The sequence below is a fragment of the Streptomyces sp. NPDC051211 genome, from assembly GCF_040689505.1.
Classification (GTDB): Bacteria; Actinomycetota; Actinomycetes; order Streptomycetales; family Streptomycetaceae; genus Streptomyces.
In genome coordinates this window covers 56,248-113,455 of the sequence record NZ_JBFBAV010000009.1, presented here as the reverse complement: position 1 = coordinate 113,455, position 57,208 = coordinate 56,248, and the positions used below count along the sequence as shown (strand labels likewise).

The window sequence follows — 57,208 nt, the reverse complement described above, 5'->3', positions numbered from 1 at the left end:
CTGTGCCACCACGCGGCAGGGGGTGGTGACCGGGGAGAGTGTCACCAGGCCGGCGACGGGGATGCCCGCTTCGTCGGAGACGGCGGCCTCTCCGACAGCGGCGCGGTCGGCCAGCAGCTCGGCGGTGGTGACGGCTTTGGTCGCGATACGGACGGCGCGCGCGCCGCGCACCACCCACCAGCCGTCGGCGGTACGCAGGACGTTGGTGCTCATGTCATTGCCTTCATCGGGGTTTTGGGGGCGGAGGGCGGGGGGCGTCAGGAGTTCGCGGCCTTGAGCAGGCCCAGCAGGCGGGCCTGGTCCATCTCGTTGTCGCCGCGCAGGGCCTGGATGACGTCGCGGACCCTTTGCGGGGAGGGGCCGGTGCCGAGGAAGTCGCGGGTGGCCGGCGGCCCCCACTGGGCGAGGCCGCTCGTGGACATGGGCGCCCAGCCGGGTCGGAGGTCGCAGGAGAAGAGATCGCCGTCGGCGAAGTGCTCCAGCATGAAGTGGTCGGGGTCGCGCCAGTAGTCGAAGAGCTGGCTGCCCTGGACATGCCGTCCGATGCCCCAACTGCGCTTGTAGCCGCGCTCCGCCAGGTACTCGCCGCCGGCGGCGATCGAGTCCAGGTCGGCGACCTGGTAGGCGGAGTGGACGTAACCGTTGCCCGGCCCCAGGTGCATGGCCAGCGTGTGATGGTCGACCGCCACACTGCCCTGGTCGCAGCGGATGAACGCCATCGTCGGACCGCGGTCGCGCTGCCCGTCCAGGAACAGGAAGTCGGACACGATCATTCCGAGCGTGTCGAGGTACCAGTCCAGGGCGCGGGCGAACACCCTCGTCTCCAGCACCACGTGCCCCAGGCGCTGGATCCTCGACGGTTCGCGCGGCGGGCGCTGGGTGGCATTCGTACGACGGTGATCGGTACCGAAGTTGAGGAGCAGCGGCTGCTGCTCGGGCAGTGCCGGCAGCTCCTCACCGCAGTGCACCACGCGCACGGGCAAGCCGGACGGGTCCAGCAGGGTCACGACCTCGCCGCCGCCCGGGACGTCCGCGTCCCGCATGTCCGTCCCCGTCACCCGCGCGAGCCGGTCCAGGTCGGACCGCTCGGCGGCACGGAACGCCGGACCGATGAAGCGGGAGCTGTGACCACGCCGGATCACCACGCAGGGCGAGCCCGCGAAGGTACCGCGCAGCCACAGCTCCCGCTCGGTACGGGCGGCGATCCCGAACCCGAAGTCACGGGCGAAGACCTCCGCCCGGTCCAAGTCCGGCTTCTCGAACTCCAGCCAGGCCAGGTCGGCCGCCTTGATCACCGGATTGCGGGACCGCCCGGCATGCTCACCCCGCAGAGGGCCCCGTTCGCTGTGGAGGTCCTGGTGGGCCGTCCTGGCGTCCGTGACGCCGACTGCGTTGACGCGAGTTCCGGACATGGTGTCCTCCCAGCAGCAGTGCTCATTGAGGAAATCATCAACTCTGAGGAATCGCTCGTCAAGCCTCCGCGTGGAGGCAAGTGATGGATTCATCAAAACTGTGGTGTTGAGCACCTCATTGCTAGACTCCCCGTATGCCGACGTCAGCCCCGCCCCACAACCGCTTCGAACGGCGCCGCGCCGAGACCCGCCAGGCCCTCGTCCGTGCCGCCCGGCAGATTCTGGCCGAGACCGGGGACACCAGCGCGAGCATCCAGACGATCGCGGAGCGCGCGGACGTGGGCTTCGGCTCCTTCTACAACCACTTCGAGTCGAAGACGGAGCTGTTCGACGCCGCGGTGCGGGACGCCCTCGAAGAATTCGGCCGGACCTTCGACGAGCACCTGGGGGGCATCGAGGACCCGGCTGAACTCGTCGCGGCGGGCTTCCGCCTCAGTGCGCGCCTGGCTGACTCCCGACCCGAACTGATGAAGGTCCTGCGCCACCGAGGACTCGGCCACGTCCACTCCGACTCGGGTCTTGCCCCGCGCGCCCGGCGTGACATCGAGGTCGGCGTCGCCTCCGGTCGCTTCACCGTCACCGACCCGACCGTGGCGCTGACCGCCCTGGGCGGCTCCTTGCTGGCGCTGGTGGAGCTGCGGTTCGCCCGCCCGGAACTCGACGGCGACGAGGCGGCGTCGAACCTGGCCGAGATGCTGCTGCGCATGCTGGGCATCCCCCCGGCGGACGCGCGCGAAGTCGCCCGGCGCCCCCTGCCCGCCCTCGGCTGAGGCACCCGATCCGTCAACGGGCGGCACGGCAGCACCCCGTGCGCCCGCTTCGAGAGCTGCTGGCTCCAGCCAGTCGCGCTTCTTGAAGGGTCGCAGTCGAGTTCCCGGCAGTAGGCGAGCATCTGGGCGGCGAAGGGTTCGTTGCCGACGCGGACGTCGTGCCCGATGACGACGGACTTGGCGAAGGCGCGGGAGTGGCTGAAGTCCTGGACCGACGTGTCCGGGGTCCGTGACCGCGGTGCTGGTCCGCCCCCGCCCGGATGTGGTGGCGGAGGTCAGTGCTGACCGGGAAGTGGACCGGGGCGGGGTTTGTTCAAGAGAACGGGCCCGCCGGAGTGCTGTGTCTCAGCTTCCGTTGGGCCGCAGTCGGCCGTGTCTGACCAGGTCCACGGCCTCTTCGACGTCGGGGGTCATCCAACGGTCCTGGCCCAGGGCCGGGATGTGGTCTCGGAACCGCTGGTGGAGTTCGGCGGTCCGCTTCGCCGGCGTCAACTCGCCCATTTTGGGCTTGGCCAGGTCGACGCCCTGGGCTGCCAGCAGGAATTGGACGGCCAGGACGGTCTCGGCCCGGTCGAGATTGTCGTCCAGGTTGCGGACCGAGGCCATGGCCATGGTGTTGTGGTCCTCCTGGCCGAGCTTCTCCGGCCGCGACAGCACCCCGGCCGGCATCGCCCGCGCCTGCATCTCCGGGATCAAAGCCGCACCGACCGTCTGGACCTGCACCATGCCCGAGTTCAGCCCTACCGGCTCGGCGGCCAGGTTGTCGGGCAGCCCGTAGCTCCACTTCGAGGAGATCAACCGTCCCGACAACTCGTGGCTGAGCACCGCCACATCCGTGATCTGCGCGTTCAGAGTGTCCAGCGCATGACCGATCTGCGCCCCGTCCCAGTTCCCACCCATCACAAACTCATACGATGAACCGGCCTTGAACAGCAGCGGGTTGGACGTCGAGGCATTCGCCTCCCGGCCGATGATCGTCCTGGCCTCTTCCAAAGTCTGGCGGACCGTGCCGACGATGTGCGGGGCGGCGCGCACCGAAACCGCGTCCTGCACGCGAGGTGACTTTTCCCCAAAGCGCCGGCGTCCCTTCTCCGTCATCCACTCGCTGTCCTCGGTCAGCTCCCGAAGGAAGGCTGCTTCGTCTTCTTCGGCCGGCACACCGCGCTCGGCATGCGTACGCGCGTCCAGCGAACTGGCCTCAGCTCGGGTTGCCTCGAGGAACAGACCGAACGCACCGTCGAACTGGTCCAGGAACCTCTCCGCCCGGACCACCGAAGCCGCGTAGCGTGCTGTCAGCACTCCGCTCCCACTGATCAGCGGCAACGCCTCACCCGCCTCCAGGGCGAACGTGCTTGGCAGGCCTGCCTGCTCCAGCACCTGCCCGGCCGGGCGCGCGGGACCCCCGCGCAGCCGGGCCATCGCGCCATCCCCGGTCAGGACCATCCCGGCGGCCGCCATGGGCTGCAGATCACCGGTTCCCAGCGACCCGACCGAGGGCATCACCGGGGTCACCCCGGCGTTCACCAGGGCCAGCATCCGCCGCACCATCTCCGGCCGCACGCCCATGTGACCGCGAGCCATGGCGTTCGCCCGCAACACCAAAGCCAACCGGGCTACCCCGGCCGAAACTTCCTCACCCACCCCTGCCGCGTGCGAGCGCAGAATCCTGCGCTGGAAATCCCGCTGCTGCGCCGTTGTCAGCGGATGGTCTTTCAGCGGGCCCAGGGCCTGATTCCACCCATACACGCGCTGCCCGCTCTTCAGCGCGGCCAGCGCCCCGGCACGCGCCTGGTCCATCCTCGTGGCAGCCGACGAAGCGAGCCGCAGGGGCCCAGCCGAACCCGCCAGCACCGCGTTCATCTGGCCCAGCGTCAGGTGCCCGCCATCGAGAACAACACCGGCTCCCTTGACGGGTGCGGTGATCCCGGCCGGCGCCTGGGCCCGGGCGGGCACCGGCCCGGCCGAACCCGTCAGCACCACGGCCGTAGCAGTGACAACAGAGCCGCACAACACCCCCCACCGCCACCTGGAGCGCTTGCCTGCTGCCGGTACCCCAGCGGGTCCGGACTGCTCAGCGACGACATCGGGTCTGCGGCCGCGGCCAAGGAGAAAGAAGGTCACAGCCCTACCCTCGGCACAACACCCGTGCCTCTCCAGAAAGTCCTACCGGCAAACAGGCGCCGGGTCGCATAGCCCGCTGGGCAGGTTCGCAGCCGTGACGGCGACAGTCGCGGGCGTGACATGAGACCGGCACGGCGGCTGGATGAATAGATCCCCCACGAACTTGTCTGCCCAGCCACTGACCGGCGTCGGACAGCAAATTCGCTACCCCGCGGGGCTGGGTACAAACTCCAGTTCGGCGAAGACCTCCTCCTCGTCCCGTCCAGTGGCCAGCATTTCGAAGGACTCCAGGGCCAGCGCGTTCTCGCCCTCCCCACGGCTCATGGCCAGAGGCTACAGCGATGCTCGAACGCGGCAGAGCGGCGTGGTGACGTGAGTGAGCGGCCACGCTTGCCCTGCCGTGGGGACCGCGTCGAATCGGCGAGTTCGGCGGTGATCACTCGCGTCCGATCGAGGGTTTGTCCACCAAGCTCCGCACTGAATCCGCCCGCGCCACCGCCCTCCTGCGCGCCCTGCTCGTCCTGACCAACGTCGAAGTCAACCGCTGACGACACGCTGACGAACGATCAAGAACCCAGACTCCCGCCCAAGAAAATCAAACCGGCACCGACAGTGAAGCCGACGCCGTCCGCCGCTCCCGCCGATATGCCCCAGGCGGGGCGCCGAAGTGCCGCTTGAATGCCTTCGCGAACGCGAATTCCGAGGTGTAGCCGGTGTTCTCGGCCACGGCGCTCAGCGAGGCGACCGTCTCGCGCAGCATCCGCGCCGCGATGGCCATCCGCCACGTCGTCAGGTAGCTGAGCGGCGGCTCGCCGACCACCGTGGTGAACCGCCGGGCGAACGCGGCGCGCGACAGCCCGGCCCGGCTCCCCAGCGATTCGACGGTCCACGGATGCGCCGGGTCGTCATGGATCGCTTTCAGCGCCGGGGCGATCAACGGGTCGTTCAGTGCCGAGGCCCAGCCCTGCGTCTGCTCCCTGGGCAACTGGGCGTACCAGGACCGCAGAATATAGAGAAGCAGCAGATCGACGAGCGTCGTGACCACTGAGTCCGAACCCGGCTGAGGCTGGTGGATCTCGGCGCAGAGCTGGTCGACCGCCGAGCGCAGCGCCGGATGGCGACCGGGGCTGGCCGGGAGGTGGATGACCTCCGGGAGGTCGCCGAGCAGCGGATGCGGCCGGTCGATGTCGAGGTGGTAGGCCCCGCATACCAGCACGCTGCGAGCGCCGTCGCCCTCGACGGTGAAACACCCGATCGGCGAGGAGGTGTCGACGCGGTCGGGTTCGAAGGCGACCAGCTCGCTGGTGACCGCGTCACAGATCGCGTGATCGGTGCCGCGCCGCAGGAACACGACGTCGCCGGGGCCCAGGGCGATCGGATCGCCGCCGACCGGCAGGAGAAAGCAGTGTCCTTCGACGACGACGTGAAATCCGGCTCCCGCGATGGGCTGGAAGCGCACACCCCACGGCGCCTGCGCGTCGGTACGGACAACAGACGGACGCCCGGTGCGCAGGGCCGCGAGCGTATCGCTGAGTATGTCCACGCACTCACCATAGCGTGCTGAGATCGAGACGATCAGACAAAGAATCGAGACTTCAGGCCATTCGTTGTCTCGGTTGTGACACGTAGCGTCCTCGCCATGAACAACACAGCAGACACCCAGCGTGTCGTCGTCATAGGCGGTACCTCCGGCATCGGATTCGCCGTTGCGCAGGCCGCCGCGACTCAGGGCTCGAACGTGGTCGTCGCCTCCAGCAGCCAGGGCCGGGTCGACCTGGCGGTGAAGAAGCTCGGTGGCCCGGCCGAAGGCATCTTGCTGGACGTCGCCGACGAGGCCGCGCTCGCCGCCTTCTTCGACCGGATCGGCGAGCTCGACCACCTCGTCTACACGGCGGGCGAGTCCCTGCTGCTGAAGCCGCTGGCCGACCTCACCGCCGAGGAGTCCCGAGCGTTCTTCGAGCGCCGCTTCTGGGGTGCCCTGCTCGCCGCGAAGTACGCGACGCCGAAGCTCCGTCCCGGCGGCTCGATCACCTTCACCTCCGGCGCCTTCGCCACCCGGCCCGCCCCCGGAGCCTCGCTCGGCGCAAGCATCACAGCAGCCGTCGAGGGTCTGACACGAGCCCTAGCCCTGGAACTCGCCCCACTGCGGGTCAACGCGGTCCGCCTCGGCGCGATTCGCACCGAGCTTTGGGACAGCACCGTGCCCGAGCCGGAGGCCTTCCTCCAAGCGCAAGGCAGCGGCCTTCCCGTGCAGCGCGTCGGCAGCCCCGAGGAGGCTGCGGCGGCTTACCTCTACCTCCTGAGCAACGGCTACGCGTCCGGCACGGTGCTCACCCTCGACGGCGGAGCCGCACTGGCCTGACATCGGCTGCTGTCGGACCGACAAGCCCGGTCCGACAGCCTCGGGCGCCACCCCCGGCATGTTCTGCCGGAGAATAGGAGCCACACGGACAGGGACAGACCGGAATCCGCAAAGACCCCCTGCCAAACGATCTACACGCCAGACTGCCGCCCACCATCAGCACGAGTACGCCAGCAGCCCGTCACGCCAGCCCCGCTGACCAGCACGTTCGAAGATGGCGAAGCTTCAGTGATTCCGGCCGGTCGTGCAGGTGACGACGCTGGGTTCAGCGGCAGAGCTGCATGATGGTGTCGTCGAAGTCGGGGAACTCCTGGGCCGCCAGCTCGATCACGGCTGCCGCCGACCGGCGCTGGTTCGGTGCGAACCCTTCGGCAATGGATGCCAACTCCGGATTGGGGTGCGCCTTCCAGTCCGGCTCGTACGAGGTGGCGGCTTCCCAGGGGCCGAAGCCGTCGGCCAGGAGCCACAGGAAGTCGCCCAGGTCGCGGGCGACGACACCGGTCTCTCCCTCGGACCCGAGGAAGACGACGGGCTGCTCGGCCAGCAGCCGGCCGGGGCGGATGAGCCAGAATGCCGCGTACCCGCCCGTGCCGTCCTGTCCGAACACGCGGAAGTCATTGCCGTCCAGTTCACTGTTCCCGGTCCATGCCTGGAACCAGTCAGTGGTCTCGGCAGCGGACAGGAAGGCCGGGAAGGGTTCGAAGTCGACCCCGGTCTTCCCGTCGGCATAGTCGAATCGAACGGCCATCGCAGTGGCGAGCGCGGCGGGGAACTGGCGGCCATCGGTGGGCTTCACGGAGACAGGCTAGACAGGAGGTCGGACATCGACGCTCTACGGGCCGGGTTGTTGGACGACTCCGGTTTGTAGACGTCAGGGGAGACAGAACAGACCTGGCCGCGACAACGGGTGGCACAGCAGATGCTGTGCCACCCGCTTTCGTTATCCTCCGCAACCGCGTGCGGTCGAAGGTGGTGGGCGGTGCAGGAGGGGCAGTCCCAAGGTGCGGGGGAGTACCCGGCACGGGCGGGCTGCGGATTCTCCCCAGATTCTCCCCAGGGGCCCTGCGGGCCACTTTTAGTCGTTCGCGAGAGCTAAGTTGATCAACGGTTCCGATGTACGGTCTAGAGCCAGTCGCGCTTCTTGAAGATGACGTACAGGCTGACGCAGACCACCGCCATCAGCAGGATCGCGAAGGGGTAGCCGGCCGCCCACTTCAGTTCCGGCATGGTCTCGAAGTTCATGCCGTAGATGGTTCCCACCAATGTGGGTGCAAAGAGGATGGCGGCCCAGGAGGAGATCTTCTTGATCTCTTCGTTCTGTTCGAAGCCGGCTTCTGCCAGGGCGCGCATTTCTGCGTTCTGTTGTTGGGAGACCAGGGTGGCGTTGACCGTGAGGATGTCGGTCAGAGCCTGGCGGAAGCCGTCCACGCGTTCGCTGGTGTGGGTGACGTGGTCCGCCACGTCGCGCAGGTAGCGCTGGAGTTCCTCGTCCGTGCCGTACTTGGCGAAGCCGGCCATCAGGCCGTGGAGCATGCCCACCAGGGGGCGGGTGGCGCGTTGGAACTCGACCATTTCGCGGGAGAGTTCGTAGATGCGGCGGGAGACCTCCGGGTCGCCGCGGAACACCTCGGTCTCGATTTCGTCCATGTCGTTCTGGACGCCCGCCACGACCGGTGCGTAGCCGTCGACCACCGCGTCGAGGATGGCGTAGAGGACCGCCTCCGGGCCGAGGGAGAGGAGTTCGGGGGAATCCTCCATGCGGCGACGGACCGCGGAGAGGTCCGGGGCCGCGCCGTGGCGGACCGTGATCAGGAAGTCCGGGCCGACGAAGACGTGGAGTTCGCCGAAGTCGACCTCCTCCGGGGCGTCCAGGTAGCGGGCCGCGCGCAGGACCACGAAGAGGGTGTCGCCGTAGCGTTCCAGCTTGGGGCGCTGGTGGGCTTCCAGGGCGTCTTCGATGGACAGCGGGTGGAGGTTGAACTCGGCGGCGAGGGAGTGGAGTTCGGGCTCAGTGGGGCGGTGCAGGCCGATCCAGGCCATGCCGTCGGGCTCCTCGCGCAGCTGCCGGAAGGTTTCCGCGAGGGTGGTGGGGGAGGCGACCCGGCGGCCGTCCCGGTAGACGGCGGAGTCGATCACGCTGCGGTGGTTCGCGGGCGCGGGTTCGGCGGGGGTCGTCGTCGGGTCGGTGGGGGGCGAGGCCGGGGGAGTGGTCGGCGGGGTGGCCGGGCGGCGCCAGCCGGCCCGCTTGGCGGCGGGCGAAGGGCGGTGGTCGCGGCGGTCCGGCATCGCGGGCAGCTCCCCAGGGGTGTGGGTGGACGGCGGAGATGTGGATGTGGCCTTGTGGGGCAAGCAGCAGGATATCGGCTGAATCGGAAGGGAGGATGAGGACAGAAGTCGTCCGCAATGCGGGTTAGCGTGCTGGTATGGCTTCCAGGACGAACCCCGTACTCGGTCCCCGCGCGCTGAACCGTGCCACGCTCGCCCGCCAGCTGCTCCTCACCCGCACCGAGATGTCCGCCCGTGACGCGGTCGCGCACCTCCTCGGGCTCCAGGCGCAGAACGTGAAACCCCCGTACTACCAGCTGCACGCCCGCCTCGCCGGCTTCCGGCCCGAGGAGCTGTCCGGGCTGATGGAGTCCCGCGAGGTGGTGCGCATGGTCACCATGCGGTCCACCATCCACACCCACACCGCCGAGGATGCGCTGACCCTGCGGCCGCTGGTCCAGCCCGCCCGGGACCGCGAGGTCGGCTATTTCCGCAAGGGTCTGGTGGGAGTGGACCTGGAGCGGCTCACCGTGCTGGCGCGCGAGCTGGTCGAGGCCGCGCCCCGCACCATGGGGGAGATCCGCGACGCGCTGCTGAAGGAGTGGCCCGACGCCGATCCGCTCGCGCTCTCCGTCGCCGCCCGCTGCCGGCTTCCGCTGGTCCAGGTCACCCCCCGCGGACTGTGGGGGCGCAGCGGCCAGGTCCGGCTGGCGCACCTGGAGCAGTGGGTGGGTGAGACCGCCCGGGAGGCCGTACCGGGGTCCGCGGGTGGGCGCGTACGGGAGACCGCCGCCCGGGAGGCCGGACCGGAGTCCGTGGGTGAGTCCGTACGGGAAGCCGCGCCGGAGACCGCCCTGGCGCCCGTACGGGAGGCCGCCCGGGCGGGGTCCATCGAGGAGGCCGTGCGGCGGTATCTGGGCGCCTTCGGGCCCGCCTCCGTCAAGGACATGCAGACCTGGGCCGGGCTCACCCGACTGCGTGAAGTCTTCGAGCGGCTGCGCCCCGAACTGGTCACCTTCCGGGACGAGGCGGGGGTCGAGCTGTTCGACCTGCCCGACGCGCCGCGTCCCGATGCCGACACCTCGGCCCCGCCCCGCTTCCTGCCCGAGTTCGACAACCTGCTGCTCTCCCACGCCGACCGCACCCGCGTGGTCCCGGCCGACCTCAAGGGCCGTACCTGGAAAGGGAATCAGGCCTACTGCACGCTGCTCGTCGACGGCTTCCTCGCCGGAGTGTGGCGGCTGGACGAGGACCGCGACCGGGCCGAGCTCACCGTCGAGCTCTTCGGGGCGGAGCGGGGGCCCGGGAGGCGGCTGCGCGAGGAGATCGCCGCGGAGGGGGAGAGGCTGCTCGCCGGGATGACGGGAGCCGCCCGGACTTCGGTGCGGTTCGGGTCAATCAGCGGCTGACGTGCCACTGGTGGCCCGGACCGGGCGCGCGGCACGATCGGGTTCGAGTGGAGTCGAGTCGAGTTGAGTGGAGTCGATTCGATTCGATTCGACTCGGGTGCAGTGGTCGTCCCGATACAGGAGAGTGCCATGCGGATTCCCATGACCGTCGCCGATTTCCTCGACCGGGCGGAGCTGGGCTTCTCCTCCGCCACCGGCGTCGTCGACGAGCCCGATCAGCCCGGACCTCCGGTGCCCGTGTCGACGTACGGGCGGCTCGGCGAGCGGGTGCGGGCCTGGCAGGCCGGATTCGATGCGCTCGGCGTCGGCGAGGGCGAGCGGGTGGCGGTGGTCAGCCACAACTCGGCGAGGCTGCTGGAGCTGCTGTTCGCCGTGCCGATGAGCGGCCGGATCTGCGTACCGGTCAACTTCCGGCTCAAGCCCGAGGAAGTCGAGTACGTGGTGCGGCAGAGCGGGGCCTCGGTCCTGCTGGTCGACCCCGAACTGGACGGCGCGCTCGCCGGTGTCACGGCGCGCCACCGGTTCGTCCTCGGTGAGCGGACCGAGGCCGAGCTGATGCGGTTCGGGGTGGAGCCGCGCCCGTGGTCGCGCCCGGACGAGGACGCCACCGCGACGATCAACTACACCTCGGGCACCACCGCCCGGCCCAAGGGCGTGCAGCTCACCCACCGCAACATCTGGGTCAACGGGCTCACCTTCGGGCTGCACACCCGGGTGTGGGAGCGCGACGTCTACCTGCACACGCTGCCGATGTTCCACTGCAACGGCTGGGGGATGCCGTACGTGATGGCCGGACTCGGCGTCAAGCAGGTGGTGCTGCGCAAGGTCGACGGCGCCGAGATCCTGCGCCGGGTCGACGAACACGGGGTCACGCTCATGTGCGGCGCGCCCGCCGTGTGGAGTGCGGTGCTCGACGCGGCCGCGACCTGGGAGGGCGGGATTCCGGGCCGTGACCGTGTACGGATCGTCTGTGCGGGAGCGCCGCCGCCGAGCAAGCTGATCCAGCGCGTGGGCGAGGAGCTGGGCTGGGAGTTCACCCAGATCTACGGGCTGACCGAGACCTCCCCGCTGCTCACCTTCAACCGGTCCCGGCCCGCCGACGCGGACCTGCCCGCCGAGGAGAGGGCGCGCCGGCTGTCCCGCGCCGGACTGCCCGCGCTGGGGGTCAAGCTGAAGGTCTCCGGCTCGGGGGAGGTCCTGGCCCGGTCGAACGTCGTGCTCGACGGCTACTGGGAGAAGCCGGAGGAGACCTCGGCGGCGGTGCAGGACGGCTGGTTCCACACCGGCGACGGCGGCACGATCGACGAGGACGACGGCCACCTGACGATCTCCGACCGGAAGAAGGACGTGATCATCACCGGCGGCGAGAACGTGTCCTCGATCGAGGTCGAGGACACGATCTTCAGTCACCCGGCGGTCGCCGAGGTCGCCGTCATCGGCGTGCCGCACGAGAAGTGGGGCGAGACGGTCAAGGCCCTGGTGGTCCTCGCCGAGGGAGCCGCCGCGCAGGAATCCGACATCATCGCCCACTGCAAGGAGCGGATGGCCGGCTACAAGGCGCCGACCTCCGTCGAGTTCCGCGATGCCATCCCGCGCACGGCCACGGGCAAGATCCAGAAGTTCAAGCTCCGGCGGCCCTACTGGGCCGGCCTGGACCGGGAGATCAACTGATCGGCGGTCCCGGAGGACACTGGAGGGGGTTCGAGGGCGCCCGAGGCGCCGAGGCCACGCGAGGCCACGCGAGGCCACGCGAGGCCACGCGAGGGCCCCCGTAGCGCGGCCGGCCGCTCGGGCGGCGGCCGCGCCGCGGCCGCCCGTCAGGCGGGCAGGTGCGCCTCGATCGCGGCGATCACCTCGGGGGATTCCGGCTCGGTGCGCGGACGGAACCGGGCCACCACCTCGCCGTCCGGCGAGATCAGGAACTTTTCGAAGTTCCAGCGGACGTCGCCGGCCTCGCCCTCCGCGTCGGGGGTCTTCACCAGCTCCCGATAGAGCGGGTGCCGGTGCTCGCCGTTGACCTCGGACTTCTCCAGCAGCGGGAAGGTCACCCCGAAGCCGGCCGCGCAGAAGGTCTGGATGTCCTCGGCCGTGCCCGGCTCCTGCCCGCCGAACTGGTCGCACGGTACGCCGATCACCGTGAAGCCTCGCTCGGCGTACTTGAACTGCAGCCGGGCCAGCCCCGAGTACTGGGGGGTGAGGCCGCACTGCGAAGCCGTGTTCACCAGCAGGATCGCCTTCCCCTTGAACGGGGCCAGGCTGGTGGGCTCGTCGTCCAGGGTGGTCAGCGGGATGTCGTAGAGCGTGCTCAAGAGGTCACTCCTCGGCAGGAAGAAGATGGGGCGCCCGGCTGGAATGCGGGCTTCCGAGAGGCTTCCGAGACTAGGCCCCCGTCCCGACCAGCGTGTCCGCCGGGTCGTTGAGCGGCTGCGGCATGCCCGTCAGGTCCATCACGAACAGCGGTATCCCGAGTTCGTCCGCGCGGGACCGGGCGTCCTCGGTGTAGCCGGCCAGGGCGAAGTAGACGCTCTTCGCGGAGGCCGTCAGCCCGTTCAGCCAGACGCATTCCACCGCGCGCAGCCCGGCCGGGGCCGTCGTCGGGTCCACCTGGGCCACCAGGCCGGGAGCCCGCAGGTCCACCGCCGCCGACGGCAGCGGCCGGGTCGCGTCCGGCTGCCGTACGTCCCGGAAGCCGAGCCAGCGCAGGTACAGCGCGGCCGTGGCCACCGCGTCCCGCGCCGTCCGGATGGTCACCGGCCGGAACGCCGGCCGCGGCGCCGGTGCGGCGGGCGGCAGTGGTGCGGGGGCCGGCTGCGCCCCGGCCGGGGCCTCGGCCTCCTGCTCCCGTACCGCGTGGACGGGGACCAGCACCACCGTCCCGCAGGCGCCGCACCCCAGCTCCGGGTGCGGCCACTCGCTTTCCCGCCCGCAGTTCCCGCAGCGCACCAGCACCCAGCTGTCCGTCCAGGTGCGGTGCGTCAGCGGCAGCACGGGCCGGGTGAGGTCCAGCGGCGGTATCACCGGACTTCCGCAGGCGCACGGGAAGACCGGAGGGGTGTAGCCGTTCTCGCGCCGGCACGCCGGGCACCGTACCGGGACCGCTTCCGCCATCTGACCTCGAACCCCCTCTGCACCGTGCCGGCCGGAGCCGCCCCGGCCTGCCGGTTGTCGCTGTGCGTAGGTCCATGCTCCACCACGCGCCACCGTCGGGGCGAGAGTCCCGGCCATTTGTCTAACTCACGGAGCGAAACACGGCTTTTGGTGGCTTCCGGGGTCCCGTACCGCCTTGACGTGCGCGAAGGGCACCCTTTAGCTTGTTCCGTATAGCAGAACAAAACTTCCGGATGACGGAATAAGCCTGACCCGCAGGGAGACACGATGCCTCGTATGACAGCCGCCGCCGCTGCAGTGGAGATCCTCAAGCGCGAGGGTGTCGCACAAGCGTTCGGTGTCCCCGGTGCTGCGATCAACCCCTTCTACCGCGAGCTCAAGAACGTCGGCGGGATCAGCCACACGCTGGCCCGCCACGTCGAGGGCGCCTCGCACATGGCCGAGGGGTACACCCGTGCCAAGGCCGGCAACATCGGTGTCTGCATCGGTACCTCCGGCCCCGCCGGCACCGACATGATCACCGGCCTGTACTCGGCGATCGCGGACTCGATCCCGATCCTCTGCATCACCGGCCAGGCTCCGGTCTCGAAGCTCCACAAGGAGGACTTCCAGGCCGTCGACATCGCCTCGATCGCCAAGCCGGTCACCAAGGCCGCCACCACGGTCCTCGAGGCCGCGCAGGTCCCGGGCGTCTTCCAGCAGGCCTTCCACCTGATGCGCTCCGGCCGTCCCGGCCCGGTCCTCATCGACCTGCCGATCGACGTCCAGCTGACCGAGATCGAGTTCGACCCGGAGACCTACGAGCCGCTGCCGGTCTACCAGCCGAAGGCCACCCGCGCCCAGGCCGAGAAGGCCATCCGGTTCCTGCTGGAGTCCGAGCGCCCGCTGATCGTCGCCGGTGGCGGCATCATCAACGCCGACGCCTCCGACCTGCTGGTCGAGTTCGCCGAACTGACCGGCGTCCCGGTCATCTCCACCCTGATGGGCTGGGGCACCATCCCGGACGACCACGAGCTGGCCGCCGGCATGGTCGGTGTCCAGACCGCGCACCGCTACGGCAACGCGACCTTCCTGGAGTCGGACTTCGTGTTCGGCATCGGCAACCGCTGGGCCAACCGCCACACCGGTTACAACCTCGACGCCTACACCAAGGGCCGCAAGTTCGTCCACGTGGACATCGAGCCCACCCAGCTCGGCAAGATCTTCGCCCCGGACTTCGGCATCGCCTCCGACGCCAAGGCCGCGCTGGAGCTCTTCATCGAGATCGCCAAGGAGCTCAAGGCCGCGGGCAAGCTCCCGGACTTCTCCGCCTGGGCCGCCTCCGCGCAGGACCGCAAGGCCACCCTGCAGCGCCGTACGCACTTCGACAACATCCCCCTGAAGCCGCAGCGCGTCTACGAGGAGATGAACAAGGCGTTCGGCCCGGAGACCCGCTACGTCACCACCATCGGCCTCTCCCAGATCGCGGCCGCGCAGTTCCTGCACGTCTACAAGCCGCGCCACTGGATCAACTGCGGCCAGGCCGGCCCGCTCGGCTGGACCATCCCGGCCGCCATCGGTGCCGCCACCGCGGAGCCGGAGACCCCGATCGTCGCCCTCTCCGGCGACTACGACTTCCAGTTCATGATCGAGGAGCTGGCGGTCGCCGCCCAGCACAAGGTCCCCTACGTCCACGTCCTCGTGAACAACGCCTACCTGGGTCTGATCCGTCAGGCGCAGGGCGGCCTGGGCATCAACTTCGAGGTCAACCTCGAGTTCGAGAACATCAACACCCCGGAGATCGGCGTCTACGGCGTCGACCACGTCAAGGTCGCCGAGGGCCTGGGCGTCAAGGCCATCCGCGTCACCGACCCGGACAAGCTGGGCGAGGCCTTCGAGCAGGCCAAGAAGTGGGCCCAGGAGTACCAGGTCCCGGTCGTCGTCGAGGCCATCCTGGAGCGCGTCACCAACATCGCGATGAGCAAGACGGTCGACATGAGCGACGTCACCGAGTTCGAGGAGCTCGCCACCGAGCCCGGCCACGCGCCGACGGCGATCAAGGCCCTCAAGGTCTGATCGGCCCGGCAGTAGGTCCAGCAGTACGGAACGGCCCCCGTCCCTCCAGCAGGAGGAACGGGGGCCGTTCCCGTTTCCCGTCCCGTTTCCGTTCGACGTTGCGGTTCCGCGTGTCCGTACTGCCGCCTACGCGGGGCGCCGGCCGAGCTCCGCGTCCACCGCGCCCGCCAGGAGGCCCCTGGCCCGCTCCAGGCCCAGCGAGCCGCTCAGCCAGCGCTCGCTGAGCCCCTCCACGAGCGCGGTCAGCCGCTCCGCCGCGTCCAGCGGCTCGACGTGCAGGTCGGCGAGTCCCGCTTTCTGCGCGTCCCGGATCATCTCGGCGGCGTCCTCGGTCCAGCTCCGGGTGGAGTCGGCGAGCGGGCCGCGCAGGTCCGCGTCGAAGATGGCGCTGGCCCGCAGTTCGCCCCAGGCGATGCTGTTCTCGCGTACCCGCTCGATGTCCTGCAGCTCGCCGAGCAGGAGCTCCAGCAGTTCCTCGCGGGCGTCCTCGGCGTCCTCGATCGCTTCGTCGGTGTAGCCGGTGGCCCGGTCGCTGATGAAGCCGAGGGTGCGCCGGATCAGGCCCGCCCGGTCCTTGAAGTGGTAGTAGATCAGCGCGGTGGACACCCCGGCCTCGGCCGCCAGCTCCTCCACCCGGAGCCCCCTCACCCCGTTCCGGGCGATGACGCGTACGGCTGCTTCCAGGATCAACACTTGACGGTCGGCCACGCCGGCTCGCACCCTTCGTCCGATCACCCCTTGACTGACCTTTCAGTCAGGTCACAGGGTAGCGGCCGGCCGTGACCCTCAGTAGCCCACGGTGAACCGCCGCTGGACGAACCGCGGGAGCTCGGCCTCGTCGAGCAGCGCGACCGCCGCGTCCTCGGCCGAGATCCGGCTGCGCCCCTCGGCGTCCACGACCATCCGGTCGGTGTCCGTACGGAACCGCCCGGTGCGTTCCCCCGGGAAGATCTCGCCGGCCGGGCTGAAGTAGGTCCACAGCCGGTTGGACAGCCGCAGGACGTTCAGCGCGTCCCGGTGGCCGCGCACCGCGGCGGCGTACTCCCGGGGCAGCCCCAGCTCGTCGAGGCCCTCGAGCAGCAGCTCCTCGGAGTCGGCGAGGGTGACCCCGGGTGCGGTCTCCAGGCTGCCGGCCCCGCCGATCACGATCAGCCGGGTCCTGGGGTGGCCGGCCAAGGCCTCGATCAGGGTGCGGGCCACCCGGGCGTACACCGTGGGATCGGCGATCGACCGGGCGAGGGTGTCAGCGAGGTCCCGGGCCGCATTGCCCGGCTGGAAGCCGCTGATGAGGACGTCCAGCCCGGGCAGGACGGCGGCGACCCGGTCCGGGTCCAGCACGTCCAGGCTCGTCCAGGTGATGCCCGTTCGCTTCTCTTCGCGGGCGGGTCCGGTGGCGTCGCGGCTGAAGGCGGTGACGCGGTGCCCGCGCTCCAGGGCCTCGCCGACGACCCGGCCGCCGATGGTCCCGGTGGCTCCGATGACTCCGATGTGCATGAGGATCCCCCTGTGTTGCTGTTCTGTATGCCGTGTAAAAACTATACGCCGTGAAGTTTTTGCACGGCAAGCAGGAAAGTGACGCTGTAGATTTGCCGGGTGGGAACCACGACGGGGCGCCGCGCACGACTGCGGGCCGAAACGACTGCCGAGATCAAGAAGGTCGCACTGGGCCTGATGGCCACGGGCGGGCCGGACGCCATCACCCTGCGGGCCATCGCCCGGGAGATGGGGATGACGGCAAACGCCATCTACGGGTACTTCGCCACCCGCGACGATCTGGTCACCGAGCTGATCAACGACGTGTACACCTCGGCGGTGGATGCCGTGGACGCGGCGAAGGCCGAGGCGGCGGACGACCCGGCCGCCCGGATCGAGGCCTGGGCGACCGGATTCCGCACCTGGGCCCTGGACTGCCCCGAGGGCTTCCGGCTGGTGTACGGGGATCCGGTCCCCGGCTACCGGCCGCCCCCGGAAGGTCCCGCTCCGGAGGCTGCCCGGCGCGCCTGTACGGGACTCGCGGCGCTCACCGCCGAGGCCTGGCCGACGGCCCGCACCGGGGAGCCGGAGGCCGGCTTCGACTGGCCCGACTTCGACGAGGCCCTGCTGGCGAAGGTCCGCCCGGCCGTACCGGACCTCACCCCGGCCGGCCTGGCCCTCGCCCTGCGGCTGTGGGGGCGCCTGCACGGCATGGTCGCGCTCGAGGTCTACGGCCATCTGCGCGGCCAGACCCACGACCCCGACAAGCTCTTCCGCGCCGAACTCGCCGCGCTGCTGCACTCGCTGGGCCTGCGCGCCCGAGCCTGACGGCGGACACGACAAAGCGCCGAGTCACGGGACCGTCCGTGACTCGGCGCTCTGGCTTGGTGGGGAGGTATGACCGCCCGACAGGGCGAGGCTGGCGCGACAGGACGTTCGCTCCCGCCGGGCGGGGATTGTGTGTACAGAGGGGCTTCTGTGCGTGGCCCCTATATATGCGGAGTGGCTGGGACCGCGGTGGTGGCGACAGGACACCTTGGCTTCGTCTCCCTCAGGTCAAGAGACGGGCCGTCGGGCCTTTACCACCGCACTGGCTCGACACCACCGCGGTCCTCGTCCTCCCGTTGCCGTGAACCACCCCTCATCCGGGTCCGCGGCAGCGGGTGGCACCCGGGGCCTGACCTCCCGTCAGGCCCCCGGCGCGTTCTGTGGGCTCAGTCCTCGCGCAGGGCGCGGACGGCCTCCTCGACGCGCTTGCCGTAGTCGGCGTCGGCGGCGTGGAAGTGAGCCAGGTTCTTCTCGATGACGTCCTCGCGGGAGACCTGGGACAGGCCGCCGGCGATGTTCGCCACCAGACGCTGCTTCTCGTCCTCGGACATCAGGCGGTAGAGCTCACCGGCCTGGAAGAAGTCGTCGTCCTTGGTGTGGGCCGGGGCCTCGTGGGTGCCCGTGTAGCCGGTGACGGCCTTCGGGGCACCCAGGGCGATGCCGGTCTCGGCCGGACCCTGGTACGAGTTGGGCTCGTAGTTCTTGTCGTAGCGCGAGCCGTTGCGCAGCGCCATGGCACCGTCGCGGCCGTAGTTCTCGGCGGTGGTGGCCTTGGGGGCGTTCACCGGCAGCAGGGTGTGGTTCACACCGAGGCGGTAGCGCTGGGCGTCCGCGTAGGCGAACAGGCGGCCCTGGAGCATCTTGTCCGGCGAGGCGGTGATGCCCGGGACGAAGTTGTTCGGGGAGAAGGCGGACTGCTCGACCTCGGCGAAGACGTTCTCCGGGTTGCGGTCGAGAACCAGCCGGCCCACGCGCTGCAGCGGGTAGTCCGCGTGCGGCCACACCTTGGTGAGGTCGAACGGGTTGAAGCGGTAGTCCGCGGCCTCGGCGGCCGGCATGACCTGGACATAGAGGGTCCAGCTCGGGTTCACACCGCGCTCGATCGCCTGGAGCAGGTCGGTCTGGTGCGAGTTGCCGTCCTTGCCGACGACCTCGGCGGCCTGCTCGGAGGACAGGCAGCGGATGCCCTGGTTCGTCTTGAAGTGGTACTTGACGAAGAAGGCCTCGCCCTGGGCGTTGGTCCACTGGTAGGTGTGGGAGCCGTAGCCGTTCATGTGGCGGTAGGACGCCGGGATGCCGCGGTCACCCATCAGCCAGGTGATCTGGTGCGTCGCCTCGGGGGCGTGCGCCCAGAAGTCCCAGACGTTGTCCGCCTCCTGCTTGCCCGTGAAGGGGTCGCGCTTCTGGGAGTGGATGAAGTCGGGGAACTTGATCGGGTCCTTGATGAAGAAGACCGGGGTGTTGTTCCCGACGAGGTCGTAGTTGCCGTCCTCGGTGTAGAACTTCAGCGCGAAGCCACGCGGGTCGCGGACGGCGTCCGCGCCACCGAGGGAGTCGGCGACGGTGGAGAACCGCAGGAAGGTCTCGGTCTTCTTGCCGACCTCGTTCAGGAACTTCGCCGAGGTGTAGGCGGTGACGTCGTCGGTCACCTCGAAGTAGCCGTACGCGGCGGAGCCGCGGGCGTGCACCACACGCTCCGGGATGCGCTCCCGGTTGAAGCGGGCGAGCTTCTCCAGGAGCTGCTGGTCCTGGATGAGGAGCGGGCCACCGACGCCGGCGGTGGCGGAGTTCTGGTTGTCGGCGACCGGAGCGCCGGACTCGGTCGTAAGCACGCGCTTCGACATGGTGACCTTCCGTACGGGTAACTGCTGACGGAAAGCGTCTTCCGTCATGCGGAGGAGCCTAATTTCGGCTGGATCGCAACGTCAACAGTTTGTTGAAGAAAGATGGAGAAGAGGTGATCCGGACGGTGCCGGCGCTTGGGCGCGACAGGACAGGTGTCAGCACCGGCACCATCCGGAAACTCAGGGGGCCGCCAGCGGCCCCGCGGGCTCAGCTCAGAGCTGGGCGCCGGAGAGGCGCTCGACCGCGCGGAGCAGGGCGGAGTGGTCCAGGCCGCCGTCACCCTGGGCGCGCAGCGAGGCGACCAGCTGGGCGACGACCGCGCCGACCGGGAGGGCCGCACCGACGTTGCGGGCGGCGTCGGTGACGATGCCCATGTCCTTGTGGTGCAGGTCGATCCGGAAACCGGGCTTGAAGTCGCGGTTCAGGAAGTTGTCCTTCTTGCGGGTCAGGACCGTGGAGCCGGCCAGACCGCCGTTGAGGACGTCCAGGGCGGCCTGGAGGTTCACGCCGGACTTCTCGAGGAAGACGACGGCCTCGGCGCAGGCCTGGATGTTGACCGCGACGATGAGCTGGTTGGCGGCCTTGACCGTCTGGCCGGAGCCGTGCGGGCCGCAGAGGACGATGGTCTTGCCCAGCGCCTCGAGGATCGGCAGGGCCGCGTCGAAGTCGGCCTGCTCGCCACCCACCATGATGGACAGGACGGCCTCGATGGCGCCGGCCTCGCCGCCGGACACCGGGGCGTCGATGACGCGGATGCCCTTCTCGGCGGCGTTCTTCGCCAGGTCGACCGAGGTCTGCGGGGTGATCGACGACATGTCGATGATCAGCGCGCCGGACTTGGCGTTCTCGAGGATGCCCTCGGGACCGTAGTTGATGGCCTCGACCTGCGGGGAGGCGGGCACCATCGTGATGACGACGTCGGCGTCCTTGACGGCCTCGGCGATCGAGCCGGCCGCGGTGCCGCCGGCGGCGGCCAGGCGCTCCAGCTTGTCCTGCTCCAGGGTGAAGCCGGTGACCGAGTAGCCGGCCTTCAGCAGGTTCTCGGACATGGGCGAGCCCATGATGCCGAGCCCGATCCACGCAATCTTGGGGAGGTTGCTCATGATGAGGTCCTTCTCTTAAAGCTATGTACGAAAAGTGACGGCGGTGCCTGGCGGAACGCCCGGACTTTGTCCTCTTACTTGGCGGCGCGAGCCTCGGCCGGCAGCCACTCGAAGGACGCCGCGGCGTCGGCGGCCTTGTACTCCAGGCCGACAAAGCCCTGGTAGCCGGCCTTCTGGAGCTGGTCGAGGAGGTCCTCGAGGGGCAGCTCACCCGTGCCCGGGGCACCCCGGCCCGGCTTGTCCGCGATCTGGACGTGGCCGGTCTTGGCGGCGTACTTTTCGATGACCTCGGAGAGGTCCTCATCGTTCATCGCCAGGTGGTACAGGTCCAGCAGGAACTTGGCGTTCCCCAGACCGGTCGCCTCGTTCACCTTGTCCACGATCTCGATCGCGGACGGCGCGCTCACCAGCGGGTAGAGCGGCGACTCGGGCTTGTTCAGCGTCTCGATCAGCAGGATCGCGCCGACGCGGTCGGCGGCCCGTGCTGCGATGACCAGGTTCTCCAGGGCGAGTTCGTCCTGGACCGCCGGGTCGACACCCTCGACGCGGTTGCCGTAGAGGGCGTTCAGCGCCTTGCAGCCGACCGAGGCGGCGAAGTCCGCCGCGACGTCGATGTTGGCGCGGAAGCGGTCCGACTCCTCACCGGGCACCGAGACCGCACCGCGGTCCGGGCCGGGAAGCCGGCCGGCGTAGAAGTTCAGGCCCACCAGCTGGGTGCCGGCGTCCTCAAGAGCCTTCTTGAGGGCGTCGAGCTCCGCCTGGGCGGGAGTGGGGGTCTCGATCCAGGGCCACCACAGCTCGACCGCGGTGAAGCCCGCCGCGGCGGCAGCCGCGGGACGCTCCAGGAGCGGGAGTTCCGTGAAGAGGATCGAAAGGTTCACATCGAAGCGCTGGTCCGTGTATCCCATGAGGGGTATGCGCTCCTTCCGTATTGCGGAAGTTATTTTCTGCTTGATGGAAGACTGCATGGACCCTGTCCCGGATGTCAAGTACGGACTCCCGGAAAAACGTGACCGCGGGGTAGCTTGACGGCGTGCGATTGAGAGTGGAGTTCACGACCGAGCCCTTCGACCTCGAAGAGGCCCCTGCCCACGCCGTGGCCGCTCGCGAGGTCATCCAGAAGGCCCAGCTGGACGCGGTGGATGTCGGCCCGTTCGGCAACACCGCCGAAGGAGAGGCCGGCGAGGTGCTCAGCGCGGTGACCGCGCTGCTGCGCGACTCGCTGGAGGCCGGTGCCACGCGGGTTTCGCTGCAGGTCAATGTGATCCCGGAGGACACCCGATGACCGAGCCCCGCGACCACCCGTTCGTCGCCGCGGTCAAACCGCTGGTCGACGCGATGGGCGGGGAGCTGATGGACCCGGCCCAGGCCCAGCCCGACGACGTCGTGCTGGCCTGGGAGGGCCGCGAGGTGCTGGCCGTACGGCTGCCGCAGCTGTCGGACTCCCTGGACCACATCCTGGCGGCGCTGGAGCGCCGCCACGGCATGCCCCTCGCCCAGCTGGACCGCAAGTCCAAGCAGGACGTGGTGCGCATACTGGAGGCGCGCGGCGCCTTCTCCGTGCGTCACGGCGTCGAGACGGTGGCCGGCGCGCTCGGCGTAAGCCGCTTTACGGTCTACAACTACCTGAACCGGGACGCCAACGCCCCGACAAGATCCAACAAGAGCAGCCGGGAGTGAGCCACTCCTGACTCACGGTGACGAGCCGCCGCCCGAATCGACCGGGCGGCGGCTTTTGTGTACGGGAAGTTTCAACAAAGTGTTGACGCCGTGTTGTCGAGGGCGTTAGCTATGCGCAGCCCGTCAAAGCAATATGGCCACGGAGGCTTCCCGTGACTTCGAGTCCGACACCGGGTCTCACCCGGTTCAACACCTTGGACGACAGCGCGGCCACGGCCGAGCTGCACGAGGTGTGCGCCAGTTCGGCATGGGGCGGCAAGCTGCTCGCCCAGCGCCCGTTCTCCAGCGTCGAATCCCTGTTCGCCGCGAGCGACGCCGCCATGGCGGAGCTCACCGTCGCGGACCTGGAAGAGGCGATGGCGGGCCACCCGCCGATCGGCCGGCCGAAGCCGGGAGACCCGACCTCTGCCCGCGAGCAGCGCGGCATGGCCGGGGCCTCCGAGGAGCTCAAGGCCGAACTGCTGGAACTGAACCTGGCCTACCAGGAGAAGTTCGGCCACGTCTTCCTGATCTGCGCGACCGGTGCGACCGGCGAGCAGATGCGGGACGCGGTCAAGGTCCGGATCGAGAACACTGCCGAGGTCGAGCGGGAGATCGCCCGCGGAGAGCTCGTCAAGATCAACCGGATCCGTCTGACCCGACTCGTAGAAGGAGAGTGAGCACAGCACATGAGCACTGAGACCACCGCCTCGGTGTCCACGCACATCCTGGACACCAGCATCGGCCGCCCCGCCGAGGGCGTCGCCATCACCCTGTCGGCCCGTAGCGGCTTCGACGCGGAGTGGGCGAACCTGGGCGGCTCCGCCACCGATGCGGACGGGCGTTGCAAGGACCTGCCGGCGCTGCCGGAAGGAACCACCCACGTACGTCTCGACTTCGAGACCGAGGCGTACTTCGACAAGAAGCAAGCCGCCGAGGCGCAGCAGGACGCCCCCCGCGTAAGGGACAGCGGTGCGTTTTTCCCCGAGGTGACCATTACCTTCGCGGTCAACCCGGGCGAGCACTACCACGTACCGCTGCTGCTCAACCCGTTCGGCTACTCCGTTTACCGAGGGAGCTAGCAGACATGCCCACGATTCTCGGCCAGAACCAGTACGGCAAAGCAGAGAACCGCGTCGTCAAGATCACGCGGGACGGCGACACCCACCACATCAAGGACCTGAACGTCTCGGTCGCCCTCTCCGGCGACATGGACGACGTCCACTACTCCGGCTCGAACGCCAACGTCCTGCCGACGGACACCACCAAGAACACGGTGTACGCGTTCGCCAAGGAGTACGGCATCGAGTCCGCCGAGCAGTTCGGCATCCACCTGGCGCGCTGGTTCGTCAACAGCCAGGAGCCGATCCACCGGGCGCGCATCCGCATCGAGGAGTACGCCTGGGAGCGGATCGCCACCTCGGACGCCAACTCCAAGTTCATCGGCTCCGACGAGGTCAAGCACTCCTTCGTCCGCAAGGGCCAGGAGACCCGCGTCACCCAGATCACGTACGACGGCCAGAACTGGGAGGTCATCTCCGGCCTCAAGGACCTGATCGTCATGAACTCCACCAACTCGGAGTTCTGGGGCTACGTGAAGGACAAGTACACGACCCTGCAGGAGGCGTACGACCGCATCCTGGCCACCCAGGTGTCGGGCCGCTGGCGGTTCAACTGGACCGACGACGAGCAGCGGATGCCCAACTGGGAGAAGTCCTACGAGGCCACCCGCAAGCACATGCTCGAGGCCTTCGCGGAGACCTACTCCCTGTCGCTGCAGCAGACCCTGTACCAGATGGGTTCGCGCATCATCAACCACCGTTCGGAGATCGACGAGGTCCGCTTCTCGCTCCCGAACAAGCACCACTTCCTGGTCGACCTCGAGCCGTTCGGCCTCAAGAACGACAACGAGGTGTACTTCGCCGCGGACCGTCCCTACGGTCTGATCGAGGCCACGATCCTGCGGGACGGCGCCGACGCGCGCATCCCGGTGGACATGACCAACCTCTGATCCTCCGGTGTGAAGAGCGTCCCGGGGCTCCGCAGTGGCCCCGGGGCGCGGCGCAACACCCTTTCGCTTCCCGATTCGGCACCCGGACGCACCTCACGGGCGGCAGTACTGTCAGCTGTCAAGGCCCCCGGCTCCGGCACTCAAATTCCCTGGGCCTTGCCGTGCCCGCACCGCCACTGAAAGCACGAGGAAGTCCCATGGCAGCATCGGCAGCCCCTGACAGCGCAGTCGAGCGCATCGTCATCGAGAACTGCGCCATCGCGACCGTCGACGCCAACGACACCGAGTACGCCTCGGGCCACGTCGTTGTCGCCGGCAACAAGATCGAGTCCATCGGTGCGGGCAAGGCCCCCGAGAACCTCGAGAACGTGGTACGCCGCATCGACGGCACCGGGCACCTCGTGACCCCCGGTCTGGTCAACACGCACCACCACTTCTACCAGTGGATCACGCGTGGCCTCGCCACCGACCACAACCTCTTCAACTGGCTCGTCGCCCTGTACCCGACCTGGTCGCGGATCGACGAGCAGATGGCCTACTCGGCCGCCCAGGGCTCGCTGGCCGCCATGGCCCGCGGCGGTGTCACCACCGCGATGGACCACCACTACGTCTTCCCCAAGGGCTCCGGCGACCTCTCCGGCGCGATCATCCGCGCCGCGTCCGAGATGGGCGTACGGTTCACCCTCGCCCGCGGCTCCATGGACCGCAGCGAGAAGGACGGCGGCCTGCCGCCGGACTTCGCCGTCGAGACCCTCGAGGGCGCGCTCGCCGCGACCGAGGAGACCGTCCGGAAGCACCACGACGCCTCCTTCGACGCGATGACCCAGGTCGCCGTCGCCCCCTGCTCCCCCTTCTCGGTCTCCACCGAGCTGCTCCGGCAGGGCGCCGAGCTCGCCCGCGGCCTCGGTGTGCGCCTGCACACCCACGGCTCCGAGACCGTCGAGGAAGAGCAGTTCTGCAAGGAACTGTTCGGCATGGGCCCGACCGACTACTTCGAGTCGACCGGCTGGCTCGGCGAGGACGTGTGGATGGCGCACAGCGTCCACATGAACGACTCCGACATCGCCGCGTTCGCCCGGACCAAGACCGGTGTCGCGCACTGCCCGTCCTCCAACGCCCGTCTGGCCGCCGGCATCGCCCGCGTCCCGGACATGCTGGCCGCCGGCGTCCCGGTCGGCCTCGGCGTGGACGGCACCGCCTCCAACGAGTCCGGTGAGCTGCACACCGAGCTGCGCAATGCGCTGCTGATCAACCGTCTGAACCCGGTGCACCGCGAGCGCGCGCTCAACGCCCGCCAGGCCCTGCGCCTGGGCACCTACGGCGGCGCCCAGGTCCTCGGCCGCGCCGACAACATCGGCTCGCTCGAGGTGGGCAAGTGCGCCGACCTGGTGCTGTGGAACCTCAGCACCTTCCTGCACTCCTCGATCGCCGACCCGGTCACCGCCCTGGTCTTCGGTGCGGCCGCCCCGGTGACGGCTTCGTTCGTCAACGGCAAGCAGATCGTCGAGAACAACCGCCTGCTCTTCGCCGACGAGGACGCCATCGCCGTGTCCACGCGGGAAGAAGCGCAGCGCCTCGCGCGGATCACCGCGCAGGCCTGATCCAGGAATCCGGCCGGGGGGGACGGCCCCCGGCCGGTGGCCGCGGACCCGAGCGGGGTCGGCGGCAGCCGTTCCCGGGCGGTGCCCACGGATCCCGATGGATCCACGGCGCCCCCCGGGGGCGGTGACTCGTGCCACCCCCCCCCGCCGGGGTTCGGTGGCTCGTGCTACCCCGGCCCGCACCGGTGACGCGCCACCGCCACGGCAGCGCGACGGCACCGCCATGCCCTCCTCCGTCCGATGACTCGCCCACAACTCCATACAGGTACGACTCGCACAGCTTTCGCACCACCTCCATGACACCCACGTCCCTGCCGACGTGTTACCCGACCGGAGGAAGCCGTGGTCGCAATGCCCAGGTTTCGCAAAGATGCAGTCGCAATACCGCAGGAGGCGCACCCGGTCGACGAGACCCTGCCTCCGCTGAAGATGTTCACCAGCGGCCTCCAGCACGTGGCCGCCATGTACGCGGGTGTCGTCGCCCCGCCCATGATCGTCGGCCCGGCCGTCGGACTCTCCGCCAAGGAGACCGCCTTCCTGATGGGCGCGTCCCTGTTCACCGCCGGCCTCGCCACCCTCCTCCAGACCCTCGGATTCTGGAAGGTCGGCGCCCGGCTCCCCTTCGTCAACGGCGTTTCGTTCGCCGGCGTGACCCCCATGATCGCCATCGGCAAGGGGGAGGGGGACAACGCCATCCCCGTCATCTTCGGCGCGATCATCGTCGCCGGACTCCTCGGCTTCTTCGCCGCCCCCTACTTCGGCAAACTGGTTCGCTTCTTCCCGCCCGTGGTCACCGGCACCGTGATCACCCTGATCGGCGTGTCACTGCTCCCGGTGGCCTTCAACTGGTCCCAGGGCGGCAACTCCACCGCCGCCGACTACGGCTCGATGAAGAACATCGGGATGGCGGCCCTCACCCTGGTCATCGTGCTGCTGATGCGGAAGTTCCTGCGCGGCTTCCTGCAGCAGATCGCCATCCTGCTCGGCCTGATCGCGGGCACGCTCATCGCGATCCCGCTGAACATGACCGACTTCGAGGCCCTGAAGAACGCGGACCTGGTCGGCTTCCCCACTCCGCTCCACTTCGGCGCCCCGCAGTTCCAGGTCGCCGCCGTCATCTCCATGTGCATCGTCATGCTCGTCTGCATGACCGAGTCCACCGCCGACATCCTGGCCCTCGGCAAGATCGTCGACCGGCCGGCGGACGAGAAGACCATCGAGGGCGGCCTGCGCGCAGACGCCCTGGGCAGCGCACTCAGCCCGGTCTTCAACGGCTTCATGTGCAGCGCGTTCGCCCAGAACATCGGCCTGGTCGCGATGACCAAGGTGCGCAGCCGGTTCGTGGTCGCGGCCGGCGGCGGCATCCTGATCCTGCTCGGCCTGTGCCCGGTCGCGGCCTCCGTCATCGCGCTCGTCCCGCTGCCGGTGCTCGGCGGAGCCGGCATCGTGCTGTTCGGCTCGGTCGCCGCCAGCGGCATCCAGACCCTGGCCGGAGCCGCCATGGAGAAGGGCGAGAACGCCCTGATCGTCGCCGCCTCCGTGGGCATCGGCCTGATCCCGATCGCGGCGCCCGGGTTCTACCACGCCTTCCCCGAGGACCTGCTCGTCGTCCTCGACTCCGGCATCAGCACCGGCTGCGTGGTGGCCATCCTGCTCAACCTGGCCTTCAACCACCTCGGCAGCCGCAAGGACGCGGCCACCCCGGCACCGGAACCCGTCCCGGCGCACTAGCCCCCGAGGACGCAGACCGTACGGCGGCGCGCACGTCACCCACTGCGGGTGTGGCGTGCGCGCCGCCGTATCCGTACCGGTGCCGCTGTACGATCTTCGCGATCGAGGTCTCCGAGGTCGAGCGGCTCGGAGCCCCATCCGTCGCCGGAGAACGGAACTGCAGACATGGCCGGTCCGCCCCTCCGTATCCGTCGGGCGGAGCCCCGCGATGCCCTTGCCGTGGCCGAGATCCAGGTCGTGACCTGGCGTGCGGCGTACGCGCACATCCTGCCTGCGGAAACGCTGGAAGCGCTGGACGTCGACAGGGCCGCACGATTCTGGCTGGACCGGATATCCACCTCGGGTGACACGGGTGCGCGACTCGTCGTTGCCGAACCGAGTGGAACGGTCGTGGGCTTCTCGTCCTTCGGTCCCTCGCGCGACGACGACCTCAAGGGAAGTTCTGCCGTCGAGCTCTACGCCCTCTACGTGAACCCGGAGTTCTGGGGTTCCGGCGCGGGGCACGCCCTGATGTCGGCGACCCTCGATCACTGGTCGGAGAGCGGCGCCGGCGACGCCTCCCTGTGGGTGCTCGAACGCAATGTGCGCGCCCGCACATTCTACGAGCGATCGGGATGGGTCCTCGATCGCCGCGTTCAACCCGTGGGCGACGCTGCTGCCGGCATCGAGGTCCGCTACCGGACCGATCCGGTACGCCGGGCCAACTCTGCGGCCGTGCACGGGGGTTGACGGGAGCCGGACCGCGGCGCCAGCTTATATCGGAAGGCCGATATAAGTGCTCACGCGTGCCCTGGCGCACGCTCCCGGAGGTGCCATGCCGCCCCGCACACCCCAGGCCCAGCGCAAGTCCGAGACCCGGTCCCGGCTCATCGACGCGGCGGCCGAACTCTTCGCCCGCAAGGGGTTCCACGCCGTGTCCGCCGAGACCGTCGCCGAAGCGGCGGGGCGGACCACCGGCGCGCTCTACAGTCACTTCGGCGGCAAGGAGGGCCTGCTGCTGGCCCTGCTGGAGGTGTGGAAGGACCGCACCGCCGAGGAACTGGCCGCCGAGATCGCCGCCGGTGCGGACCCTGCCGACCCCGCCGTGCACTTCGGCGCCATGTGGGGCAGCCTCACCCGGCCGCACCCCGAGCGGGGCGAGGCCTGGCTGCTGCTGGAGACCGAGCTGTGGCTGCACGGGGCCCGCAGCCCCCTGATCGGAAGCCGGCTCGCCCAGCGGTACGCCGAGGTCCGCGCCCAGCTCGGCGAGGGCCTGGCCGACTGGGCCGAGGCCACCGGCACCCCGCTGGCCCGGAGCCCGGAAGAGACCGGCACCCTCGTCCTCGGTGTCCTCCTCGGCCTCGCCATGCAGCACCGCCTCGAACCGGACGCCGTCCCCGACGCCCTCGTCGTCGACGCCCTCAGCGCACTCCTGGCACGCTCCTGAAGGGAGCCGGACCGTGATCCCCACCGGCGAGATCGACCTGCTCGAAGACACCTGGGCCCGCGAGGTCCCGCACGACCAGTTCACCCGGCTGCGCCGCGAGGACCCCGTGCACTGGCACGACGTACCCGGCGGCCACGACGGCTTCTTCGCCGTCACCCGGCACGCCGACATCAAGACCGTGAGCCGCGACCCCGAGGTGTTCTCCACCGAGCTCGGCTCCTTCTTCATCCGCGACCAGGCCCCCGAGTCCCTGCAGGCGCTGCGCTTGGTCCTGCTCGGCATGGACGCGCCGCGGCACTCCCGCTACCGCTCCCTGGTCAGCGCCGGGTTCACCCCGCGGAACGTGCGGCGGCTGGCGGACCGGATCGCCGCCCGGGCCGCGGACCTGGTCCGCACGATCGAGGCCGGCCGCTCCTTCGACTTCGTCGAGGAGGTCGCTGCCCGGCTCCCCATCCAGACGATCTGCGAGATGGTCGGCGTCCCGCCCGCCGACGAGCGCCTGATCTTCGAGTGGAGCAACCGGATGGCCGGCACCCAGGACCCGGACCTCTCGGCCGGCCGGGCCGACAGCGACCTCGCCGCCGCCGAGATCTACGCGTACTGCGACGCACTGGCCGCCGAACGGCGGGCCCGGCCGCGGGAGGACATCCTCACCACCCTGGTGCACGCGGAGGTCGACGGGGACCGGCTCACCCCCGACGAGATCGACATGTTCTTCGTGCTGCTCTGCGTCGCCGGCAACGAGACCACCCGCAACCTGCTGTCCGCGACCGTCCTCGCGCTCGCCGAACACCCGGCCGTCCACGCCGACCTGGCCGCCCGCCCGGACGAGGACGCCCTGTGGGCCACGGCCACCGAGGAGTTCCTGCGCTGGAGCGGCTCGATCCACAACTTCCGCCGGACCGCCACCCGGGACACCACCCTGCGGGGCGTCCCGATCCGGGCCGGGCAGAAGGTGGTCACGTACTACACCTCGGCCAACCGCGACGAGGACGTCTTCCCGGACCCCTTCACCCTCGACATCCGCCGCACCCCGAACGACCACCTCGCCTTCGGCGGCGGCGGCCCGCACTTCTGCCTCGGCGCGGGCCTGGCCCGCACCCAGATCAAGTCCCTGCTCCGCGAACTCCTCCGCCACCACCCCCACCTCGAACTCACCGGCACCCCCCGCCGGGTCCGCTCGGACTTCATCAACGGCATCAAGCACCTGCCGGTCCGCTTCGGCTAACCGCCTGCGGGCGGCTCCGGAGGGGACCAGAGCATCAGGTTGCTCATCAGGTCCGCCTGTTCGATCGCGTCGTCCAGCGCGTGGTGGGTGTGCCGGCGCGAGGAGAGGAGGTGGCGGGGCATCGTGCCCTTGGCGACCGCCCGGAGCGGGAGGGCGGCCTTGGTGGCGAAGAGGGTCTTCATGTCCAGGCAGCCCGAGTGGCCGAAGGGGCTCTCCCCGGTGAAGCGGATCAGGTACCAGTACAGGAACGTCCAGTCATAGGCGGCCGGGTAGCCGCACATCACCGGCTGGGCGCCCGTTGAGACCTCGCGGACCCAGGCGCCGAACTCCCGCATCGCCGCCGCCGGGTCCGCGCCCTCCGTCCGGAGCCGGTCCCGGTCCAGGCCGCTGACGGCGAGGGCTTCGGGTACGAACTCCTCGCTGATCGGCCGGAGTTCACGGTAGAAGGTGTCGCGCTCGGGGTCCGCGGCGGTGTAGCCCTCGGCGTCCTGGCGGCCGGCCACCGCCGCGCCGAAGCTGATCATCGAGTACGGGCCGGGGATGGGGCCGTCGGCTTCGATGTCGACGGAGATGTACAGACTGGGTTTGATCCTGCGGGCTGCCATGCCGTGAGGATGGCAGCCCGCAGGCCGTGGATCACCCGGATTTCTACGGGGTGGCGGTCAGGTACATCCCGGTGTGGTCCTGGCCGGCCGTGTTGCGGCAGGAGAAGCCGGCCGCGGTCGCCGGCTGGGCCGCGACCAGCGACAGGCAGCGGCCGGCGGCCAGCTGGCCGTAGTGGTTCGGGTGCATGGACTCCTGCACCAGGCCCTGCGTCTCGTTGTTGTCGATCCAGCGCGCCCACTCGCTGGTCTTCGCCGACGCCGGAACCGTCGAGCTCACCAGCTTGCTCGCCTTGGCGCACACCTCGCGGCCCTGGAGCATGTCCCGCAGGTCCATGAACTGGACGCCCTTGGTCGCGGCCACGCCCTTCAGCCGGTTCGCGATCTGCGGCACCAGCGAGTCGCGGGCCCAGTCCGAGTCCCGGTTCCAGAAGGGGCAGCCGCCGGTGTTGTAGCGGCTCCAGTCGCTCTGCGGGTGGCGGTTCTCCACGCCCCGCGGGATCGGCGACGGGTAGGACTGCAGCACGATCCGGTACGAGGAGTCCGCGTACCCGGCGGCCCGCATCACCGCGCGGATCTCGTCCACCGACTTGCCGACCTTCGCCATCACCCCGTCGATCTTCTGGTCGACGCCGTACTGCTGGTCGTCGTAGCAGTACGAGCCCCAGAGGACGAAGTCGTAGGCGCAGTCCTCGATGATCTGGGCGAAGCCGAGGTCGTTCCCGCCGATGGAGAGGGTGATCATCTTGACGTCGTGGCTCGCGGCGACCGCCGCGAGCTGATCGGCCTGCGGGGCTTCGCCCTTGTAGGCGACGCCTCCGTTGGCGGCGCGGAACATGTTGTCCGTCACCGCGCCCGAGCAGGCCAGGTTGACGGCCACGTCGGCGATCGGGCCGGCGCTGACCACCTCGGACGAGTCCGAGCGGTGGCAGCCGTTCGCGGCGGTGGCGCCGTACACCTTCGCCGGATCGTATGCGGATCCGCTCACCCAGGCGCGGTCCGTGCCGTTGCGACTCCCGGTGTTGGTCAGGCTGTTGCCCTTCCAGCGGCCGGCCTCGCCGGATATGTAGCTGTCGCCCAGGGCGACCACGGCGGTGGGCCCCTGCCCCGGGCTGGCCACCGAGGTCCCGGCGCCGCCGGCGAACAGCGCACCGAGAGCGAGCGGGAGCACCACCCCGGCCCCGGCGAGCCGTCGCACCCGGCTGCCGGAGGTCCGTACCTTGCTGGCCTTGCGGAATCCGATCACTGCGGAACTCCTGCGGTCGGCCACGCCGAAAGACGGAAACAACTCCGTGGCGTGGCTGGGTAAGTGGGGGTACCTCCGGCCGGGGGGTTGGCAGGAATGTGGCACGCGCCCACTTGTTACCGCTAGGTAGCCGCAGATTACGATGGAGTAACGACCGACCGGTCGTTCGGCGTTGGAAAAGCCGACGCCCCCGGTGTCGGGTGACACCGGGGGCGCGGCCCGCTGTTTCGGCTGCTGTGCGATTCAGTCGAAGCGGGGGTTACTTGGCGACCAGCTGGTCGTACGCGGGGAGGGTCAGGAAGTCCGCGTAGTCGGCGTCCAGGGAGACCTGGAGCAGGAGGTCGTGGGCCTGCTGCCACTTGCCGGCCGCGAAGGCCTCCTCGCCGATCTCGGCGCGGATGGCGGCCAGTTCCTCGGCGGCGACCTTGCGGGCCAGCTCGGCCGTGGCCCGCTCGCCGTTCTCGAAGACCACGCCCGCGTTGATCCACTGCCAGATCTGGGAGCGGGAGATCTCCGCGGTGGCGGCGTCCTCCATCAGGTTGAAGATGGCGACGGCGCCCAGACCGCGCAGCCAGGCCTCGATGTAGCGGGTGCCGACCTGGACCGCGTTGCGCAGGCCCTCGTACGTCGGCTTGGCGTCCAGCGAGTCGATCGCGATCAGGTCGCCGGGGGCGACGGACACGTCCTCGCGGAGGCGGTCCTTCTGGTTCGGCTTGTCGCCGAGGACCGCGTCGAAGGAGGCCATCGCGATCGGGACCAGGTCCGGGTGGGCGACCCAGGAGCCGTCGAAGCCGTCGCCCGCCTCGCGGTCCTTGTCGGCCTTGACCTTCTCGAAGGCGATCTTGTTGACCTCGGGGTCCTTGCGGGACGGGATGAAGGCCGCCATGCCGCCGATGGCGTGCGCGCCGCGCTTGTGGCAGGTGCGGACCAGGAGTTCGGTGTACGCCCGCATGAACGGGGCCGTCATCGTCACCGCGTTGCGGTCCGGCAGGACGAACTTCTCCCCGCCGTCACGGAAGTTCTTGACGATGGAGAACAGGTAGTCCCAGCGGCCCGCGTTCAGGCCGGCCGCGTGGTCCTTCAGCTCGAAGAGGATCTCCTCCATCTCGTACGCGGCCGTGATGGTCTCGATCAGGACGGTCGCGCGGACCGTGCCCTGCGGGATGCCGACGTAGTCCTGGGCGAAGACGAAGATCTCGTTCCAGAGGCGCGCCTCCAGGTGCGACTCCGTCTTCGGGAGGTAGAAGTACGGGCCCTTGCCGAGGTCGATCAGGCGCTGCGCGTTGTGGAAGAAGTACAGGCCGAAGTCGACCAGTGCGCCCGGCACGGAGCGGCCGTCGATCTGCAGGTGCCGCTCTTCCAGGTGCCAGCCGCGGGGCCGCATGACGACGGTGGCGAGCTGCTCCGCCGGCTTCAGGGCGTACGTCTTGCCGGAGCGCGGGTCGGTGAAGTCGATCCTGCGCTCGTAGGCGTCGATCAGGTTGAGCTGGCCGAGGACCACGTTCTCCCAGGTGGGAGCCGAGGCGTCCTCGAAGTCGGCCAGCCAGACCCTGGCGCCCGAGTTGAGGGCGTTGACGGTCATCTTGCGGTCCGTCGGACCGGTGATCTCCACGCGGCGGTCGTTGAGCGCGGCCGGGGCCGGCGCGACCTTCCAGTCTCCCTCGCGGACCTGTGCGGTGTCCGGGAGGAAGTCGAGGTGGGAGGTGCGGGCGATCTCGGCGCGCCGTTCGGCGCGGCGGGCGAGGAGCTCGTCCCGGCGGGGGGTGAACCGCCGGTGCAGCTCGGCCACGAAGGCGAGGGCCGCTTCGGTGAGGACTTCGTCCTGCCGGGGCAGGGGCTCGGCGTCGACGATGGCCAGCGATGACGGCGCTGGTGCGGACATATCTGTCACTCCTTCAGCGGCGGTGCCTGGCGGCCGCGGGGAATGCTCGCGCGCGGACGGCACGCAGTGCCGTCGAGTGTGGAGAGTTCCGAAGTACGGTCGCGGGCGCCGTCTGGGGTTCAGGGCGCTTCTGACCAGTGGATAGTAATTTCCTCATGGTGGAAGTTCAATGGTTTGTTGATGTCGAGATTCTCTGAGTCGACAGATTTTGCGTCCAGGATGGCGCTCAGTGCCACCCCGGTCACGCCGTGCACAACCCGGCCCCGGCCCGCGGGCGGGTCCGAACCGCAGCTCAGGCCCGGTCGAGCCGTGCGAGGTCCGCCGGCACGTCGATGTCGAAGGGCTCCGCCACATCCGCGCACTCCACCAATATGAGCTCCGCCTCATGTGCACTCAGATGGACGCGCGCGCCGCGGTCGCCGGTCGCCGTCGCCACGATGTCCGGCCACCGGTCCGCGCCGAACAGCACCGGATGCCCGCGCTCCCCGTCGTACGCCGCCGCGACCAGGCTCGCGGGGGAGCGGTACGCGGCGCGCACCCGGGCCACCGCCGCCGGCCCGATGCCCGGCTGGTCCACCAGCGACACCAGGGCCGCGGAGGCCCCCGTACCGGCCAGCGAGGCCAGGCCGACCCGGAGCGAGGAGCCCATGCCCTCCGCCCAGTCCGGGTTGTCCAGCACCACACAGCCGGCCAGGTCGGCGCGCTCGCGCACCTCGGCGGCGGAGGCCCCGAGCACCACGTGCAGCGGCCCGCAGCCCGCCTCCCGCAGCACCCGTACGGCGTTCTCGACGAGCGGACGGCCGCGGTAGGGCAGCAGGGCCTTGGGGCGGCCGCCCAGCCGGCGGCCGCCGCCGGCGGCCAGCAGCAGACCTGCGATCACTGGGGTACCGACCGGGGGGCCGGCCGGGGCTGTGGTGGCTGACATGACACCGATTCTCGCCGCACCCGGCCGAACCGTGTGCGTACGGCGGCCAGCGCGGCCCCGAGCCGCACCGGCGCGGCGATCCGGTTCTCGGCGGCGAACTGCAGGGCACGTTCTTCGCGATCGGTGATCATCTCGGCAACTCCTTGCCAATCGAGGGCCAATAACGCGAGTCTGGACCTCGATTGGCCTGGCAGGCAGAGCCAATCAGGGGAGGTTGGCATGGCAAACGGGCGAGTGGTCCAGACGGCGGACAGAACCATCGGCAGCCGGCAGCTGGCCGCGCTGCTCCCCGACGAAATCCTCGCCCGCCCCGGCTACCGCACCCTCGCCGACGCCGTCCGCACCCTGATCCTCGACGGCCGGATCGCCCTCCACGTCCGGCTGCCCGCCGAGCGCGAGCTCGCCGAAGCGGTCGGCGCGAGCCGGGCCACCGTCACCGGCGCGTACGACCTGCTGCGCGAGAGCGGCTACGTCCGCAGCCGGCGCGGCTCCGGCACCTGGACCGAACTCCCCGAGGGACACCGGCCGGTCGGCGCGCACGCCCTGCTCGGCCCCGGCGGCGACACCGAGGAGGGCGTCGACCTGGCCATCGCCGCCATGGGCGCCCCCGACGGCAGCCTCACCGAGGCCCTCGCCTGGGCGGCGCCCCGGCTGCCGGAAGCCGCCCGCAGCCCCGGCTACCACCCCTTCGGCCTCCCCGACCTGCGGGCCGCCGTCGCCGACCGGTTCACCCGGCGCGGCCTGCCGACCCGGCCCGAGCAGATCCTGGTCACCGCCGGCGCCCAGCAGGCCCTCGCGCTGGTCCTGAGCCTGCTGTGCCGGGCGGGCGACCGGGTGGTCACCGAGAACCCCACCTACGCCAACGCGCTGGACGCGATCCGGCACGCCCGGCTGCGCACCGCCTCCATCGCGGTGTCGGACGCGGGCTGGGACATGGAGGTGGCCGAGTCCACGCTGCTGCAGACCGGACCGAGGCTGGTGTACGCCATCCCCGACTTCCAGAACCCCACCGGCGCGCTGATGCCGGAGGAGCAGCGGCTGCGGCTGCTCGCCGCGACGCGGCGCACCGGGAGCTGGCTGGTGGTCGACGAGACCATCGCCGACATCGCCCTGGACGTGCCGCCGCCCCCGCCGCTCGCCTCCCTCGCCCCGCGCGGCGGCGCCGACCACGTGATCACCATCGGCTCGCTGAGCAAGACCCACTGGGGCGGGCTCCGCGTCGGCTGGATCCGCGCCACCGCGAAGCTGATCGCCGAGGTGACGGCGGTACGGGTCGCCGCGGACATGACCGGCTCGGTCCTGGACCAGCTCGTGGCGATGCCGCTGCTGGCCGGACTGGACGCGGGCATGCCCGCCCGCCTCGCCCAGCTCCGCTCCCAGCGGGCCGCTCTGGTCGAGGCGCTCCAGCGGCACACCCCCGAATGGTCCTGGCAGCTGCCGCCCGGCGGGCTCTCGCTCTGGGTCGACCTCGGCGAACCGGTCAGCTCCGCGCTGGCCGAACGGGCCGAGGCGGCCGGGGTCCACATCGGGCGCGGCGCCCGCTTCGGCGTGGACCCGGGCACCTTCGAACACCGCCTCCGCATCCCGTACACCCTCCCGCCGGACCGCCTCGACGAGGGCATCCGCCGCCTGGCCGCCGCCTTCCACGACGGCGTCCCCCTCCCCCCATCGGTGGACCGCCCCCACTGGGTCGCCTGATCCGGGGGGTCGGGACCGCCCGCCCGGGGGGGGGGAATCTAACGGGCCCCGGCGGCCTTCGCCCCGGCGCGGCGGACCGCCGGGAGGATCGCCGACTCCACCGCGGCCCGGCCCTCCGCCGCCGAGCCGGTCCGCTCCACCATCGTCCGGACCAGGGCGTGGTAGAAGAACGACGGGGAACCGGAGGCCCATTTGCCGATGTTGGCCTCGTCCAGCATGAAGTCGAGCAGGGCGTCCGGCTCGGCGGTGACGAACTCGTACCGGCTGTGCTCCCACTTGTCGTCGATGCCCCGGCTCCACCGGTCCCGCAGTTCCTCCTCGCCCAGGTCCGGCAGGACCGCGCGGAAACAGCCGGCCCACTGGTGGGACTGGGTGTCCATGCCGAACGACAGCAGCTCCAGCCGGTGCTCCTCGTCGCGGATGGCCAGTTCCTCCCGGAGCGCGCGCCGGGCCGCCCCGAACAGGTCGGGCACTCCGTCCTTGAGGTCGTGGACCCCCGACATCCCCTCGTTGGCCGAGGAGTTCCAGCGGTCGGGGTTCATGCCGACGGTGCGACTGCGCCGGGACACCAGGATCTTGTTGTCCGGCTCGGTGACCACGATGACGTTCGCCCCGAAGCTGCTGGACAGGAAGCCGTTCACGGTGACCGGGTCCTTGCCGTCCAGATAGTGCTCCCGCAGGGTCAGGCCCACCCCCTCGCCCTCCTCCAGCTTGCGATCCAGCTGCTGCGAGGCCAGAAAGGTGAAGTAGTCGGCCGGGGAGAACCGGAGTTCCACGATCGGGTCCTCGTGCTGGTCGCTGCGGGTGACGGCGATCGTCTCCAGGGCGAAGTTGGGGTGGTTCCAGCGTTGCGGGAGCCCCGACACGGCTCGCGTCTCCTGCTCGTCCTCGATCTCCTGCCGCCAGCGCAGCACATCGGCGGGCACGTGCACGAACGCGTCGGGCTCGTAGTAGACGCGCAGGTTCTCCTCCGCGATGGGGCGCGTGCCGTCCCCCTCGTAGACGTAGTACGGCGTCTTCAGCGGCCCGATACGGAAAAGGTCGCGGTCAGCCACGGTTCCCTCACTCCCCTTGTGTTCACGGCGCGTTGAGACCGTTGCACACCCCGCAGCGGTGCGGCAAGATCGGGTCTCTTCCGACGGGGGAGGGGGCGCGGTGGAGTCTGCCGCCACGGAGCACGGGCTGGCGTACGCGCTGTGCGTCCAGCGTTTCGGTCCGCCGGACGGGCCGGCCACGCTGCCGGAACTCGAAGGCGCCGAAGGAGTGATCGAGCGCTTCTGGAAGGTGGCGGCGCGGCTCGGGTTCGCCCCGGGCGGGCCGGTGATAACCGGCACCCGGAGCGAGGTCGGGCAGCAGCTCGCGCGCGTCGCCGACCGCTCCTCCCCGTCCCGCCGCACCCTGCTCTACTGGCTCGGCCACGGCGTGGACCTCGACATCGGGGTCATGCTGCCCCTCGCCGACTGGGATCCGGACCGGCCCGAGGAGACCTCCGTCGGGTCCGAGGTGCTCCACCTGTGGGCCAGGAGGTTCCAGGGCGACGTCCTGACCGTCCTGGACGCCTGCGGCTCCGGCGACCTGGCCCGCCGGCTGGACGACCGCCTTCGCGACGCCAGGCAGTACAAGAGCCGGCCCGTGGGCAGCGTCGGCTACCTCGGCACCGCCGCCCGGGAGGAGCGGGCCCGCGAAGGGGTCTGGCTCGGCGCGCTGGAGACGGTGGTGGGCGACCGCGGCGCACAGACCCGGCACGGCGCCCTGTGGACCCCCTACACCGCGGCCCTGAGCGCCTCCGAACTCCTGGAGGCCGTACGGGACCGGCTGCCGGAAACGATCCGCCAGGAGCCGCGGCTCTACGGGGGCGAGGGCCTCAACCGGTTCTTCCGCAACCCGTACCACGACCCGCAGGCCAGCGCCCGGTCCGCCGCCCTGCGCGGTGCCGCGGCCGAACTGCGCAGCAGCAAGGTGCCCCACCTGCGGCTCACCGCCGAGGACGAGCGGTTCGTGGGCCGGAGCGGACCGCTGCGCCGGGCCGCCGACTGGCTGGCCGCCCCGGGCCCGGAACGATTACTCCTGGTCACCGGCAAGCCGGGCTGCGGCAAGTCCGCCTTCCTCGCCCAGCTGGTACGGCTCACCCTGGAGACCGACGGCGGGGAGGTGCACCGCTCCGCCGCGATCCCGCCCGGCCACCGCGCCCCGGTCGCCGCCGTGGCCCTGTGCCGGGACGCAGGGGCCCTGGACGTGGCCCGCCAGCTGGCCGGGTCGATGGAACTGCCCCCGCCCGACGGCGGCTGGCGGGACGTCGCTCAGGTGCTGGCCGCCATCGAGCGGGAGGCCGGGCGGCGGGCCGCGACCGCGTTCGTCGTCGACGGACTCGACGAGGCGGCCCAGGGGCACCTGGAGGCCGTCGTCGAAGAGGTGCTGACCCCGCTGGCGGCGCTCCCCGGCGCCCAGCTCGTGATCGGCAGCCGGTCCCTCACCCGGGAGGCCCGGTTCCCCCTGCTGGAGACCGCCCGTGTCGAGGACCTGGACCGGGACGCCGACCGGGACGAGGACATCGCCGCCTACGTACGCGGCCGGCTGGCCGCCCCGGGCTCCCCGTACGCCGGACCGGCCGGTGACGAGGAGCCGCCGCCCGGAGTCGTCGCCGCGGTGACCGCCCGCAGCCAGGGCTCCTTCCTCGCCGCCCTGCTCTACTCCGCCCTGCTGGCCCGCCTGGACAAGCCCTTCGGCCGGGACACCCGCGAGTTCCGCGCGGTGCTCGACGCCGGCCTGGACGACGTCTTCGACCAGGAGCTGAGCGACCTGGACACGGCCGCCCGGAAGGACCGCCGCCGCACCGTGGACCGGCCCGGCTGGTCCCGGGGGCTGCTGCTGCCGCTGGCGCTGGCCCAGGGGGCGGGGCTGCCCCTGGAGGACCGAATCTGGCAGGCGGCGGCCAACGCCCTCGCCGAGGAGGCGGACACCGGCCACCACTACGAGGAGGAGGACATCCGCCGGCTGGTGGACCGCGGCAGCGCCCACATCGACATCGCGGGCGAGAGCGGACAGCAGGTCTACCGGCTCTACCACAAGGCCTGGGTCGGCCACCTGACCGGAGCGGTCGCCGACCCCCGGCGGGCGCACGCGGCGCTGACCGACGTGCTGCTGACCGTCCACCGCACGCGGTACGCCGGGCGGGACGCCACCAACCCGTACATCGCCCGCCATCTTGCCGAGCACGCCGCCGCGGCCGGACGGCTCGACGAGATCCTCCGGCGCGCCGACCTCCTGGTCCGCCTCGACCCCGAACGCCTGAGCATGCTGCTCGACCGGCCGGAACTCCCGATCACCCCGGCGAGCGCCCTCTACCGGCGGATCGCCGACGCCCTGGGGCGGGCACCGGACCCGCTGCGGCGGACCGCGCTGCTGGCCGCGACCGCCCTGCGGGACGACGCGGGGCTGCTCGACTGGGCCCGCACCGGAGCCCCGCTGCCCTGGCAGGACCTCTGGACCACCGCCGGGGCGCTCGGCCACACCCGGGAATGGCGGGCGCCGCGCGGCGACGTCCTCGCCCTAGCCGGCACCGCGGTGCCCGAGCCCGCCCTGCTCGGCGCCGGGGAGCAGCTGTGGCGCTGGCCGCTGGCGGGCGGCGAACCGGAACTGCTGCGCGGCACCGTCGGGGTGGAGCCGGGCCGGGCCGCGAACCGGCTGCGCGCCCTCGCCGTGCCCGAACGGCCGGAGGCCTCCGTCGCGGCGGTGGCGGGCGATGCCGGGCGGGTGCTGGTCTGGCCCCGGGACACCGGCGAGGTACGCGTCCTCAACTGGGGAGCGGGCATCGCCGGAGTGGCGGTGGGCGGGGACGCCGACCTGGAGGTGGTGGCCGCGGCCGGCGGCACCCACCTCGGCCTGTGGGCCTGGACCGACGGCCGGCTGCGGCACCTCGGCTTCCGGCGCTGGCGGCGCGGCGCGGGCACGGTGGCCGGGGTGGCCGAGGCGGTCGCGGTGATCCGGCTGGGCGATGCCCTGTGCCTGGTGGCCGGCGGCGACGGCGGATGCGTCGTGATCGACGTGCGCACCGGACGCGAGACCCATGCCTTCGGCGCCGAGGGCGGCAGCTGCCGGGCGCTGGCCGCCGTCGAACACGCCGGGGCGGGCGGTGCCGGTCGGATCCCGCCCGGCACCTACGTGGCGGGCCTGTTCACCGTCCCGCCCGACATCCGGGTGTGGCGGCTCGACGGCACGGAAGCCGAGGAGGTGCTCGGCGCCCGGCGCCGGGAACCCTCCGGCTCCGCCATCACCCTGGGGCACCAGGGGGCCGACCTGCTGCTGGCCACCCTCGACGGGGACGCGGCCCGGATCTGGAACCTGTCCGCCGGCCGCGAGCTGCTCAAGCGTCCCGGCCACCGCTCCAGCCCCACCTCGCTCGCCTTCCTCCCCGACCGCAGCGGTTCCCTGGCCGTCGCCGACGGCGTACGGATCCGGGTGTGGGACCCGCCGGCTGCCGGCCGCGCCCCCGCCCCGGGGGACGGGCTGCTGTCGCCGAGCGCCAAGCTGTTCGGAGCGCTCGCCTCCGGTCCCGTCCCCGGATCCGGTGCCGTCGCCCTTGCCTCCGGGGGCCGGGTGCGCGCCTGGGACCTGACGGGCCGGCGGGTGTACGAGCAGGACGACCTGGTGGTGACCGGCGCGGTCGCGCTGCACACCGACCGGACCGGACGGACCTGGCTCGCGGTCACCGACCGGGACCGGCGGGCCCGAGCCCGGGCCCTGGTCCGGGCGCTCGACGAGCCGGACGCGCCCTGGCGGGTGTTCGGCACCGGCGACGAGCACCGCCGGGACGCCCTGTTCCCGGCCGTGGCCTTCGCCGAGGACGAGCACGGGCTACGGGTGCTCTTCGCCGACGGCCGCCGGATACGCTGCCGGAACCTGTCCGGCCGAGCACGGCACGAGGCGTACGGCGGCCACGACGCGTACGGCGACCAAGGCGGGCACGCTGGCGACCACGACGCGTACGGCGATCAAGGCGGGCACGCCGGCGACCACGGCGCGTACGACGGCCGCGACGTGTGCGGCGGGCATGCCGGCGACGGCGGCCAGGACGAGTACCGGGTGCCCAACGGGCGGATCGGCCAGCTGGCCGTGGCCCGGGACCCCGCCGGGCGGGACCTCCTCGCCGCCACCGCCGGCGACTCACTGTGGATCTGGCCCGGTCCGCGCTACGACGTGACGCCCGTCCCGCGGCGCTTCCGGCTGCCGCCCGGCGCCGCGGCGCGGGCCCTGGCCGTCACCTTCGACGGGGCCGGCCGCGGATGGTTCGCGGTGGCCGCGGAACGCCCGGTCGACGCGCCCGCCGACCGCGGCCCGGCGGCCGTGCACCGGCAGGAGACGGAGAGCGCCCTCTTCCTGGGCCGCCCGGACGGACCGGAGGGCCCGGACGGGCTGCGCCGGCTCCACGGTGCCCCGCCCCGGATCAACTCCCTCGCCTTCGCCACCGCGGGCACCGGCGAGGCCCTGCTGCTGGCCGCCTCCCGCGAGGCCGACCTGCCCGGCATCTCCGGCTGGACCGTCGCCGGACCGGGGCGGCCGGCCCGCTGGGAGATCCCGTCCCGCGGCTACGACGTGCAGTCCGTGCTCGCGGCCCCCTCACCGGCCGGCGGCCTGTTCCTCGCGGCCGTCGGACTCGACCGGATGGACCTGCTTCACCTCGACCGGCCGTCGGAGGCTGTGAATGACGCATGACCTGGTGGTGTTCGTACCCGGCATCCTCGGCAGCAGGCTCCGGCTGCCCGCGGAGGCGCACCACGGCGGGCCGGGCGGTGGGAGTACGGGCGCAGAGGGCGCGGGCGAGGACGTCTGGGACCTGTCGCTGCGCGTCGCCGGGCGGGTCCTGCTGCGCGGCACCGAGGAGTTCTTCTCCCGGCTCACCCTCCCGCCGGGCCTCGGCACCGGGGAACCCGACGCCCCCCACCGGCTGGAGCCGGCCGGCCCGCTCCTCACCCCCCGCTGCTGGCCCGGCCTGATGCCGCACCTGGCGTACAAGCCGCTGCGGGACCACTTCCGGCAGGCGGGCGAGACGGGCCAGAACCGGATCGTCACCTTCTCCTACGACTGGCGGCTGTCCAACGAGGTCTCGGCCCGGCGGCTCGCCGCCTTCCTCGAGCGGGAACTCGGCCGGTGGCGCGAGACCTGCCGCAAGGAGGGCGTACCGGAGGAGCCGAAGGCAGTCCTGGTGGGCCACTCCATGGGCGGACTCGTCGCGCTCTGCTACCTGGAGCTGTTCGGCGGCCGCGACACCACCCGCTCACTGGTCACGATCGGCACCCCGTACGCGGGCGCGGTCAAGGCCGTCCAGGCCCTCACCGGCGCCTTCCCCCGCCGGAAGCTGCCCGGCGTCCCCGGCCGGCTGCGAGAGCGGCTGGTCGCCGCCGCCCGCAGCATGCCCGCCGTGCACGAGCTGCTGCCCACCTACCAGTGCGTGACCGGCCACCCGGACGGCACCCGCCTCGACGCCGTCCCGCTCCCGGACCTCGACACCGCCGTGGTCGGGCACGCCTTCGCGTTCCGCGCCCGGCTCGAGGAGCGGATGCGCCGGAACCGGGCCGAGGACGAGCGGGCCGGCCGCCCCGCGCCGTACGAGTGGTTCGCGGCGGGCGGCCGCGGCACGCCCACCGCCGTCTCCCTCGCCCTGGACGCGGACGGCCTCCGTTTCGCCGACCGGCTGCCCGGCGACCGGCGCTGGCAGGGGGACGGCACGGTGGCCTGCCTCTCGGCGACCCCGCCGGCCTGGGAGTCCGGCGCCCGGATGGACTGGTACCGGCTCGGCCACACCGAGCTGGCCAACGACCGGGACCTGCACCTCCAGCTCCAGGACCGCTACCAGGCCCTGGACCACCGCGGCTTCCAGGCGGACGACACGGGATTCGGACTGGACGTCCCCGAGGCCGTCACGGCGGGCGAGCCCTTCGGGTTCGGCGCGGTCTCCGAGGAGCCCCGGATGGTGCTCGACGCCCGCCTCCACGACCCCGAGACCGGCCGGACGGAGACCGAGCTGCGGCTGGCCCCCGACGGCGAGGGCGGCTACCGGGCCGAGGCCACGCTGCCCGCCGGGCTGTGGACCGTGGAGGTCACCGCCCCCCGGCAGCGCGCCCTGCCGTCCCGGCGGGAGACCCTGCTCGTGCTGGAGCGCCCCGAGTGAACGCCCCGGGCCCCCGGCGCGGATCGGCCGTCGTCACGTCGTGCGGATCAGACGGCGGGCGCGGGCCGTGGCCACCGCGGCCGTGCGGGAGTCGACGCCGAGCTTCGCGTAGACGTGCACCAGGTGCGACTTCACCGTCGCCTGGCTCAGGAACAGCCGCTTCGAGATCTGCTGGTTCGACAGCCCGTCCGCGACCAGCTGCAACACCTCCAGCTCCCGCTTCGTCAGCGCCTCCGCCGGCGTCCGCATCCGGTCCATCAGCCGCAGCGCCACCGCCGGCGCCAGCGCCGACTGCCCGGCCGCGGCCGTGCGGACCGCCGCCGCGAGTTCCTCCGGCGGGGCGTCCTTGAGGAGGTAGCCGCTGGCCCCCGCCTCCACCGCCGCCAGGATGTCCGCGTCCGTGTCGTACGTGGTCAGGACGAGGACCCGGGGCGCGCCCGGCCGGGCGGTGATCTCGGCGGTGGCGGCGGACCCGTGCATCCCGGGGCCGAACTGCAGGTCCATCAGGACCACGTCCACCGGTTCCGACGCCGCCAGCTCCACCGCCCGCTCGGCCGTCGCCGCCTCCGCGACCACCGTGAAGCCGGGTTCGGTGTCCAGCACCGCGCGCAGCCCGGCCCGGACCACGGGGTGGTCGTCGGCGAGCAGCAGCCGGATGGTCATGGTCAGACCTCCACGGGAAGGGGCAGCGGAAGGGTCACGGCCACGGCGGTGCCCTGCCCGGGCGCGGACTCCACGGTGAAGATGCCGCCCAGCGACTCCGCCCGGGACCGCATCGCGGGCAGCCCGAAGCCGCCCTCCCCGGCCGGCGCGGACCCCGGGTCGAAGCCCTTGCCGTCGTCCACGATGTCGAGGGTCACCGAGGCGTCCATGAAGGTCAGGGTGATCTCGGCCCGCCCGGCCCCGGCGTGCCGGACCACATTGGCCAGCGCCGACTGGGCGATGCGCAACAGGGCCACCTCGTACGGGGTCGGCAGTTCGGCGGCGGGGCGGACCGGCCCGCTCATCGAGAACCGCACCCGGGGCCCCGGCACCGACACGCACAGCCGCTCCAGGGCCGCGGCGAGGGAGCCGTGCTCCAGGTCCGGGGGAGTGAGCGCCCGTACGAAGCGGCGTGCCTCGGCCAGGTTCTCCTGCGCGGCCTCCCGCGCCCGGGCGATGTGCACGACCGCCGGCGCTCCTTCCGGCAGGGTGCGCTCCGCCGCCCGCAGCAGCAGCTGGATCGAGGACAGCCCCTGCGCGAGGGTGTCGTGGATCTCCCGGGCCAGCCGCTCCCGCTCGGCCAGGATGCCCGCGCTCCGCTCGGCCGCGGCCAGCTCCGCCCGGGTGGCGATGAGTTCCTCGATGAGCTCCCGCCGCCGCTCGCTCTCCCGGTACAGCGCCTGGTAGCCCAGTACGGTCGCCACGGCCACCGCACCGCCCAGTAGCGGCCCCAGGAAGGCGCCGGGCGTGACCGCCGGGCTGTGCGCGAGGAAACCGCCGATGGCGGCGCAGGCGGTCACCGCGACCGCCGGCAGGCTCCAGCGCAGCGGCAGCAGGTGCAGTTGCAGGAAGTACAGCGGGAAGGCGATCCACAGCCCGTCGGGGGAGACCACGAGCAGCCCGGCCCAGGCCGCGCCCAGGGCGGTCAGCCACAGGGCGGCCGCGCGCGTCGAGCGGCGCACGGCGGGCGTCCGTACCCCCGCCGCGTACCCGGCGGCCGTCAGCACGCAGACGGCCACCACCCAGCCCGCCCGCGGCGCGGCATCGGCCAGGGCGCGTGCCGAGGCCAGCGCGAGCAGCCCGAGCAGCAGGGCGTGCAGGCAGAGCCGCAGCACCCGGGTCACGGGGGTGAGGGGGCGGGATTCCAGGAACGGCATGACCCGACCAGCGTAGGCGGCCGCCGGACGGCCCCGGTCAACCAAAAGTTTGATGTCCCGGTGCGCCCTTCGATACCAGGATCGGCACCGGCGCGCGATGCCGTGGCTCCACGGCGGAGAGCAGGGTGGGGATCATGTTCGTCGCATGGAGAGATCTCAGGTTCGCCAAGGGCCGCTTCGTCCTCATGGGCACGGTCGTCGTACTGATCACGCTGCTGGTGGGCCTGTTGTCGGGGCTGACGGCCGGCCTGGCCCGGGAGAACGTCTCGGCGGTCACCGGGCTGCCCGCCTCGCACCTCGCCTTCGCCGCGCCCCAAGGGGAGCAGAAGGTTTCCTTCGGCAGCTCCCAGGTGCCCGAGTCCGCTTGGCTGGAGTGGCGCAGGCAGCCCGGGGTGACCGCGGCGCAGCCCATCGGCATCCGCACCACCACCGCCGTCTCCGGTGAGCACACCGCCTCGGTCTCCCTCTTCGGGGTCGAGCCCGGCGGCACGGCCGCTCCGGCCGGCCTCGGCCAGGGGCAGGTGGTCCTCTCCGAGAAGGCGGCCGCGGAGCTCGGCGGCCTGCGGGCCGGCGGGAAACTCAAGGCGGGCTCGCTGGAGCTGACCGTCCGGGAGGTGAGCGGCACCGCCTCCTACAGCCACACCCCGGTGGTCTGGACGGACCTCAACGACTGGCAGCGGATCGGCAACCCGGGCACCTCCATCGACACCGTGGCCACGGTCATCGCCCTCGCCGGGGACGGCGGCACGGACTGGGCGGCCGGCGACCGGGCGGCCGGCACCGAGACCCGGAGCGTGGACGGGGCGCTCGGTGCCATCGGCTCCTACCAGGCCGAGAACGGCTCGCTCCAGCTGATGCGGGGCTTCCTCTTCGCGATCTCCGCGCTGGTCGTCGGAGCCTTCTTCACGGTCTGGACGATCCAGCGCAGCGGGGACGTCGCCGTCCTCAAGGCGCTCGGCGCGTCCACCCCGTACCTGCTGAAGGACGCGCTCGGCCAGGCCGTGGTCGTGCTGGCCGCGGGCACCGGCCTCGGCACCCTGCTCGCGGCCGGGCTCGGGGCCCTCATCAGCGGCGGCGACGTGCCCTTCGTCCTGGACGCCCCGACCGTGCTGGTCCCCGCCGCCGTCATGATCGTGCTCGGCGCGGGCGGCGCCGCCCTGTCCATCCGGCGGATCACCGCCGTCGACCCGCTGACCGCCCTCGGGAGCGCCCGATGACCCTCCTCGTGCACGACGTCACGCTCACCTACCCGGACGGCGACGGGCGGCTCACCGCCCTGGACCGGGTCCGCCTCGACGTGCCGGCCGGCACCCTCACCGCGGTGGTCGGGCCGTCCGGCTCCGGCAAGTCCAGCCTCCTCGCGGTCGCCGCCACCCTGGTGACCCCGGACTCCGGCCGGGTGGTCGTCGCCGGGCAGGACACGGCGACGCTGTCCGCCGCGGAGAAGTCGGCGCTGCGGCGCGCCCGGATCGGCATCGTGTTCCAGCAGCCGAACCTGCTGGCCGCGCTGACCGCGGCCGAGCAGCTGCAGGTCATGGCCCACCTGTCCGGGCGGCCGTCCCGGCAGCTGCGCCGGCGGGCGCTGGACCTGCTGGACGCGGTGGGCCTGGCCGACAAGGCCGACCGGCGGCCGCACCAGCTGTCCGGGGGCCAGCGGCAGCGGGTGAACATCGCCCGGGCCCTGATGAACGAGCCGTCCGTGCTGCTGGTGGACGAGCCCACCAGCGCGCTGGACCACGAGCGCGGCGCGGCCGTGCTGGACCTGCTGGTCGCGCTGACCCGGGAGCGGTCCACCGCGACCGTACTGGTCACCCACGACCGGACCCATCTGGCCGCGGTGGACCACACGGCCACGATGACCGACGGCCGCCTCACCGCCTCCCCGGTCCCGGCCTAGCCGCTGCGGCCGGGGAGGCCCGCGTCCGGGACCGCCGGGGGGCGGTTCCGGACGCCGGACGCGCGAAAGCCCCCGGCCGCCCCACGGGGGCGGGGCCGAGGGCCTTCGTACGCACGGATCGCGCGGGAGTCCCGCTACGCCGGGTTCTGGTTGGCCAGGGCGACCGACAGCTCGGCCGCCACGCCCTGGAGGATCGGCACGAAGGACTCGGCGACCGCCTCGGTGACCCGGCCGGCCGGGCCGGAGATGGAGATCGCGGCGGCGGTCGGCGAGTTCGGGACCGACACGGCCAGGCAGCGGACCCCTATCTCCTGCTCGTTGTCGTCTACCGCGTAGCCGGCCTTGCGGACCTTCTCCAGGGCGTCCAGGAAGCCCTCGGGCGTGGTGATGGTCTTCTCGGTCGCGGCCGGCATGCCGGTACGGGCGAGCAGCGCGCGGACCTCGTCGGCCGGGGTGTGCGCGAGCAGTGCCTTGCCCACGCCGGTGGAGTGCGGCAGCACCCGGCGGCCGACCTCGGTGAACATCCGCATGGAGTGCTTGGAGGGCACCTGGGCGACGTACACGATCTCGTCACCGTCGAGCAGCGCCATGTTCGCCGTCTCCCCGGTCTCCTCCACCAGCCTGGCCAGGTACGGGCGTGCCCAGGTGCCCAGCAGCCGGGAGGCGGACTCGCCGAGGCGGATCAGGCGGGGGCCGAGGGAGTACCGTCGGTTGGGCTGCTGCCGGACGTAGCCACAGGCCACGAGGGTGCGCATGAGCCGGTGGATCGTGGGCAGGGGCAGTCCGCTGGCGGCGGAGAGTTCACTCAGGCCGACCTCGCCCCCGGCGTCGGCCATTCGTTCGAGCAGATCGAAGGCGCGCTCAAGGGACTGGACGCCACCGCTGGCGGCGGGGGTCTTTGAGGAAGCGTCGGTGGTGCTGGCGCTGGACGTCGGCACGGCGCGGTCCTTTCGGTGCTGGCAGGCAAGGAAGCAGCCTACCCGGCGGCGGCCGTCGGCCCTAGTGCCGGGGCGACACCGTCCCCGCCGGTCAGAGGGGGTTTGTCCGGGTGGCCGACACCCCCCGGCGGGTGCCTGCCCGGCTCCCGGTGGTGGTAGCTACGTTCTGTAGAGCGAAATCCTAATTCCATTCTGTGGAAACCTCCAATTGCGGCCCGGGCGCGTGGGCTGACCGTCCGGGTGCTCTTGACGGGTCCCGGGATGGACGTGAAGACTCCGTCAACAGAACGTTGAATTTCGCTCTGTGGAAGTAGATGGGGAGGTTCCGTGTCCGACGTGGCAGTGGAACTGGTACTGCGCTCGACGCGCGTCATCACTCCCGAGGGGACGCGCGCCGCTTCGGTGGCCGTCGCCGCCGGGAAGATCGCGGCCGTGCTGCCGTACGAGGCGGAGGTGCCGGCCGGAGCCCGTCTGCAGGACTTCGGGGACGACGTACTGCTCCCCGGCCTGGTCGACACCCACGTCCACGTGAACGACCCGGGCCGCACCGAGTGGGAAGGCTTCTGGACGGCCACCCGCGCCGCCGCGGCCGGAGGCATCACCACGATCCTCGACATGCCCCTCAACTCGCTGCCGCCCACCACCACGACCGCCAACCTGGTGGTCAAGCAGGACGTGGCGCGCGCCAAGGCGCACGTGGACGTCGGCTTCTGGGGCGGCGCCCTGCCGGACAACGTCAAGGACCTGCGCCCCCTGCACGACGCCGGCGTGTTCGGCTTCAAGTGCTTCCTGTCGCCCTCCGGCGTCGACGAGTTCCCCGAACTCGACCAGGACCAGCTGGCCGCCTCCCTCGCCGAGATCGCCGGCTTCGGCGGCCTGATGATCGTTCACGCCGAGGACCCGCACCACCTCGGCTCCGCGCCGGTCGTGCCCGGTCCCAAGTACGCCGACTTCCTGGCCTCCCGCCCGCGGGACGCCGAGAACACCGCGATCGAGAACCTGATCGCCCAGGCCAAGCGGCTGAACGCGCGCGTCCACGTGCTGCACCTGTCCTCCTCCGACGCCCTGCCGCTGATCGCCGCCGCCAAGGCCGAGGGCGTCCAGCTCACCGTCGAGTCCTGCCCGCACTACCTCACCCTCACCGCCGAGGAAGTGCCGGACGGCGCCAGCGAGTTCAAGTGCTGCCCGCCCATCCGCGAGGCCGCCAACCAGGACCTGCTGTGGGACGCGCTCGCCGACGGCACCATCGACTGCATCGTCTCCGACCACTCGCCCTCCACCGCGGACCTGAAGACGGCGGACTTCTCCACCGCCTGGGGCGGCATCTCCTCCCTGCAGCTGGGCCTCCCGGCGATCTGGACCGAGGCGCGCAAGCGCGGACGCACCCTCGAGGACGTCGTCCGCTGGATGTCCGCCGCCCCGGCCGCGCTCGCCGGCCTCGGCCAGAAGGGCGCCATCGAGGCCGGCCGCGACGCCGACTTCGCGGTCCTGGCCCCCGAAGAGACCTTCACCGTGGACCCGGCCGCACTCCACCACCGCAACCAGGTCACGGCGTACGCGGGCAAGACCCTGCACGGCGTCGTGAAGTCCACCTGGCTGCGGGGCCGGCAGATCGCCGACCACGGCACCCCGTCCGAGCCCACCGGCCGACTCCTTGAAAGGCAGAACTGACAGTGGCGATCCCCTCCTTCACCGGTAACGCGAACCCGTACGGAGGCGGCGACCCGTACGCCGACTACCGCACGGCCGAGTTCCCGTTCACCCAGTACGCGAACCTCGCCGACCGTCAGCTCGGCGCCGGTGTGATCGCCGCCAACGACGAGTTCTTCGCCCAGCGCGAGAACCTCCTCGTCCCCGAAGAAGCGCACTTCGACCCCGAGCACTTCGGCCACAAGGGCAAGGTCATGGACGGCTGGGAGACCCGCCGCCGTCGCGGCGTCTCCGCCACCCAGCCCTGGCCGACCGCCGAGGACCACGACTGGGCGCTCGTACGCCTGGGCGCCCCGGGTGTCATCCGCGGCATCATCGTGGACACCGCCCACTTCCGCGGCAACATGCCGCAGGCCGTCTCCATCGAGGGCACCTCCGTCGAGGGCGCCCCGACGCCCGAGGAGCTCCTCGGCGACGACGTGAAGTGGACCACCCTGGTACCCCGCACCCCGGTCGGCGGCCACGCGGCCAACGGCTTCGAGGTGAGCGTCGAGCAGCGCTTCACGCACCTGCGCGTCAACCAGCACCCGGACGGCGGCATCGCCCGCCTGCGCGTCTACGGCGAGGTCCTGCCCGACCCGAAGTGGCTCGACGCGCTCGGCTCCTTCGACGTGGTCGCCCTGGAGAACGGCGGCGCCGTCCAGGACGCCTCCAACCGCTTCTACTCCCCGCCGACCAACACCATCAACCCGGGCCGCTCCCGCAAGATGGACGACGGCTGGGAGACCGCCCGCCGCCGCGACAACGGCAACGACTGGATCCGCTACCAGCTCGTCGCCGAGTCGGAGATCCGCGCGATCGAGATCGACACCGCCTACCTCAAGGGCAACTCGGCCGGCTGGGCCTCCCTGTCGATCAAGACCGGCGAGGAGGGCGAGTGGCAGGAGTTCCTGCCCCGCACCCGCCTCCAGCCCGACACCAACCACCGCTTCGTGCTGGACGCCCCGGCGGTCGGCACCCACGTCCGGATCGACATCTTCCCCGACGGCGGCTTCTCCCGCCTGCGCCTGTTCGGCTCGCTGACGGAGAGCGGCGCGGCCGCGCTGTCCGCCCGCCACCAGGAGCTGGGCGGCTGACGCTGCCGCGACACGTCCCCGGGGGCCGACACCCCCGGGGCCCCGCCCGTGGGGCGCACCGGAGCCACGGCTCCGGTGCGCCCCTTCGGCATGAACCCGGTCCCGCGTTCGCGCGAGCCTGACCGATGAGTTCCGCGCGCTCGGGAAGTCTGCACAGGTGAAGAGACCCCGACCAAGGAGCGCGGAGCCATGGGCAAGCTGACCCTCACCACCTTTCTCACCCTCGACGGCGTGATGCAGGCCCCCGGCGGCCCGCAGGAGGACACCAGTGACGGCTTCGCCTACGGCGGCTGGGTGTTCCCCTTCGCCGACGAGGGCATGGGGGAGTTCGTCACCGAGGTCTTCGGCCGGGCCGGCGCGTTCCTGCTCGGCCGGCGTACGTACGACATCTTCGCGGGGTACTGGCCGAAGCAGACCGACCCGGAGGACCCGATCGCCTCCCCGCTCAACGTCCTGCCCAAGTACGTGGCCTCCACCACGCTGAAGGACCCGGAGTGGGCCGGGACCACCGTCCTCGACGGGGAGAACCTCCAGTCCGAGGTCATCCGGGCGAAGGACCGCACCGAGGGGGAGCTCCAGGTCCACGGCAGCGGCCGGCTGGCCCAGTACCTGCTCGCCCGCGACCTCGTCGAGGAGCTCAACCTGCTCGTCTTCCCGGTGTTCCTGGGTGCCGGCCGCCGCCTGTTCCCCACCGGCGGCCTGCCCACGGCCTTCGAGCTGACCTACTCCGGGAAAACCCCGGCCGGCGTCGCCATCCACACGTACCGCCCGACGGGCCGCGCCGCCTTCGGCCAGATCGGCGACTGACCCGCCGCCGCGGGCAGCCCGCGCGGCGTGCGGGCGCACCGGCGGGCCGGGGGAAATACCGTCGACCGGCAAGATCCGCTCGGGTACGGTGAGGCCGCCCGCGTGCGAGCCGCCGACGTCTCCACCCCCCGACCCGCCGGAGACGCCCCCGTGTCCACCCTCGCCGCCCCCGCCCCCCTCGCCCCGCGCCGCACCTGGTCCGCCGACCTCCCCGTCCTCCTCGTCGCCGTCGTCTGGGGCGGCAGCTACCTCGCCGCCAAGGGCATCACCACCGGCCACACCGTGATCGCCGTCCTGGTCCTGCGCTTCGCGCTGGTGCTGCCCGTCCTGGTGCTCGCCGGGTGGCGGGCGCTGCGCACCCTGCGCCCCGCCCAGCTGCGCGGCGCCGGCCTGCTGGGGCTCGTACTCGGCGGGATCTTCCTGCTGGAGACCTACGGGGTGGTCCACACCTCCGCCACCAACGCCGGGCTGATCATCAGCCTCACCATGATCTTCACCCCGCTCGCCGAGGCCGCGGTCCGCCGCACCAGGCCCTCCGGAGCCTTCCTCGCCGCCGCCGCGCTCTCCGTCGCCGGCGTGGTCCTGCTGACCCAGAACGGCGGGTTCACCGCGCCCGGCCTCGGCGACCTGCTCATCCTCGGCGCTGCGCTCGCCCGGACCCTGCACGTGCTGCTGATGGCCCGGATCAAGGCCGTCCAGGACGCCGACGCCCTCTCCCTGACCACCGTCCAGCTGGGCAGCGCCGTGCTGGTGTTCGCGGTGCTCGCCGCCCTGCCCGGCACCGGAGCCACCCCCTGGGCCGCCGCCGCGGACTTCGGCCCCGCCGAATGGGCCGGACTGGCCTTCCTCGCCGTCTTCTGCACCCTCTTCGCCTTCTTCGTGCAGATGTGGGCCGTACGCCGGACCTCCCCCTCCCGGGTCAGCCTGCTGCTCGGCACCGAGCCGCTGTGGGCGGCCGCCGCCGGCATCGCCCTCGGCGGGGAGCGGCTGGGGGCCGCCGGATTCGCCGGTGCCGCCCTGGTACTGGCCGGCACCGCCTGGGGCCGCCGCGCCGCAACCGGCTGACCCTGGCCGAAAACCGCGGTCGCAGAGGGTGAACGGCCGCCGTAGTGTGGGCCAATGCCCATCGTCGACCTGTCCTCCGCCGCCGAAGACCTCAACGCGAACCCCTACCCCGTCTATGCGCGGCTGCGTGCGGCCGGACCGGTCCACCGGGTCTCGCTCGGCGACGGCTACGAGGGCGTCGAGCAATGGCTGGTCGTCGGCCACGAGGAGGCCCGACAGGCCCTCAACCATCCGGACCTGTCGAAGAACTGGCAGCTCTCCGAGCACTGGGGCGACATCGTGGCCACCGCCGCCAACACCAACATGCTCGAGGTCGACCCGCCCCACCACACCCGGCTGCGCAAGCTCGTGGCCCGCGAGTTCACCGCCCGCCGCATCGAGGCGCTCATCCCCCGCATCCAGCAGATCACCGACGAACTGCTGGATGCGATGGCGGCCCGCCCCGGCCGCACCGCCGACCTGATCAAGGAGTTCGCCTTCCCGCTCCCGATGATCGTCATCTGCGAGCTGCTGGGCGTGCCCGACCTGGACCGGGAGCGCTTCCGCCACTGGTCGCAGGAGATCGTCGCGCCGACCGCCGGCGGACCTCCCGACAACACCGCGATGGAGCAGCTCAGCGGCTATCTCACCGAGCTGATCACCGCCAAGGCGAAGGAGCCCGGCGAGGACCTGCTGAGCGCCCTGATCCGGACCCGGGACGAGGAAGGCGACCGGCTCTCACCGGACGAGCTCATCGGCATGGCCTTCCTGCTGCTGGTGGCCGGCCACGAGACCACCGTCAACCTGATCTCCAACGGAGTACGGGCCCTGCTCGCCCACCCCGGCCAGCTGGCCGCACTGCGGGCCGACTTCGACGGACTGCTCGCCGGCGCGGTGGAGGAGATGCTCCGCTACGACGGCCCGGTGGAGAACGCGACCTTCCGCTGGGCCCGCCGCGCCGTGGAGCTCGGCGGCACGCTCATCCCGCAGGGCGCCTCCGTACTGGTCTCCCTCGCCGGAGCCGACCGCGACCCGGCCCGCTTCCCGGAACCGGACGTGTTCGACATCCGGCGCGCCCCCCAGGGCCACCTGGCCTTCGGCCACGGCATCCACTTCTGCCTCGGCGCCCCGCTGGCCCGCGCCGAGGGCCGGATCGCGATCCGGTCCCTGCTGGAGCGGTTCCCGGCACTCGCCGAAGATCCGGACGCCGGTCCGCGGAACTGGCTCAGCGGCACCCTGATGCACGGAGTCACCCGGCTCCCGGTCCGCTGGTAGCCGTACATGACCGGACCGGTACCGCGCTCACAGATCCGGCAGCTCCGCGAGCCGCACCGGCCGCCGCTCCCGCCGCGAGATCTCGCAGGCCTCCGCGATCCGCAGCGCGGCCAGCCCCTGCCGGCCGTCGCACGGGTTCGCGCCCTCTCCGCGGACCAGCCGGACGAAGGCCGCCAGCTCGGCCTCGTACGCGGGGGCGAACCGCTCCAGGAACCCGGTCCACGGCTTGCTCGCCGGAGGCGGCCCGTGCGGCTCCGTCGACGCGATCGGCGTACGGTCGTCCAGCCCGGCCGAGACCTGGTCCAGCTCCCCGGCCAGCTCCATCCGCACGTCGTACCCGGCGCCGTTGCACCGCGTCCCGGTACAGGTGGCCAGCGTGCCGTCGTCCAGGGTGAGGACGGCCGCGGCCGTGTCCACGTCCCCGGCCGCCCGGAACTGCGCGGGCCCCGCGTCCGAGCCGGTCGCGTACACCTCGGCCACTTCCCGCCCGGTCACCCACCGCACCATGTCGAAGTCGTGCACCAGGCAGTCCCGGTACAGGCCCCCGGAGGTCTCCAGATAGCCGGGTGGCGGCGGCGCCGGATCGGCGGTCATGGTCCGTACGGTGTGCAGCCGGCCCAGCGCGCCGGAACGCACCAGCTCCCGGGCCGTGGTGTAACCCGCGTCGAAGCGCCGCATGAACCCCAGCTGGAGCACCCCGCCGGCGGCCGCCACCTCGCGCAGCACCGCGAGGGTGCCGGGCAGGTCGGGGGCCACGGGCTTCTCGCAGAACACCGGCAGCCCGGCCCGCACGGCCCGGATCACCAGCTCCGGATGCCCGTCCGTGGAGCAGGCCACCACCAGGGCGTCCACGCCCCAGTTGAACACCTCGTCCACGCCGGGCGCGGCCGTGGCCCCCAGCCGGGTGGCCACCCGCGCCGCCCGCGCAGGATCGGCGTCGGCGAGGACCAGCGACCCGGACTCCGGGTGCCGGCTCAGCGCCGCCGCATGGAACGAGCCGATCCGGCCGGTCCCGACGATCCCGATGCGCATGCACTCAACGTGACGCCGTGCGCGTCGCCTGTCAATCTGCCCCGATGGCCCTGCATGGTCGACTGTGGCGGATACTGGGCGGCTGACACCGGAATGACCAGGTATTCGAATGACCGGGCATGCGCACAGGGCGCACAGGGCGCACAGGGCGCCGCTTCGGGATCGGCGCTGTGAAGGGATGGCACGGGGACGTGGCTAGGGTTCGGACAGGGGCACGCATCATGGGCGCCGTGCTCGCCGCGGCAGTGGGGGCCTCCCTCGCCGGCTGCAGCAGCACCGGCGGCAAGCGCGCCGAGGAGCGGGCCAAGGCGGCCGCACAGGGCCGGCCGGCCGTTTCCACCCCGCGCTGGACCTTCGCGATGGTCACCCACGCGGGCGATGGCGACACCTTCTGGGACATCGTCCAGAAGGGCGCCAAGGAGGCCGCGGCCAAGGACAACATCAACTTCACCTACTCGCACGACGACCAGGCGCAGCAGCAGGCGCAGTACGTCCAGAACGCCATCGACCAGAAGGTCGACGGCATCATCGTCAGCCTCGCCAAGCCCGAGGCCCTCAAGGACGTCCTCGCCAAGGCCGCCAAGGCCGGCATCCCGGTGATCACCGTGAACTCCGGCTCCGCCCAGTCCGAGGAGTACGGCGCCCTCACCCACATCGGGCAGGACGAGGAGATCGCGGGCGAGGCCGTCGGCACCGAGCTGACCAAGCGCGGCCGCAAGAAGGCCGTCTGCGTCCTGCACGAACAGGGCAACGTCGGCCACGAGCAGCGCTGCGCCGGAGCGAAGAAGACCTTCGACGGCACCCTGGAGAACCTGTACGTCGAAGGCACCAACATGCCCTCCGTCCAGGCCGCCATCCAGGCGAAACTCCAGGCCGACCCCGGTGTCGACGCCGTACTCACCCTGGGCGCGCCCTTCGCACCCACCGCCGTCAAGGCCAAGGACGCGGCCGGCAGCAAGGCCGAGGTCGACACCTTCGACCTCAACGAATCCGTCGCCCGCGACCTGAAGTCCGGCGCCCTCGGCTTCGCCGTCGACCAGCAGCCCTACCTCCAGGGCTACGAGGCCGTGGACCTGCTCTGGCTCTACCGCTACAACGCCAACACGCTCGGCGGCGGCCGCCCGGTGCTCACCGGACCGCAGATCGTCACCAAGGACGAGGCGGCCGAGCTGGAGGAGTACATCAAGCGGGTGACCCGATGAGCGCGGCCGTCCATACCGCCGACGAGCGGCTGGCACCGGTCTCCCTGGTCCGGCGGCTGCTCGGCCGCCCCGAGCTCGGCGCGGTCGTCGGCGCCGCCGCCGTCTTCGTCTTCTTCTCCTTCGCGGCCGACAGCTTCCTCCGGGCGTCCAGCCTCTCGACCATCCTCTACTCGGCCTCCACCATCGGGATCATGGCGGTCCCGGTGGCCCTGCTGATGATCGGCGGCGAGTTCGACCTGTCGGCCGGCGTCATGGTCACCACCTCGGCGCTGTTCACCTCGATGTTCAGCTACCAGATGACCGCGAACGTCTGGGTGGGCGTCGGGGTGTCCCTGCTGGCCACCCTCGCCATCGGATTCTTCAACGGATTCATGCTGACCCGCACCAAGCTGCCCAGCTTCATCATCACGCTCGGCACCTTCCTGATGCTGACCGGCCTG

Annotated in this window: 50 protein-coding genes (2 of these 50 running past the window's edge); 28 read left to right on the top strand and 22 right to left on the bottom strand. The window is 71.5% G+C overall.

Annotation, left to right across the window (positions count from 1 at the left end):
• On the bottom strand, positions 1–213 hold the 5' portion of the coding sequence (locus AB0447_RS12180) for a fumarylacetoacetate hydrolase family protein (RefSeq protein ID WP_366476501.1). Its footprint begins 726 nt before the window's first position; the window shows 213 of its 939 coding nt (coding positions 1–213); the start codon lies at positions 211–213; its stop codon lies beyond the left edge, outside the window.
• A gap of 44 nt (positions 214–257) precedes the next feature.
• Positions 258–1,412 (bottom strand): VOC family protein, encoded by a 1,155-nt coding sequence (locus AB0447_RS12175; RefSeq protein ID WP_366476500.1) that lies wholly within the window; start codon positions 1,410–1,412, stop codon positions 258–260.
• 134 nt (positions 1,413–1,546) lie between these two features.
• On the opposite strand from AB0447_RS12175, the gene AB0447_RS12170 reads away from it, so the two are divergent.
• The gene (locus tag AB0447_RS12170) at positions 1,547–2,182 is read left to right on the top strand and encodes a TetR/AcrR family transcriptional regulator (RefSeq protein ID WP_366476498.1); all 636 of its coding nucleotides are present in this window, start codon (positions 1,547–1,549) and stop codon (positions 2,180–2,182) included.
• 345 nt (positions 2,183–2,527) lie between these two features.
• Here AB0447_RS12170 and AB0447_RS12165 read toward each other — a convergent pair whose 3' ends face one another.
• Positions 2,528–4,162, bottom strand: a complete 1,635-nt coding sequence (locus AB0447_RS12165; protein ID WP_366476497.1) for an aromatic amino acid ammonia-lyase — start codon at positions 4,160–4,162, stop codon at positions 2,528–2,530.
• A 736-nt stretch (positions 4,163–4,898) separates the two neighbouring features.
• A complete protein-coding gene (locus AB0447_RS12160) occupies positions 4,899–5,846 on the bottom strand; it encodes an AraC family transcriptional regulator (RefSeq protein WP_366476496.1) in 948 nt (315 codons plus the stop codon).
• Between the two features lie 96 nt (positions 5,847–5,942).
• Between AB0447_RS12160 and AB0447_RS12155 the strand changes: the two genes are divergently transcribed.
• Complete coding sequence (locus tag AB0447_RS12155) at positions 5,943–6,665, top strand: SDR family oxidoreductase (protein WP_366476495.1); 723 nt, start codon at positions 5,943–5,945, stop codon at positions 6,663–6,665.
• A 265-nt stretch (positions 6,666–6,930) separates the two neighbouring features.
• Here AB0447_RS12155 and AB0447_RS12150 read toward each other — a convergent pair whose 3' ends face one another.
• Together AB0447_RS12150 and AB0447_RS12145 are read right to left on the bottom strand one after the other, a co-directional pair.
• The gene (locus AB0447_RS12150) at positions 6,931–7,461 is read right to left on the bottom strand and encodes an SMI1/KNR4 family protein (protein ID WP_366476494.1); all 531 of its coding nucleotides are present in this window, start codon (positions 7,459–7,461) and stop codon (positions 6,931–6,933) included.
• Positions 7,462–7,787: 326 nt separating this feature from the next.
• On the bottom strand, positions 7,788–8,951 hold the full coding sequence (locus AB0447_RS12145; protein ID WP_366476493.1) for a magnesium and cobalt transport protein CorA: 1,164 nt from the start codon (positions 8,949–8,951) through the stop codon (positions 7,788–7,790).
• 137 nt (positions 8,952–9,088) lie between these two features.
• On the opposite strand from AB0447_RS12145, the gene AB0447_RS12140 reads away from it, so the two are divergent.
• Both AB0447_RS12140 and AB0447_RS12135 read left to right on the top strand, forming a co-directional pair.
• On the top strand, positions 9,089–10,339 hold the full coding sequence (locus tag AB0447_RS12140; protein WP_366476492.1) for a winged helix DNA-binding domain-containing protein: 1,251 nt from the start codon (positions 9,089–9,091) through the stop codon (positions 10,337–10,339).
• A gap of 129 nt (positions 10,340–10,468) precedes the next feature.
• Entirely contained in the window at positions 10,469–12,010 is a 1,542-nt protein-coding gene (locus tag AB0447_RS12135) for an AMP-binding protein (RefSeq protein WP_366476491.1), read from the top strand.
• 146 nt (positions 12,011–12,156) lie between these two features.
• On the opposite strand, the gene AB0447_RS12130 is transcribed toward AB0447_RS12135, so the two are convergent.
• A complete protein-coding gene (locus AB0447_RS12130) occupies positions 12,157–12,648 on the bottom strand; it encodes a glutathione peroxidase (RefSeq protein ID WP_366476490.1) in 492 nt (163 codons plus the stop codon).
• 70 nt (positions 12,649–12,718) lie between these two features.
• Positions 12,719–13,447 carry a hypothetical protein gene (locus tag AB0447_RS12125; RefSeq protein WP_366476489.1) on the bottom strand — a complete coding sequence of 243 codons (729 nt, stop codon included), beginning with the start codon at positions 13,445–13,447 and terminating at the stop codon, positions 12,719–12,721.
• Positions 13,448–13,723: 276 nt separating this feature from the next.
• Here AB0447_RS12125 and gcl point away from each other — a divergent pair, with 276 nt between their 5' ends.
• Positions 13,724–15,502, top strand: coding sequence for a glyoxylate carboligase (gene gcl, locus AB0447_RS12120; protein WP_366476586.1), 1,779 nt, complete (start codon positions 13,724–13,726; stop codon positions 15,500–15,502).
• A gap of 126 nt (positions 15,503–15,628) precedes the next feature.
• Here gcl and AB0447_RS12115 read toward each other — a convergent pair whose 3' ends face one another.
• Positions 15,629–16,210: a helix-turn-helix domain-containing protein gene (locus AB0447_RS12115; RefSeq protein WP_366476488.1), complete on the bottom strand. Its 582-nt coding sequence runs from the start codon at positions 16,208–16,210 to the stop codon at positions 15,629–15,631.
• A gap of 78 nt (positions 16,211–16,288) precedes the next feature.
• Positions 16,289–16,996 carry an NAD(P)H-binding protein gene (locus AB0447_RS12110; protein ID WP_366476487.1) on the bottom strand — a complete coding sequence of 236 codons (708 nt, stop codon included), beginning with the start codon at positions 16,994–16,996 and terminating at the stop codon, positions 16,289–16,291.
• Between the two features lie 99 nt (positions 16,997–17,095).
• Between AB0447_RS12110 and AB0447_RS12105 the strand changes: the two genes are divergently transcribed.
• A complete protein-coding gene (locus AB0447_RS12105) occupies positions 17,096–17,803 on the top strand; it encodes a TetR/AcrR family transcriptional regulator (protein WP_366476486.1) in 708 nt (235 codons plus the stop codon).
• Positions 17,804–18,189: 386 nt separating this feature from the next.
• On the opposite strand, the gene AB0447_RS12100 is transcribed toward AB0447_RS12105, so the two are convergent.
• The 3 genes from AB0447_RS12100 to AB0447_RS12090 all read right to left on the bottom strand — a co-directional run bounded on the left by AB0447_RS12100 (position 18,190) and on the right by AB0447_RS12090 (position 21,659).
• Positions 18,190–19,647, bottom strand: coding sequence for a catalase (locus AB0447_RS12100; RefSeq protein ID WP_366476585.1), 1,458 nt, complete (start codon positions 19,645–19,647; stop codon positions 18,190–18,192).
• Positions 19,648–19,860: 213 nt separating this feature from the next.
• Positions 19,861–20,751, bottom strand: a complete 891-nt coding sequence (locus tag AB0447_RS12095) for a 2-hydroxy-3-oxopropionate reductase (RefSeq protein WP_366476485.1) — start codon at positions 20,749–20,751, stop codon at positions 19,861–19,863.
• Positions 20,752–20,825: 74 nt separating this feature from the next.
• A complete protein-coding gene (locus tag AB0447_RS12090) occupies positions 20,826–21,659 on the bottom strand; it encodes a TIM barrel protein (RefSeq protein WP_366476484.1) in 834 nt (277 codons plus the stop codon).
• Between the two features lie 125 nt (positions 21,660–21,784).
• On the opposite strand from AB0447_RS12090, the gene AB0447_RS12085 reads away from it, so the two are divergent.
• The 10 genes from AB0447_RS12085 (at position 21,785) to AB0447_RS12040 (ending at position 30,407) form a co-directional block, all read left to right on the top strand.
• Positions 21,785–22,036 (top strand): thiamine-binding protein, encoded by a 252-nt coding sequence (locus tag AB0447_RS12085; protein ID WP_366476483.1) that lies wholly within the window; start codon positions 21,785–21,787, stop codon positions 22,034–22,036.
• Complete coding sequence (locus AB0447_RS12080) at positions 22,033–22,431, top strand: helix-turn-helix domain-containing protein (protein WP_366476482.1); 399 nt, start codon at positions 22,033–22,035, stop codon at positions 22,429–22,431. Before AB0447_RS12085 ends, AB0447_RS12080 begins: the two co-directional genes overlap by 4 nt.
• A gap of 152 nt (positions 22,432–22,583) precedes the next feature.
• Positions 22,584–23,090, top strand: coding sequence for a 2-oxo-4-hydroxy-4-carboxy-5-ureidoimidazoline decarboxylase (uraD, locus tag AB0447_RS12075; RefSeq protein ID WP_366476481.1), 507 nt, complete (start codon positions 22,584–22,586; stop codon positions 23,088–23,090).
• 9 nt (positions 23,091–23,099) lie between these two features.
• Entirely contained in the window at positions 23,100–23,492 is a 393-nt protein-coding gene (gene uraH, locus AB0447_RS12070; RefSeq protein WP_366476480.1) for a hydroxyisourate hydrolase, read from the top strand.
• A 5-nt stretch (positions 23,493–23,497) separates the two neighbouring features.
• Positions 23,498–24,421, top strand: a complete 924-nt coding sequence (pucL, locus tag AB0447_RS12065; protein WP_366476479.1) for a factor-independent urate hydroxylase — start codon at positions 23,498–23,500, stop codon at positions 24,419–24,421.
• Between the two features lie 197 nt (positions 24,422–24,618).
• The gene (locus AB0447_RS12060; protein WP_366476478.1) at positions 24,619–26,022 is read left to right on the top strand and encodes an 8-oxoguanine deaminase; all 1,404 of its coding nucleotides are present in this window, start codon (positions 24,619–24,621) and stop codon (positions 26,020–26,022) included.
• Positions 26,023–26,373: 351 nt separating this feature from the next.
• Positions 26,374–27,753, top strand: coding sequence for a nucleobase:cation symporter-2 family protein (locus AB0447_RS12055; protein WP_366476477.1), 1,380 nt, complete (start codon positions 26,374–26,376; stop codon positions 27,751–27,753).
• 165 nt (positions 27,754–27,918) lie between these two features.
• Complete coding sequence (locus AB0447_RS12050) at positions 27,919–28,482, top strand: GNAT family N-acetyltransferase (protein ID WP_366476476.1); 564 nt, start codon at positions 27,919–27,921, stop codon at positions 28,480–28,482.
• 85 nt (positions 28,483–28,567) lie between these two features.
• A complete protein-coding gene (locus AB0447_RS12045) occupies positions 28,568–29,179 on the top strand; it encodes a helix-turn-helix domain-containing protein (protein ID WP_366476475.1) in 612 nt (203 codons plus the stop codon).
• 13 nt (positions 29,180–29,192) lie between these two features.
• Complete coding sequence (locus AB0447_RS12040; RefSeq protein WP_366476474.1) at positions 29,193–30,407, top strand: cytochrome P450; 1,215 nt, start codon at positions 29,193–29,195, stop codon at positions 30,405–30,407.
• On the opposite strand, the gene AB0447_RS12035 is transcribed toward AB0447_RS12040, so the two are convergent.
• The 4 genes from AB0447_RS12035 to AB0447_RS12020 form a co-directional block, all read right to left on the bottom strand.
• The gene (locus tag AB0447_RS12035; RefSeq protein ID WP_366476473.1) at positions 30,404–31,012 is read right to left on the bottom strand and encodes an exonuclease; all 609 of its coding nucleotides are present in this window, start codon (positions 31,010–31,012) and stop codon (positions 30,404–30,406) included. The two genes, AB0447_RS12040 and AB0447_RS12035, sit on opposite strands and share 4 nt — an antisense overlap.
• Positions 31,013–31,055: 43 nt before the next feature.
• A complete protein-coding gene (locus AB0447_RS12030) occupies positions 31,056–32,255 on the bottom strand; it encodes a GDSL-type esterase/lipase family protein (RefSeq protein ID WP_366476472.1) in 1,200 nt (399 codons plus the stop codon).
• Positions 32,256–32,514: 259 nt separating this feature from the next.
• A complete protein-coding gene (gene aceB / locus AB0447_RS12025; protein ID WP_366476471.1) occupies positions 32,515–34,137 on the bottom strand; it encodes a malate synthase A in 1,623 nt (540 codons plus the stop codon).
• Between the two features lie 292 nt (positions 34,138–34,429).
• Entirely contained in the window at positions 34,430–35,062 is a 633-nt protein-coding gene (locus tag AB0447_RS12020; protein ID WP_366476470.1) for a nucleotidyltransferase family protein, read from the bottom strand.
• 219 nt (positions 35,063–35,281) lie between these two features.
• Here AB0447_RS12020 and AB0447_RS12015 point away from each other — a divergent pair, with 219 nt between their 5' ends.
• Complete coding sequence (locus AB0447_RS12015; RefSeq protein ID WP_366476469.1) at positions 35,282–36,760, top strand: PLP-dependent aminotransferase family protein; 1,479 nt, start codon at positions 35,282–35,284, stop codon at positions 36,758–36,760.
• Between the two features lie 38 nt (positions 36,761–36,798).
• Here AB0447_RS12015 and AB0447_RS12010 read toward each other — a convergent pair whose 3' ends face one another.
• Entirely contained in the window at positions 36,799–37,815 is a 1,017-nt protein-coding gene (locus tag AB0447_RS12010; RefSeq protein ID WP_366476468.1) for a translation initiation factor 2, read from the bottom strand.
• Between the two features lie 100 nt (positions 37,816–37,915).
• Here AB0447_RS12010 and AB0447_RS12005 point away from each other — a divergent pair, with 100 nt between their 5' ends.
• A complete protein-coding gene (locus AB0447_RS12005) occupies positions 37,916–42,472 on the top strand; it encodes an AAA family ATPase (protein ID WP_366476467.1) in 4,557 nt (1,518 codons plus the stop codon).
• Complete coding sequence (locus AB0447_RS12000; RefSeq protein WP_366476466.1) at positions 42,462–43,928, top strand: alpha/beta hydrolase; 1,467 nt, start codon at positions 42,462–42,464, stop codon at positions 43,926–43,928. The genes AB0447_RS12005 and AB0447_RS12000 overlap by 11 nt, the downstream gene beginning before the upstream one ends.
• Before the next feature lie 33 nt (positions 43,929–43,961).
• On the opposite strand, the gene AB0447_RS11995 is transcribed toward AB0447_RS12000, so the two are convergent.
• Both AB0447_RS11995 and AB0447_RS11990 read right to left on the bottom strand, forming a co-directional pair.
• Positions 43,962–44,591, bottom strand: a complete 630-nt coding sequence (locus AB0447_RS11995; RefSeq protein ID WP_366476465.1) for a response regulator transcription factor — start codon at positions 44,589–44,591, stop codon at positions 43,962–43,964.
• Between the two features lie 2 nt (positions 44,592–44,593).
• Positions 44,594–45,778, bottom strand: coding sequence for a sensor histidine kinase (locus AB0447_RS11990; RefSeq protein WP_366476584.1), 1,185 nt, complete (start codon positions 45,776–45,778; stop codon positions 44,594–44,596).
• A gap of 143 nt (positions 45,779–45,921) precedes the next feature.
• On the opposite strand from AB0447_RS11990, the gene AB0447_RS11985 reads away from it, so the two are divergent.
• Positions 45,922–47,004, top strand: coding sequence for an ABC transporter permease (locus AB0447_RS11985; protein ID WP_366476464.1), 1,083 nt, complete (start codon positions 45,922–45,924; stop codon positions 47,002–47,004).
• Complete coding sequence (locus AB0447_RS11980) at positions 47,001–47,684, top strand: ABC transporter ATP-binding protein (protein WP_366476463.1); 684 nt, start codon at positions 47,001–47,003, stop codon at positions 47,682–47,684. The genes AB0447_RS11985 and AB0447_RS11980 overlap by 4 nt, the downstream gene beginning before the upstream one ends.
• Positions 47,685–47,818: 134 nt before the next feature.
• Here AB0447_RS11980 and AB0447_RS11975 read toward each other — a convergent pair whose 3' ends face one another.
• On the bottom strand, positions 47,819–48,622 hold the full coding sequence (locus AB0447_RS11975) for an IclR family transcriptional regulator (protein WP_366476462.1): 804 nt from the start codon (positions 48,620–48,622) through the stop codon (positions 47,819–47,821).
• Positions 48,623–48,949: 327 nt separating this feature from the next.
• Between AB0447_RS11975 and allB the strand changes: the two genes are divergently transcribed.
• From allB to AB0447_RS11950, 5 genes are all read left to right on the top strand, one after another.
• Entirely contained in the window at positions 48,950–50,293 is a 1,344-nt protein-coding gene (gene allB / locus AB0447_RS11970; protein ID WP_366476461.1) for an allantoinase AllB, read from the top strand.
• A 2-nt stretch (positions 50,294–50,295) separates the two neighbouring features.
• The gene (gene alc, locus AB0447_RS11965; RefSeq protein ID WP_366476460.1) at positions 50,296–51,408 is read left to right on the top strand and encodes an allantoicase; all 1,113 of its coding nucleotides are present in this window, start codon (positions 50,296–50,298) and stop codon (positions 51,406–51,408) included.
• Between the two features lie 189 nt (positions 51,409–51,597).
• Entirely contained in the window at positions 51,598–52,215 is a 618-nt protein-coding gene (locus tag AB0447_RS11960) for a dihydrofolate reductase family protein (RefSeq protein ID WP_366476459.1), read from the top strand.
• A gap of 150 nt (positions 52,216–52,365) precedes the next feature.
• Complete coding sequence (locus tag AB0447_RS11955) at positions 52,366–53,280, top strand: DMT family transporter (RefSeq protein WP_366476458.1); 915 nt, start codon at positions 52,366–52,368, stop codon at positions 53,278–53,280.
• 54 nt (positions 53,281–53,334) lie between these two features.
• Positions 53,335–54,534, top strand: coding sequence for a cytochrome P450 (locus tag AB0447_RS11950; protein WP_366476457.1), 1,200 nt, complete (start codon positions 53,335–53,337; stop codon positions 54,532–54,534).
• A gap of 27 nt (positions 54,535–54,561) precedes the next feature.
• On the opposite strand, the gene AB0447_RS11945 is transcribed toward AB0447_RS11950, so the two are convergent.
• Entirely contained in the window at positions 54,562–55,566 is a 1,005-nt protein-coding gene (locus tag AB0447_RS11945) for a Gfo/Idh/MocA family oxidoreductase (RefSeq protein ID WP_366476456.1), read from the bottom strand.
• A 221-nt stretch (positions 55,567–55,787) separates the two neighbouring features.
• On the opposite strand from AB0447_RS11945, the gene AB0447_RS11940 reads away from it, so the two are divergent.
• Both AB0447_RS11940 and AB0447_RS11935 read left to right on the top strand, forming a co-directional pair.
• Positions 55,788–56,768: a sugar ABC transporter substrate-binding protein gene (locus AB0447_RS11940; RefSeq protein WP_366476455.1), complete on the top strand. Its 981-nt coding sequence runs from the start codon at positions 55,788–55,790 to the stop codon at positions 56,766–56,768.
• Positions 56,765–57,208: the 5' end (the start) of an ABC transporter permease gene (locus AB0447_RS11935; RefSeq protein WP_366476454.1), read on the top strand. 591 nt of this gene lie beyond the right edge of the window; 444 of the gene's 1,035 nt are visible here — the first part of the coding sequence; it begins with the start codon at positions 56,765–56,767; its stop codon lies off the right edge, out of view. Before AB0447_RS11940 ends, AB0447_RS11935 begins: the two co-directional genes overlap by 4 nt.

What these genes read in the sequence shown, in the direction of transcription:
- AB0447_RS12175 (WP_366476500.1), bottom strand. Translation starts at nt 1,412, where the DNA reads ATGTCCGGAACTCGCGTCAACGCAGTCGGCGTCACGGACGCCAGGACG.
- AB0447_RS12170 (WP_366476498.1), top strand. Translation starts at nt 1,547, where the DNA reads ATGCCGACGTCAGCCCCGCCCCACAACCGCTTCGAACGGCGCCGCGCC.
- AB0447_RS12155 (WP_366476495.1), top strand. Translation starts at nt 5,943, where the DNA reads ATGAACAACACAGCAGACACCCAGCGTGTCGTCGTCATAGGCGGTACC.
- AB0447_RS12145 (WP_366476493.1), bottom strand. Translation starts at nt 8,951, where the DNA reads ATGCCGGACCGCCGCGACCACCGCCCTTCGCCCGCCGCCAAGCGGGCC.
- AB0447_RS12140 (WP_366476492.1), top strand. Translation starts at nt 9,089, where the DNA reads ATGGCTTCCAGGACGAACCCCGTACTCGGTCCCCGCGCGCTGAACCGT.
- AB0447_RS12135 (WP_366476491.1), top strand. Translation starts at nt 10,469, where the DNA reads ATGCGGATTCCCATGACCGTCGCCGATTTCCTCGACCGGGCGGAGCTG.
- AB0447_RS12125 (WP_366476489.1), bottom strand. Translation starts at nt 13,447, where the DNA reads ATGGCGGAAGCGGTCCCGGTACGGTGCCCGGCGTGCCGGCGCGAGAAC.
- gcl (WP_366476586.1), top strand. Translation starts at nt 13,724, where the DNA reads ATGACAGCCGCCGCCGCTGCAGTGGAGATCCTCAAGCGCGAGGGTGTC.
- AB0447_RS12110 (WP_366476487.1), bottom strand. Translation starts at nt 16,996, where the DNA reads ATGCACATCGGAGTCATCGGAGCCACCGGGACCATCGGCGGCCGGGTC.
- AB0447_RS12100 (WP_366476585.1), bottom strand. Translation starts at nt 19,647, where the DNA reads ATGTCGAAGCGCGTGCTTACGACCGAGTCCGGCGCTCCGGTCGCCGAC.
- AB0447_RS12095 (WP_366476485.1), bottom strand. Translation starts at nt 20,751, where the DNA reads ATGAGCAACCTCCCCAAGATTGCGTGGATCGGGCTCGGCATCATGGGC.
- AB0447_RS12090 (WP_366476484.1), bottom strand. Translation starts at nt 21,659, where the DNA reads ATGGGATACACGGACCAGCGCTTCGATGTGAACCTTTCGATCCTCTTC.
- AB0447_RS12080 (WP_366476482.1), top strand. Translation starts at nt 22,033, where the DNA reads ATGACCGAGCCCCGCGACCACCCGTTCGTCGCCGCGGTCAAACCGCTG.
- uraH (WP_366476480.1), top strand. Translation starts at nt 23,100, where the DNA reads ATGAGCACTGAGACCACCGCCTCGGTGTCCACGCACATCCTGGACACC.
- pucL (WP_366476479.1), top strand. Translation starts at nt 23,498, where the DNA reads ATGCCCACGATTCTCGGCCAGAACCAGTACGGCAAAGCAGAGAACCGC.
- AB0447_RS12060 (WP_366476478.1), top strand. Translation starts at nt 24,619, where the DNA reads ATGGCAGCATCGGCAGCCCCTGACAGCGCAGTCGAGCGCATCGTCATC.
- AB0447_RS12055 (WP_366476477.1), top strand. Translation starts at nt 26,374, where the DNA reads ATGCCCAGGTTTCGCAAAGATGCAGTCGCAATACCGCAGGAGGCGCAC.
- AB0447_RS12050 (WP_366476476.1), top strand. Translation starts at nt 27,919, where the DNA reads ATGGCCGGTCCGCCCCTCCGTATCCGTCGGGCGGAGCCCCGCGATGCC.
- AB0447_RS12045 (WP_366476475.1), top strand. Translation starts at nt 28,568, where the DNA reads ATGCCGCCCCGCACACCCCAGGCCCAGCGCAAGTCCGAGACCCGGTCC.
- AB0447_RS12035 (WP_366476473.1), bottom strand. Translation starts at nt 31,012, where the DNA reads ATGGCAGCCCGCAGGATCAAACCCAGTCTGTACATCTCCGTCGACATC.
- aceB (WP_366476471.1), bottom strand. Translation starts at nt 34,137, where the DNA reads ATGTCCGCACCAGCGCCGTCATCGCTGGCCATCGTCGACGCCGAGCCC.
- AB0447_RS12020 (WP_366476470.1), bottom strand. Translation starts at nt 35,062, where the DNA reads ATGTCAGCCACCACAGCCCCGGCCGGCCCCCCGGTCGGTACCCCAGTG.
- AB0447_RS12015 (WP_366476469.1), top strand. Translation starts at nt 35,282, where the DNA reads ATGGCAAACGGGCGAGTGGTCCAGACGGCGGACAGAACCATCGGCAGC.
- AB0447_RS12000 (WP_366476466.1), top strand. Translation starts at nt 42,462, where the DNA reads ATGACGCATGACCTGGTGGTGTTCGTACCCGGCATCCTCGGCAGCAGG.
- AB0447_RS11995 (WP_366476465.1), bottom strand. Translation starts at nt 44,591, where the DNA reads ATGACCATCCGGCTGCTGCTCGCCGACGACCACCCCGTGGTCCGGGCC.
- AB0447_RS11985 (WP_366476464.1), top strand. Translation starts at nt 45,922, where the DNA reads ATGTTCGTCGCATGGAGAGATCTCAGGTTCGCCAAGGGCCGCTTCGTC.
- AB0447_RS11980 (WP_366476463.1), top strand. Translation starts at nt 47,001, where the DNA reads ATGACCCTCCTCGTGCACGACGTCACGCTCACCTACCCGGACGGCGAC.
- AB0447_RS11960 (WP_366476459.1), top strand. Translation starts at nt 51,598, where the DNA reads ATGGGCAAGCTGACCCTCACCACCTTTCTCACCCTCGACGGCGTGATG.
- AB0447_RS11950 (WP_366476457.1), top strand. Translation starts at nt 53,335, where the DNA reads ATGCCCATCGTCGACCTGTCCTCCGCCGCCGAAGACCTCAACGCGAAC.
- AB0447_RS11945 (WP_366476456.1), bottom strand. Translation starts at nt 55,566, where the DNA reads ATGCGCATCGGGATCGTCGGGACCGGCCGGATCGGCTCGTTCCATGCG.
- AB0447_RS11940 (WP_366476455.1), top strand. Translation starts at nt 55,788, where the DNA reads ATGGGCGCCGTGCTCGCCGCGGCAGTGGGGGCCTCCCTCGCCGGCTGC.